47 protein-coding genes are annotated in these 47,745 nt (G+C 68.7%); 24 read left to right on the top strand and 23 right to left on the bottom strand.

Translation table 11 applies throughout. The features are described 5' to 3' along the window. Positions 1-895: 895 nt before the first annotated feature. From VET29_RS42035 to VET29_RS42000, 8 genes are all read right to left on the bottom strand, one after another. A complete protein-coding gene (locus VET29_RS42035; protein WP_324932476.1) occupies positions 896-1,045 on the bottom strand; it encodes a hypothetical protein in 150 nt (49 codons plus the stop codon). A 612-nt stretch (positions 1,046-1,657) separates the two neighbouring features. Next, positions 1,658-2,905: an ATP-grasp domain-containing protein gene (locus VET29_RS42030; RefSeq protein ID WP_324932473.1), complete on the bottom strand. Its 1,248-nt coding sequence runs from the start codon at positions 2,903-2,905 to the stop codon at positions 1,658-1,660. Then, positions 2,902-4,305, bottom strand: a complete 1,404-nt coding sequence (locus VET29_RS42025; RefSeq protein ID WP_324932470.1) for a condensation domain-containing protein — start codon at positions 4,303-4,305, stop codon at positions 2,902-2,904. The genes VET29_RS42030 and VET29_RS42025 overlap by 4 nt, the downstream gene beginning before the upstream one ends. After that, positions 4,305-6,101 (bottom strand): non-ribosomal peptide synthetase, encoded by a 1,797-nt coding sequence (locus tag VET29_RS42020; protein ID WP_324932467.1) that lies wholly within the window; start codon positions 6,099-6,101, stop codon positions 4,305-4,307. The genes VET29_RS42025 and VET29_RS42020 overlap by 1 nt, the downstream gene beginning before the upstream one ends. Further along, positions 6,094-6,807, bottom strand: a complete 714-nt coding sequence (locus tag VET29_RS42015) for a nucleotidyltransferase domain-containing protein (protein ID WP_324932464.1) — start codon at positions 6,805-6,807, stop codon at positions 6,094-6,096. The genes VET29_RS42020 and VET29_RS42015 overlap by 8 nt, the downstream gene beginning before the upstream one ends. After that, positions 6,804-8,333, bottom strand: coding sequence for a pyridoxal phosphate-dependent decarboxylase family protein (locus VET29_RS42010; RefSeq protein ID WP_324932461.1), 1,530 nt, complete (start codon positions 8,331-8,333; stop codon positions 6,804-6,806). The genes VET29_RS42015 and VET29_RS42010 overlap by 4 nt, the downstream gene beginning before the upstream one ends. Positions 8,334-8,372: 39 nt before the next feature. Then, positions 8,373-9,626: an MFS transporter gene (locus VET29_RS42005; RefSeq protein ID WP_324932458.1), complete on the bottom strand. Its 1,254-nt coding sequence runs from the start codon at positions 9,624-9,626 to the stop codon at positions 8,373-8,375. A gap of 104 nt (positions 9,627-9,730) precedes the next feature. Continuing rightward, on the bottom strand, positions 9,731-11,191 hold the full coding sequence (locus VET29_RS42000; RefSeq protein ID WP_324932456.1) for an AfsR/SARP family transcriptional regulator: 1,461 nt from the start codon (positions 11,189-11,191) through the stop codon (positions 9,731-9,733). A 290-nt stretch (positions 11,192-11,481) separates the two neighbouring features. On the opposite strand from VET29_RS42000, the gene VET29_RS41995 reads away from it, so the two are divergent. After that, positions 11,482-13,383, top strand: coding sequence for a hypothetical protein (locus tag VET29_RS41995; RefSeq protein WP_324932453.1), 1,902 nt, complete (start codon positions 11,482-11,484; stop codon positions 13,381-13,383). A gap of 259 nt (positions 13,384-13,642) precedes the next feature. Here VET29_RS41995 and VET29_RS41990 read toward each other — a convergent pair whose 3' ends face one another. The 3 genes from VET29_RS41990 to VET29_RS41980 form a co-directional block, all read right to left on the bottom strand. Further along, positions 13,643-14,179 (bottom strand): hypothetical protein, encoded by a 537-nt coding sequence (locus VET29_RS41990; RefSeq protein ID WP_324932450.1) that lies wholly within the window; start codon positions 14,177-14,179, stop codon positions 13,643-13,645. A gap of 87 nt (positions 14,180-14,266) precedes the next feature. Beyond that, positions 14,267-14,677, bottom strand: a complete 411-nt coding sequence (locus VET29_RS41985; protein WP_324932447.1) for a hypothetical protein — start codon at positions 14,675-14,677, stop codon at positions 14,267-14,269. A gap of 303 nt (positions 14,678-14,980) precedes the next feature. Further along, on the bottom strand, positions 14,981-16,552 hold the full coding sequence (locus tag VET29_RS41980) for a nitrilase-related carbon-nitrogen hydrolase (protein ID WP_324932444.1): 1,572 nt from the start codon (positions 16,550-16,552) through the stop codon (positions 14,981-14,983). A 222-nt stretch (positions 16,553-16,774) separates the two neighbouring features. Here VET29_RS41980 and VET29_RS41975 point away from each other — a divergent pair, with 222 nt between their 5' ends. The 5 genes from VET29_RS41975 (at position 16,775) to VET29_RS41955 (ending at position 22,181) form a co-directional block, all read left to right on the top strand. Then, positions 16,775-17,704 carry an AraC family transcriptional regulator gene (locus VET29_RS41975; protein ID WP_324932441.1) on the top strand — a complete coding sequence of 310 codons (930 nt, stop codon included), beginning with the start codon at positions 16,775-16,777 and terminating at the stop codon, positions 17,702-17,704. A 343-nt stretch (positions 17,705-18,047) separates the two neighbouring features. Further along, positions 18,048-19,013 (top strand): alpha/beta hydrolase, encoded by a 966-nt coding sequence (locus VET29_RS41970; RefSeq protein WP_324932438.1) that lies wholly within the window; start codon positions 18,048-18,050, stop codon positions 19,011-19,013. A gap of 361 nt (positions 19,014-19,374) precedes the next feature. Further along, positions 19,375-20,703, top strand: coding sequence for a beta-propeller fold lactonase family protein (locus VET29_RS41965; protein WP_324932436.1), 1,329 nt, complete (start codon positions 19,375-19,377; stop codon positions 20,701-20,703). A 188-nt stretch (positions 20,704-20,891) separates the two neighbouring features. After that, positions 20,892-21,896 (top strand): SMP-30/gluconolactonase/LRE family protein, encoded by a 1,005-nt coding sequence (locus VET29_RS41960; protein WP_324932433.1) that lies wholly within the window; start codon positions 20,892-20,894, stop codon positions 21,894-21,896. A gap of 75 nt (positions 21,897-21,971) precedes the next feature. After that, a complete protein-coding gene (locus VET29_RS41955; RefSeq protein ID WP_324932430.1) occupies positions 21,972-22,181 on the top strand; it encodes a DUF4177 domain-containing protein in 210 nt (69 codons plus the stop codon). Between the two features lie 106 nt (positions 22,182-22,287). Here VET29_RS41955 and VET29_RS41950 read toward each other — a convergent pair whose 3' ends face one another. Beyond that, positions 22,288-22,857, bottom strand: coding sequence for a TetR/AcrR family transcriptional regulator (locus VET29_RS41950; RefSeq protein WP_324932427.1), 570 nt, complete (start codon positions 22,855-22,857; stop codon positions 22,288-22,290). 85 nt (positions 22,858-22,942) lie between these two features. On the opposite strand from VET29_RS41950, the gene VET29_RS41945 reads away from it, so the two are divergent. From VET29_RS41945 to VET29_RS41925, 5 genes are all read left to right on the top strand, one after another. Continuing rightward, complete coding sequence (locus VET29_RS41945; RefSeq protein ID WP_324932424.1) at positions 22,943-23,554, top strand: cupin domain-containing protein; 612 nt, start codon at positions 22,943-22,945, stop codon at positions 23,552-23,554. A 105-nt stretch (positions 23,555-23,659) separates the two neighbouring features. Then, positions 23,660-24,016 carry a hypothetical protein gene (locus VET29_RS41940; RefSeq protein WP_324932421.1) on the top strand — a complete coding sequence of 119 codons (357 nt, stop codon included), beginning with the start codon at positions 23,660-23,662 and terminating at the stop codon, positions 24,014-24,016. Next, positions 24,013-24,363, top strand: a complete 351-nt coding sequence (locus VET29_RS41935; RefSeq protein ID WP_324932418.1) for a hypothetical protein — start codon at positions 24,013-24,015, stop codon at positions 24,361-24,363. Before VET29_RS41940 ends, VET29_RS41935 begins: the two co-directional genes overlap by 4 nt. A gap of 8 nt (positions 24,364-24,371) precedes the next feature. After that, positions 24,372-24,506, top strand: a complete 135-nt coding sequence (locus VET29_RS41930) for a hypothetical protein (protein ID WP_324932415.1) — start codon at positions 24,372-24,374, stop codon at positions 24,504-24,506. 195 nt (positions 24,507-24,701) lie between these two features. Further along, complete coding sequence (locus tag VET29_RS41925; RefSeq protein ID WP_324932413.1) at positions 24,702-25,454, top strand: ZIP family zinc transporter; 753 nt, start codon at positions 24,702-24,704, stop codon at positions 25,452-25,454. On the opposite strand, the gene VET29_RS41920 is transcribed toward VET29_RS41925, so the two are convergent. Then, positions 25,432-25,944, bottom strand: coding sequence for a hypothetical protein (locus VET29_RS41920; RefSeq protein WP_324932410.1), 513 nt, complete (start codon positions 25,942-25,944; stop codon positions 25,432-25,434). The genes VET29_RS41925 and VET29_RS41920 overlap by 23 nt on opposite strands. 3 nt (positions 25,945-25,947) lie before the next feature. Beyond that, the gene (locus VET29_RS41915) at positions 25,948-26,073 is read right to left on the bottom strand and encodes a hypothetical protein (protein WP_324932407.1); all 126 of its coding nucleotides are present in this window, start codon (positions 26,071-26,073) and stop codon (positions 25,948-25,950) included. A 715-nt stretch (positions 26,074-26,788) separates the two neighbouring features. Between VET29_RS41915 and VET29_RS41910 the strand changes: the two genes are divergently transcribed. Continuing rightward, the gene (locus VET29_RS41910; RefSeq protein WP_324932482.1) at positions 26,789-27,883 is read left to right on the top strand and encodes a PLP-dependent cysteine synthase family protein; all 1,095 of its coding nucleotides are present in this window, start codon (positions 26,789-26,791) and stop codon (positions 27,881-27,883) included. Further along, positions 27,880-29,103, top strand: a complete 1,224-nt coding sequence (locus VET29_RS41905; protein ID WP_324932404.1) for an MFS transporter — start codon at positions 27,880-27,882, stop codon at positions 29,101-29,103. Before VET29_RS41910 ends, VET29_RS41905 begins: the two co-directional genes overlap by 4 nt. 278 nt (positions 29,104-29,381) lie before the next feature. On the opposite strand, the gene VET29_RS41900 is transcribed toward VET29_RS41905, so the two are convergent. Then, positions 29,382-30,590: a serine hydrolase domain-containing protein gene (locus tag VET29_RS41900; RefSeq protein ID WP_324932401.1), complete on the bottom strand. Its 1,209-nt coding sequence runs from the start codon at positions 30,588-30,590 to the stop codon at positions 29,382-29,384. 115 nt (positions 30,591-30,705) lie between these two features. Here VET29_RS41900 and VET29_RS41895 point away from each other — a divergent pair, with 115 nt between their 5' ends. Further along, positions 30,706-31,371 carry a response regulator transcription factor gene (locus VET29_RS41895; RefSeq protein ID WP_324932398.1) on the top strand — a complete coding sequence of 222 codons (666 nt, stop codon included), beginning with the start codon at positions 30,706-30,708 and terminating at the stop codon, positions 31,369-31,371. Between the two features lie 23 nt (positions 31,372-31,394). Then, positions 31,395-32,459: a HAMP domain-containing sensor histidine kinase gene (locus tag VET29_RS41890; RefSeq protein WP_324932396.1), complete on the top strand. Its 1,065-nt coding sequence runs from the start codon at positions 31,395-31,397 to the stop codon at positions 32,457-32,459. A gap of 11 nt (positions 32,460-32,470) precedes the next feature. Here the strand turns inward: VET29_RS41890 and VET29_RS41885 are convergent, their stop codons facing one another. Together VET29_RS41885 and VET29_RS41880 are read right to left on the bottom strand one after the other, a co-directional pair. After that, positions 32,471-33,346: an alpha/beta hydrolase gene (locus VET29_RS41885; protein ID WP_324932393.1), complete on the bottom strand. Its 876-nt coding sequence runs from the start codon at positions 33,344-33,346 to the stop codon at positions 32,471-32,473. A gap of 276 nt (positions 33,347-33,622) precedes the next feature. After that, entirely contained in the window at positions 33,623-34,081 is a 459-nt protein-coding gene (locus VET29_RS41880) for a hypothetical protein (RefSeq protein ID WP_324932390.1), read from the bottom strand. 159 nt (positions 34,082-34,240) lie between these two features. On the opposite strand from VET29_RS41880, the gene VET29_RS41875 reads away from it, so the two are divergent. Genes VET29_RS41875 through VET29_RS41865 form a run of 3 tightly spaced genes read left to right on the top strand, consistent with a single transcriptional unit; the run spans position 34,241 to position 36,429 of the window. Continuing rightward, positions 34,241-34,636, top strand: coding sequence for a helix-turn-helix transcriptional regulator (locus VET29_RS41875; protein WP_324932387.1), 396 nt, complete (start codon positions 34,241-34,243; stop codon positions 34,634-34,636). A 44-nt stretch (positions 34,637-34,680) separates the two neighbouring features. After that, the gene (locus VET29_RS41870; protein WP_324932384.1) at positions 34,681-35,214 is read left to right on the top strand and encodes an ImmA/IrrE family metallo-endopeptidase; all 534 of its coding nucleotides are present in this window, start codon (positions 34,681-34,683) and stop codon (positions 35,212-35,214) included. Positions 35,215-35,220: 6 nt separating this feature from the next. After that, positions 35,221-36,429, top strand: a complete 1,209-nt coding sequence (locus VET29_RS41865; RefSeq protein WP_324932381.1) for an MAB_1171c family putative transporter — start codon at positions 35,221-35,223, stop codon at positions 36,427-36,429. 22 nt (positions 36,430-36,451) lie between these two features. Here VET29_RS41865 and VET29_RS41860 read toward each other — a convergent pair whose 3' ends face one another. From VET29_RS41860 to VET29_RS41845, 4 genes are all read right to left on the bottom strand, one after another. Further along, complete coding sequence (locus tag VET29_RS41860; RefSeq protein WP_324932378.1) at positions 36,452-37,171, bottom strand: CPBP family intramembrane glutamic endopeptidase; 720 nt, start codon at positions 37,169-37,171, stop codon at positions 36,452-36,454. After that, positions 37,168-38,076, bottom strand: coding sequence for an NAD(P)H-binding protein (locus tag VET29_RS41855; protein WP_324932479.1), 909 nt, complete (start codon positions 38,074-38,076; stop codon positions 37,168-37,170). Before VET29_RS41855 ends, VET29_RS41860 begins: the two co-directional genes overlap by 4 nt. 124 nt (positions 38,077-38,200) lie before the next feature. Next, a complete protein-coding gene (locus tag VET29_RS41850) occupies positions 38,201-39,493 on the bottom strand; it encodes an alpha-glucosidase/alpha-galactosidase (protein ID WP_324932375.1) in 1,293 nt (430 codons plus the stop codon). Positions 39,494-39,588: 95 nt separating this feature from the next. Further along, positions 39,589-40,347, bottom strand: a complete 759-nt coding sequence (locus VET29_RS41845) for a DeoR/GlpR family DNA-binding transcription regulator (RefSeq protein WP_324932373.1) — start codon at positions 40,345-40,347, stop codon at positions 39,589-39,591. A gap of 266 nt (positions 40,348-40,613) precedes the next feature. On the opposite strand from VET29_RS41845, the gene VET29_RS41840 reads away from it, so the two are divergent. The 3 genes from VET29_RS41840 to VET29_RS41830 are packed head-to-tail and all read left to right on the top strand — an operon-like array spanning position 40,614 to position 43,713. After that, entirely contained in the window at positions 40,614-41,945 is a 1,332-nt protein-coding gene (locus tag VET29_RS41840; RefSeq protein ID WP_324932370.1) for an ABC transporter substrate-binding protein, read from the top strand. Further along, the gene (locus VET29_RS41835; RefSeq protein ID WP_324932367.1) at positions 41,942-42,880 is read left to right on the top strand and encodes a sugar ABC transporter permease; all 939 of its coding nucleotides are present in this window, start codon (positions 41,942-41,944) and stop codon (positions 42,878-42,880) included. Before VET29_RS41840 ends, VET29_RS41835 begins: the two co-directional genes overlap by 4 nt. Next, on the top strand, positions 42,880-43,713 hold the full coding sequence (locus VET29_RS41830; RefSeq protein ID WP_324932364.1) for a carbohydrate ABC transporter permease: 834 nt from the start codon (positions 42,880-42,882) through the stop codon (positions 43,711-43,713). The genes VET29_RS41835 and VET29_RS41830 overlap by 1 nt, the downstream gene beginning before the upstream one ends. 34 nt (positions 43,714-43,747) lie before the next feature. Here the strand turns inward: VET29_RS41830 and VET29_RS41825 are convergent, their stop codons facing one another. Continuing rightward, on the bottom strand, positions 43,748-44,203 hold the full coding sequence (locus VET29_RS41825) for a MarR family winged helix-turn-helix transcriptional regulator (protein ID WP_324932360.1): 456 nt from the start codon (positions 44,201-44,203) through the stop codon (positions 43,748-43,750). Positions 44,204-44,299: 96 nt separating this feature from the next. Between VET29_RS41825 and VET29_RS41820 the strand changes: the two genes are divergently transcribed. After that, on the top strand, positions 44,300-45,172 hold the full coding sequence (locus VET29_RS41820) for an alpha/beta hydrolase (RefSeq protein WP_324932357.1): 873 nt from the start codon (positions 44,300-44,302) through the stop codon (positions 45,170-45,172). Between the two features lie 102 nt (positions 45,173-45,274). After that, complete coding sequence (locus VET29_RS41815) at positions 45,275-45,877, top strand: DUF3558 domain-containing protein (RefSeq protein WP_324932354.1); 603 nt, start codon at positions 45,275-45,277, stop codon at positions 45,875-45,877. 51 nt (positions 45,878-45,928) lie between these two features. On the opposite strand, the gene VET29_RS41810 is transcribed toward VET29_RS41815, so the two are convergent. Next, positions 45,929-46,867 carry an NADP-dependent oxidoreductase gene (locus VET29_RS41810; RefSeq protein ID WP_324932351.1) on the bottom strand — a complete coding sequence of 313 codons (939 nt, stop codon included), beginning with the start codon at positions 46,865-46,867 and terminating at the stop codon, positions 45,929-45,931. Positions 46,868-46,970: 103 nt separating this feature from the next. On the opposite strand from VET29_RS41810, the gene VET29_RS41805 reads away from it, so the two are divergent. Next, positions 46,971-47,537 carry a helix-turn-helix domain-containing protein gene (locus VET29_RS41805; RefSeq protein ID WP_324932348.1) on the top strand — a complete coding sequence of 189 codons (567 nt, stop codon included), beginning with the start codon at positions 46,971-46,973 and terminating at the stop codon, positions 47,535-47,537. Positions 47,538-47,745: the final 208 nt, after the last annotated feature.

The following is a 47,745-nucleotide window of genomic DNA, read 5'->3' as shown; positions in this document are numbered from 1 at the left end:
CCAGCTCCCGTCCGATCTGTGGCGTACTCCATCCAGCTTCGTAGAGTCCATGGCTCGTGCTACCTGCCGCTCCGTCATCTTGGTCTTCGGCCGCTTGATCACGCCAGCCTGGTGCAGGTGTCTGCTGATCGTGTGCCGATGAGCCCCGAACCGCTCAGCCAGTGATGGTTCTGTCGCTCCTTGTCGATACACCTCCACCAGTTCCGCTACCTCCTCCAAGCGACAACATCCGGTTCTCACGAGCTGACGTAGCGATGGCCGAATCAACCTCCAGCGCTTCTACCTGGTGGTTTACTCCCGTACGGACTTCTTCCAACCCTTTGACCAGCGCCAACAGGGGGCTACTAGGGTTCGAAAGCGAGTCACGAAGACGCGCACAGTGTGACCTGGGAAAATACCCTTCTCGGAGCCGGTTTGATGATCTTCGTGACATGTCTCGTGACATACATTCGAGTCATGGGGGAAGCCACGAAGTCGCCGAACCGGCGCCAACGAGGAAGTATCGACACACTCCGTAGCGGCGCGTTTGCGGGTCCGGGTCCACACTGGCCAGGACCCGATCACCAAACGGCCGCACTACCTGACCGAGACCATCCCGGCCGGCACACTGAACAAGGACAAGGCGGCTCAGAAAGCGCTCACCCGCCTGCTGAACGGGGTCGACGAGTCGCGGCCACCGCGGACAAACGCGACCGTCGGTCAGTTGATGGACGCCTATCTCGAGGTCCGCACCGGCGGATCTGGGCCGCCAGCCGGTCATCGGCAGCCGCCCGGGACGCCCGATCAGCCGAGGTGGCCTTCCAATGGTAGAAGCTGGACCGGACAACGCCGATCACGTGGCACTACCGCTTCACGCCGTAGCGGCGCTGGTGATCGGCGACGAACTGGAAGCGGTTCACCAGCGCGTCTCCCCAGCGAAATACTTGGCCGCCTTGCGCAAGATCTCGCGTTCTTCCTCCAACTCGCTGACCCGCTTGAGCAGCTCAGCGTCCTCACTTTCCAGTGTGCCTGACGTCGGCGCGGCAGCCAGGGCCGCGCCGGTCATGAGATGGAATCAGCGCGTCGTCCGTCGTCGATCCGGATCCAGGACCGCAGCGTCTCGGCTTTTGCCCCCGAGATCCCCGGCCACCGCAACGACCGTCGTGCCCGGTCGGGACCGATAGACCGCGACCGCCTCGGCCTTGAATTCCAGCAGGTAATGCTTCACGACCGTCTATGCGGGACTCCAGTCCACCCGGACCATCACGACCCGAGTGTGTCAGGTGTCCAACATCCGGGGTCAAGGCCCGACCCCTTCACGGAACCCGACAAGCTCCCCCAACGCCGTGTCCCGGCCAGGATCGTGCACACTCACCGCAGCCCTTGGTCTCGATCTTCGTACTGTCGCAAGACGAAATGATCAACCAAGGGCTGCATCCATGATCAACCGGGGCTGCTGTCGCCAGCCCCGGGGTTGAAGATCAAGCTCACGCGGGGAGGTTAGCCGCCACGACGGCCACGATCTCGATCGCGTCTTACGCGCTGACGCCGCGGTCGGTCTTGGGCTGGCAGCAGGTGCGCTCCCCTCGACGACACCACCCGCGGCCTCATCGCCATCGAAGGCGACGAAGCTGACGAAGCCGCCGTACGAGCCGTCTTCATGCCCAGACATCCCGAATCACATGAACGTCAGATCCAGTGAACTGTCTATCCGATCTATAATCGACCTCAGTTCGACGTGGTCCTGCGCGGCGCCTGACACGACGCCGAGGTGAGCGTCATATCCGCGAGTCCAGTCGACTTTGTCACCAGACCGTGCCCATATCTGGGCCGACTCCACGCCGTCGATGGTGCGAATCTGTTTCAGTCCGTCGACGGAAACGAGGCGATCCGCATCCGTCGGCGGTACCAGGAGCCTCTGGAACGCCACCTTCGTCACCGGCGTGATCCATTCCGAAACCGGAACGCCAAGTGCGGCTCGCATGACAAGAGCGCCCACGTCCAGCTGCGCGGATCGCCGCAGTAGCCACGCGACGAGGCCGCCGAGCCGGCCGTTGACCTCGATGATCCGCATGCCGGCACGCGTGCGTTTCATCTCCGTGTGTATACATCCGTCGGATACGCCCAGCGCGTCAGCGGCTCTCTCCGCCAGTTCGTACGCCTCCGCCGTGCCGTCGTGGTCAAGTGTCGAAGGCATGAAGGACCCGGTCTCACGAAACGGTGACGCGAACGAAAATCGTCCGGTTGTCGCGAGATGGTGGGGTTTTCCGTCGGTGAACAGAGTCTCGACGGAGACTATGTCCGCCCAGTCCGCACAGGCGGTCGGATCACCGACGAGCAACTCCTCGATGATCAGCTGGTCGGCCCCCTGCTCGACGAGGTGGTTCAGCACCGCGCTCGCCTGGGTGTCGTCGTCCACTCGATAGGTGTCCCGGCTACCGGAACCGTGGATGGGCTTGATGACGGCCGGCGTTCCGACGAGGTGAACCGCGGCGGCGATGTCTGGCTGTGACTCGACCGCGGCGAACCGCATCGGTGGCAGGCCACTCTCCGCCAATGCCCGGCGCTGCGCCAACTTGCTGGCCAGACGCTCAGCTGTGGCCGGTGAATGAAAACACAAGCCGAGTTCCCGTGCCAGCGTGGCGGAGAGTTCCAGGCAGGAGTCGCTGAAGGTCACGATCCCAGCAGGCCGAAGACGTCGAAGTTGATCCACATCGGGGTATTCGGCGCGCACCTCGACAACCGCCGCCAGCCTGGTCAGCAGCTCCACCAACTCGCCCACGTCAACGGCGGTTGATGGAACCACGAACACGGGCCTGCAGATTCCCGCGGCCGCTCGCACAATCTCCAGCGGAGAGAGGGACCCGGTGTCGAACACCACCAGGAGCACCGCAAGGCTGTCCGACCGGCGGTCCGGATCTGTCACCTGAGCATCCCAAGAAGTTCGGTCACGCTTGCCGCCGGCTTCACGGCCGCGTTGAACGCGATCACCTCGAGATCGCGGGCCAGTCGCTCGGCATTGGGCCTCGACAGAATCCTGAGCGCGAACGCCAGGGAGAACGTGAGCGACTCCGCTCCATCGTCATGGAACACGATGGCGATCCCTTCCTGCTCCGCAGGAGGTTCGCTGAACGAGAAGGGTTCGGATCGCGTCGCGCCGAACACGGGCTCGGTGGCGTCCGGAACGTCCAGCCAGTAGTCGAAGTACAGCGCGGGTTCGTAGGACTTGCGTCCATGCCGAGCGGGATCGAGTCGCCTCATCATCTCGTGGTAGGAGACCTGCTGATGATCGAGCGTGCTCAGCAAGGTCTTCCGGACGGACGAACACAGCTCGTGAAAAGTCCGGTCACCGACCGCCCGGAACCTGGGTGCCGAGATGGTCGCGAACAGACCGACCGTGTCCTGGTACTCCCAGTCCATCCTGTTGGCCGACGGCACCAGTATGCCGATGTCGTCGGCTTTGGTCAGGCCGTGCATCAACACGAGCACGGCGGACAACATGAACGCATACGGGGTGATCCCGTCCGCGGCGAGTTCCTGCCACACCGAGCGGAGCGCCGCCACCGTGCTGTCCGAGAGTTCGCCGGTGAGTTCGTCGCCGGCCAGAAAGCGCGCCGTGTCGTCGCCGAAGCCGGGCAGGGCAAAGGTCGGCAGCGGCGACTCACCGCGATAGTGTTCCTGCCAGAACTCGATTGTGTCGTCCCACGCGCCGTTGCGAAGAGACTCGTGTTCCAGCCGCGCGTACGCGGAGAACGGCATGCAGGGTTCGAGAGCCGGCGTCACACCATCGGCGAAGGCCGTGTAGTACGCCGCAAGATCGCGCACGAAAACGTCGTAACCCCAGTGATCCATCATCAGCGACGGATGGAACAGGGTGACGACATGGTCGTCACGCCCCAGCCGAATGATGTCGCCGAACATCTGCGGAGCGGCATCGAACGGCGGTCTCTGCCGGGAACTCGCGGACAGGACCGCACGGGCAACCTCGACCCGTTCCGCAGTCGACCCAGAAACCTCCGTCGCCAGATCCGTGAATTCCAAGCGGGGCGTGTGTTCGGGACGCAGTACCTGGTATGGCGGTTCGTCCGAACTGGCATAGTAATATGTGGCGGTCAACGAGTCATGACGCGCGCACACCGCCTGAACCGCTCGCTCCATCGCGCCGGCGTCGAACTCTCCCGCGAAGCGAAACGAGAGGGAGTCGTCAAGAAAACGGAGGTTCTTTCCTTCCGACCTGGCCCAGGCATGGTACCGCAACCGGGACTCCTGGACACTGGTGACCGGAGTCCGGATCGCCGACGGCTCATTGCCGATCTCGAAAGACATCACTTCTCCCTGACGCCGACTCGTTCACGAATGAGGTTCGCGAGCCCGCGAATGGTTCGCGCCTGGAAAAGGTCGTTCAGCTCGACTCTGCTGCCAAGTTGCTTGCTCATCTGTCCGACGAGTCGCATGGCCAGGAGCGAGTGCCCACCAAGCTCGAAGAAGTCCTCCGTCACGTCGACCGAAGTCAGCCGGAGCACCTTCATCCAGATCTCGGTGATCCGCGACTCCACGTCGGTTGCGGGTTCGACCGGCAGGGACGGCTCCGAATCGGGCAGGAGCCGCTCGAGCGCCGTTCGATCCACCTTGTCGTTCACCGTACGGGGCAGCGCTTCCACGAACATGAATCGCGTCGGAACCATATGGACCGGGACCCGTCCGCCCAGCCAGGACCGGAGCTCCCCTGTCCCGATGTTCCAACGCGGCACGACAAACGCGGAGAGCGTCGACGTGGCACGGTCGGCGACGACGGAAACCTCCTTGACCGCCTCGTGCGCGGCGATGTTGAACTCGATTTCCTCGATCTCGACACGAAACCCGGATATCTTGACCTGGTTGTCCTTCCGGCCCACGAACTCGAGCTCACCGAACTCGTTCCAGCGTCCGACGTCCCCGGTGTCGTACATGGTGGAGCCGGATGACTGGAACGGATCCAGCACGAACCGGCGAGCGGTCTCCTCCGGATCCCGGAAATAACCCTGACCGACACCCCGTCCGCCGATGAATATCCGACCGGACGCGCCCTGCCGAACCGGCGCCAGGTGGTCGTCGAGCACATATACATGGCAACCCGGAATGGGTCGACCAATCGGCACCACGGCACGGGAGAAGACATCGATCGATCCCGGTCCGGCCAGGTCGACGTACGTCGCTTCCACCGTGCACTCGGTCGGCCCGTAGGTGTTGACGAGGCGGACGCGGTCGCCGAACCTGCTGACCCACGCACGGGTGGCCGCCAGGCTCGCCGATTCGGCCCCGATGGTCACATGCCGCACGGATGCCGGCAGGTCGACCGAGCCCTCCGCGAGATCGGGCACGATCGCGTGCCACACCGCCGTGGGTAGATGTACCACGGTCACGCCGTGGCGTTCGACCTCTTCCGCCAGGTGGGCAGCCGACGTCAGTGTCTCACTGGATCGGAGTACCAGTGCCGCGCCGGCCGCCAGGGTCGGGAGTATCTCGGAGACACTCCAGTCGAAGCCCAGGGACGCGACCTGCAGAACCCGGTCGTCCTGACGGATCGCGTACATGTCAATCGCTCGGGGCACATAGGAAGCCAGGTTCGCCTGGCTGATCAGGACCCCCTTGGGGCGGCCGGTCGAGCCGGACGTGAAGATCATGTACCCGGCGCTGGACGCCGGGAAATCGGCTACTTCCCAGGTGTCGGCGCCTTCCGCACCCACCAACGACAGCGCCGGCGCGCCTGCGTCCATCCAGTTTTCCGGCGTACCCAACAGCACCCTGGCCGCGGACCGTCCCACTATCTCCCGTATACGCGAAGCGGGCTGGGCGACGTCGATGGGTACGTAGCACACTCCCATCGACAGACAGGCGACGAACGCCGCGATGACCTCCGGAGAGCGGTCGCAGAGGACCGCCACCCGATCGCCCGGCACCACACCCGCGCCGGCCATCCGATGCGAGACCGACGCCACGAGACCACGGAACTCCGCGTACGAGACCTGTCGGTCACCGGCAACGATCGCCGGCGCGAGTGGCCGCGCAAGACTCGCCGTGCGGAGAAGTTCCGCCACCAGCTGGAACTCGTCGCCGTCCAGCACCTTGACAGGATCACTCATGGAACACCCCCTGGCTGTCGTACGCTCGATCGGAACCGGGCACGGCGGACAGGTCACGGACCGTCCTGACCATGGCACCCAGATGACGACGCGTATGTTGATCCGGCAGGTATCCGAGGTAGTCCTTTCCGGATACTCCGTCAGCGCCGATCATGATCGCCACCATCGAATCGAGCGTCACCGTTCCGCCCGTGGCCATCAGCGTCTCTTCGGCGGTGCCGACCAGGTTCGTCCGGGCGTTCGCTTGGATCGCACGTAAGCGCGGCCGGTCCTCGGTCCAGCTCACCGTCGGCTGGGTCAGGACGTTGAGGAACAGGCGTTGCCGCATCAGTGGCGAGGCAAGGAACTCCGGCCGGCGATCGACGGGCGTGAAGACACGGCGGGCGTGGGCACCGCCGGCGAACACGTGACACGTCGCCGCCAACTCCAGTTCCTCCCACCCACAGAGGATCTTGTTGGCATAGGGTACTTCGGCGTCGAGCGCGATCCCGTTCCGTGTGCTGAACTCCACCAGCGCCTCGGCCAGGCCGTCGACGCTGTCCGCCCCTCCTTCGCCGACGACGAGAACGTCCACATCAGACCGTGGTCCCGCGGTTCCCACGGCGTGCGAACCATAGATGACTACGGCCCGAGGTGCCTTCACCAACCGGCGCGCGGCGGACACCATGTGGTCGAGCGCGCGGTCGCTCATCGATTCCGGGCTCACGCCAACACCTCGACACGCTTGCCGAGGTTGAGACAGTGTTGGACGATCTCGTGCATGTCCTCGACGCGGAGCAGAGCGTTCCCGGACATGAACCGGAGGGCCGGGTGCACGTGTGCTCTGCCCAGCCCGAGCCGGTTTCCGGTGTCGGCGATCCGGAAGCTGTGCAGGTACGCGAAGCCGTCCTTCAGGATCTCCTGGTACACGTTCTCCGTGACAGCCGAGGAGCGTTGTGCATTGTCCTCGTCGAACGGCGCGCCGCGCATGGACGGGTCCAGTGTGAACATGACGGAGTTGATACTCACGTCGTTGAGGCGCACGAGTCCCGGGGTTTCGTCGATGATCTCGGCGAACTTGCGGGCGTTGTCGATTCGGCGATCGATCATCTCGCCAATACCCGACACGCCCATCGCCTTGATGAGCATCCAGGTACGCAGACTCTGGAACGCGCGTGAGCCGGTGGCCGGGGTGATCTGGCCGAGCGAACGAGCCTGCCGGAGAATCAGCTCCGACTCCGTGCTGATGACAGCGGCCTCGGCGGGATCACGCAGGAGCACGAACGAGTTGGTGTACGGCACGGCAAGGACCTTGTGCGGATCCATCATGACCGAGTCGAACTCGGTCAGTCCGTCGAGCCTGCCGCGTTGGGCCTCGGAGAACAGCAGGCTCGTCCCATGACAGCCGTCGCAGTGCAGCCACGCCCGGGGGAAGTGGCTCCGGACGATCTCCGCGATCGCCGTGAGGTTGTCGATCGTCATGGTTCGGCTGTCACCTGCGTAGGCGACCGCCATGATGACCTGCTCGCCGCGATCGCGTGCCCCGGCAAGCACCTGGTGCAGCGCGGTCAGGTCGTACCGGTAGTCGGAGACCGGCGCGTACAGCACCGAGTCCAGCCCCAGGCCCGACCATGCCAACGACGCGCCGATGGTGTAGTGGCCGATGTGCTCCGGTAGTAGGACGCGCAGCTTTCCGGATGCGGATTGGAGGCCTTGTTCCCGTACGTTGGGAATGGCGCGTCCCCGGGCGAGGAGAACGGCAGCGAAGTTCGCCATGGTGCCGCCGCCGGTCGGGATCCCACCGACGTCGAACGCGCTTGCCGGCGCCGCCTCGTCGACCGAGTAGCCGATCAGCTGCCGCAGCCACCGGATGAGAGCTATCTCCATTTCGGTCGCACCACGGGAACAGAACGCCGCGTTGATCATGTTGACGTTGACGAGCTCGGCGAGGACGGCCCCCGCGGTACCCGCCGCACTGTTGCCGGCGTCGGGGAAGCCCGCGAACGACGGCGCCGCGAAGTTCGGCATGTGCTTCAGGTAGTCGGACTCCATGCTGTCCAGCAGGTCGTCGAGCGGCTGTCCATCGGCAGGCAGCTGCTCGGTGGCGATGGCGTCGAGCGCGGCCGGATCCGGCTGGTTTGCGAAATTCTGCCGATACTTGAACGTCAGCCCGACGTCGACCGCCTTGCGCAGCAGGTCACGCGCCTCGTCGGCGGACAGTCCACCCGGGCCAAGAAAGTTTCGCGATTCCATCCCACGCTCTCCCATGATTCGAATTGTTTCGTTTTCCAGTCACGACTTGGCGACGACCGGAGTTGAGCTGGCGAAGACCCGAACGTCCCGCAACACCAGCGGCAGAACCGAAGTGAGCACGTTGACGACCGCGGCGACGAGGAGGACCACCGTGCTGGTTCTCGCGTCGGCCAGCGCGGCGACGACGACCATGCCCAATGGCAGGAGCACCTTGCTGCCGAGCTCATCGACGGCGAACACGCGCCCGAGCACGGCCGGCTCGAACTCGAGCTGCACCGCACTCACCCAGAGCACCCCGTAGATCTCCACACCCATACCGGCCACGACGTGCAGGACCACCAGGACCGGGAGCGGCGCGTGTACCGCCAACGCGGTGAGCGCCAACGAGAACGGCAGCAGTGACAGGCACGCCACCACACCGGTGCTGCGGACGCGCAGCCTGCCGGCGACCAGTGCGCCGATCAGTGCCCCACCCCCCATGGCGGTCAACAGCGTGCCGTACGCGGACTCACCGCCCAGCCAGCCCGAGGCGATCACGGGCAGCAGGACGAGCCACGGCGCCAACGACAGACCGACCTGCAAGGCGGACACGCCGATCTCGATGGCGACCCATCGCCGCCGAAGGATGACCCGGACACCCTCCCGCGCCTGCGCCAGGAGGCTCTGACCGACCGTGCCAGCCGGCCTCGACTTCTCGGCGACCTTCCACAGCGTCAGCACGCTCGCCAGGAAGGTCACCGCATCGATCGCGAGACTGGTTCGCGGCCCCACCACCGCGACGAGCACGCCGGCGAGCGCCGGACCGACGAACGCGGCGGTGCGACTGCTGACGCTCGTCAACGAGTTGGCCATCTGGAGGTGGGCTGCCGGAAGCAGTGTCGGCACGAGGGCCGAGTACGCCGGACGGAACATCGCCTCGCCGAGTCCGATCACGAAGGCGAACGTCGACACCAGCGCGGCGCCCGCCGAATTCGCGAGCAGCACTATGCCCAACAGCGCCCCGGCGCGGAGAAGGTCGGCGCCGATCATCACATGTTTTCGTTTGAAACGGTCGGCGAGCACACCTCCGAAAAGGACCGCCAGAACCACGGCGAATGACCGGGCGGCGAACACCGCCCCCAGACCGGCGACACCCAGGTGGCGATCCATGACCAGGAAGGCGATCGCGACCGGAAAGACCGGATCTCCTACCGCGCTCAGTGTCTGTCCTGTCCACAGGAGCAGAAAGTCGCGATTGCGCAGCGGCTCGACCACACGGCCGGAGCCCGGCGCCATCGCCTTCAGTTCAGACACTGCCGGACCTTTCGCGTACGAATTGCCGTGCGGAAGATTGATAGCCTCGGTTTGCTGGTGGAGAGTCTCGGCGACGCCGGCAAAGATTGGCCAAAGGTGCCCGGCTACGCGGATTCGGGCTGCTGCGCGAGAGACTGCCGGTCCAACTGCCTGACGATGTCGGTCAGCGAACGGGTGCGCAGTTGCGCGGCGGCTTGTTCGATGGCCAGTGGAAGGCCGTCCAGTTGGCCGCACAGCCGAGTCGCGACGGCGAGTTCGCCTGCCGCGATGGTGAATCCGGGCCGGGCTGCCTGGGCTCGGTCGGCCAGCAGCCGGACCGCGTCGGCATTCCGATCGGGACGGCCCGTCGAGGTGATGACAAGACCGCCCAATGGTTCCACGACTTCCTCCGCCAACCCGAGGGGTTCGCGACTGGTCACCAGGATCCGCAGGCCCGGGCAGTGAGCGAGCAGTTCGCGGGCGAGCCAGGCACAGCCGTCGGCGACGTGCTCGGCGTTGTCCAGGATGAGCAATGCGCGTGCGGCACCAAAGCGCTTGGTCAGTGAGGTGGTCCACGAGCGCTCGTCGTTCGCCCACCGTCCGAGATGAGTGGCGAGCCGTTCGGCCACCCCGCCGTCGGCGTGCGATGACGCCAGCTCTATCCGGTGGGAGCCATCGGGATGGTCGCTTGCCAACTCCCGCGCGAGCTCGATGGCCAGTCGGCTCTTCCCGACGCCACCGACCCCGGTGATGGTGAGCAGCCGTGTCCGCCCGAGCCGCATGGCCAGCCGGTCGAGTTCGGCGCGACGGCCGATGAACCGACTCGACGGTGCGGCGATCTCCGGCGGAGCTGCCAGCGTCGGATCACGTCGGCCGATCGCTCGGTCCAAGGCCGCGACTTCCTCGCCAGGCTCGACACCGAGCTCGTGGCGAAGCCGCTGTCGCAGCCTGGCGAACGCGGCGCGTGCGTCGGCGATTCGTCCGCAACGGTACAGCGCGAGCATGTGCAGCCCGGCCAGTCGCTCCCGGGTGGGATGCTCGGAGACCATGCCGGCCAGCTCCGACACGGCCTCGGCGTGCCGGCCCGACACCACCGCGGCTTCCAACCGGGCTTCATGGGTGGACATGCGCAACTCGGCCAGGCGTAGCCGGGCGCTCCGCACGGCTGTTGACGTCATGACATCCGCATACGGTTCACCCCGCCACCACGACAACGCCTCGGCCAGACGCGCCTCGACCTCGCGCGGTCTTCGGAGAACGTCCTCCCGCCGCACGCTCGTGGCGACCCGCTCGAACCGGTTCGCGTCGATCTCCGTGCCGTCGACGTCCAGCCGGTAACCGGACGGGGTCGTGGCGATGCGGCCGCCGACGACCTTCCGCAGCGCGGCAACATGCACCTGCAGCGCGGTGACCGCCGTTGCCGGCGGTTCCTCGCCCCAAACCTGGTCGATCAACTCCGACGTCGACACCGATTCGCCGGCATGGACCAGAAGCACACCGAGCACGGCTCTGGGTCGCGGGCCACCGAGCCGCACCGCCTGGCCATTCACCACGACCCGCAAAGGCCCGAGGACACCGAACTCCACGATTTCTTCCCCTCTCCTGACCCCGACGCCAGCTCCCCGCTCGTCGGGCAGTTCACGACCGGTGGCGTTCCATTCCGTTCCATGTCAACCCGGCAGGTGTCGGGGATCACCTGTTACGGCCCGTCTCAGGACGGAGCTTCTCTGTTGCGGGGCTGTTAACGGATTGTGGACGGATTGTTGATCAGCTCGGCCAGGATGGCGCCGGTTTGACCGTCCTGGCCGTTGCCGGAAGTCGTTGTGGTGTCGGGTGAGTCGGACAGGCTGAGCACAGCAGTTGATCTGGAGGGTGAATGCGGACCGATCGGCGGTCGTCAGGAGAAGAGTTGGCGCAGGACGCGGACGTGTTGTTGGCACGTGGAGCGCGGGCGCTGGAGGTCGATGGCGACCTGCGCGCGGGTCAGAACTGGTTCGACGCTGCGTACCGCGAGGGTGAGCGGCTCGGCGATGTGCGGGTGATGGCGGAGGCGGCGCTCGGCGCGGCCGGGTGGTGGCTGGCTGAGCGGCGTACGGTGACCGAGTCGAGGTTGGCACGCGCGCGGCTGCGGCACGTGTTGACGGTGTTGGCGCCGGACTCGGTGTTGGCGTCGCGGGTGCGGGTCCGGGTCGCGATCGAGGAGGCCGACTGGACCGGCCGACCGAGCGATGTGCTGCCGGTGGTGGATGAGGTCCGGGGCTGGTCCGACCCGATCGCGCGCGCGGAGGCACTGCGCGTGGCTCATCATGCGCTGCGGGGGCCCGACCACAATCGGGTACGCCGGGAGTTGGCCGACGAGTTGGTCGGTGAGGCGGGTCGGGGCGGGGGTCGTGGTCATCTGCTGATGGGGTTGCTGTACCAGACGGTGGATCTGTTTCTCGACGGTGATCCGCACGCTCACCGGCGGCTGGCGGAGCTACGTGCGGAGCTGGGCGACGACGAACATCTGGCGGTCGGGTACGTGACCAGCGCGATCGAGGTGATGCTGACGATCCGCGCCGGACGGTTGGCCGAGGCGGAGCAGCTCGCGCGGGAATGCTACGAGCTCGGCATGCGGGTGGGCGATGTGAACGCGGCGGCGTGGTACGGCGCGCACATAGGGGCGATCCGCTGGTACCAGGGCCGTCTCACCGAGTTGCTGCCAATGCTGGCCGAAGTGGCCCACACACCCGAGCTCAGCGCGATGGACAACTCCTTCGTCGCCGCGCGTGCCGTCGCGGCGGCGGCCACCGGTGACCACGAGACGGCGAAGCAGCTGATGGCGAGCGTGCTCTTCCCGACGTTGAGCGACGTGCCGCGTTCAAGTACCTGGCTGCTGGTCATGTACAGCTTCGTGGAAGCCGCCAACCTGATCGGCAGCGCGGAGGCGGCAGCGAAGTTGTACCAGGTGCTCGAGCCGTACCGCAGGCAACCGATCATGGCCGCCATCGGCGTGGCGTGCTTTGGCTCGGTCGAGCACGCCCTCGGCGTCGCCGCACTGACCTCGGGTGAGATGGATCGTGCGGTGGAACACCTGACCTGTGCGGTGCGGCACAACCTCGCCCTGGGACACTCGCCCGCCGTGCTGTACTCGCGGCTGCGGCTCGCCGAGGCACTCGAGCGCCGCGGCGAGCCGGGAGACGAGGCGGCCGCGGCCGTCGCACGCGACAGAGCCGCGGCGCAGAGTGCCACGCTCCAGTCCGCCGCCAACGCGGAGACCCGGGCCACCTGCGGTCGCCACGGCCGGAAATGGCGCGTCGAACTGGGTGGTCGAGTGGTGTACGTCCAGCACAGCGTTGGCATGCTGCACCTCGCCGTCCTGATCACCAACCCGGGCGCCGAAATCGCCGCACTTGAACTGGTGGCGGGGGTGGACAGACTGCCTCAGGCGGTGCGGAGCATGGCAGAGCAGGCTGTGCTCGACCGGACAGCCACCCACCAGTACCGGCAGCGCCTGACCGAGCTACCCGAAACCAGCCCGGACCGCGCGTGGTTGCAGGCGGAGCTGGCAACCAACACCCGCCGTGGCGGACGCCCACGCACCTTCGCGGACAACAGCGAACGCGCCCGCCTGGCCGTCGGCCGAGCGATCCGCCGCGCCATCACCGCCATCGACCAGTCCGACCAGGTCATCGGCGCGCATCTACGTGGTTGCGTACACACCGGCGTGCGCTGCTGGTATCGACCAATCACAGGAAACACGCCGGCGGCAAAGCGCGGTCACGTCGTCGGCAGCTGAACCCACGCGATGTGCCGCAACTCGAACACGGGGAACAACTCGCGAAACACGTAGCACGCCGTGCATGTCGTGAGTTGATCTGCCGCCGCAGCCGTGATCACGACACGGCGGCAGGTCACAGTGTGCGGCTCCGGTGATCGTGCCCTGCTTGCGACCGCGGTCAGGTTCTCCTGCTGGGACGGGTTGGTCCGAACCATCTCGGCCGTCGCCACCGGTGGTGGTGCCTGCGGTGTCGCCGGCACCACTGCGGGCGACAGCCCTACCCGTTCGTCCCGGTGTGGACCTGCCCGTCGTCGGGTGCGTCGTTCGGGCGGCACGCCTCCATCGCCGCTCTCATCTTGTCCTGGTCGACGCCATCGGGTGGCCGGATGCCCGGGTTGTTCGGGTCCGGGTCGGTCACGTCGATCCCGTGCTCGCGCAAGCACTTGGCCTGCTGGCGAGCCTTGTCCAGCTCCTCGGGGTCCATCTTCTCCGGCACGCCGCCGTTGGGGAGCAGGTGCTGGCACGCCTCCTGGGCCGGCCGCACCTTCTCGAGATCGCGCTCTTTGATCGTGATGCCCCCCTGGCCGGGCTCCGGGTCTGGCACGTCCACCCCGTGCTCGCGCATGCACTTGGCGAACTCGCGGTTCCTGTCCTCGTCGGTCTTGCCGTCCGAGCCCTGCTGCTGCGCCGACGGCTGGTTGCTGTCCGACAGCGAAGCCACCCCGCTGCCGGTGTTCGCGTTGCCCGCACACGCACCCACCAACACCGCGAAGGTCGCCGCCGCCAGCACACGGGCCACATATTTGTTGGTCATAGCCGTATGGGTACGGCACGAGCGGTTGCGGAACGGTTGCGAAAAAATGGGTGGCACCGAAATCGGTGCCACCCATCTGACCGGAGGTCAAATCGCCATTTCAGGTAACCACAGTGGAACCGAGGTTGCCGCCGCCGATCCGCAGAACGCGGTCTGCGCGAGGGCGGAGATCGCGCGCCCCGGGTTGCCATCCAACGGGTTGGCCGACACGGTCAGCTGGCGCAGCCCATCCGCACTGGTCAGCGCGAACGTCTGGTAGCCGAAGAAGCTGCCGGTGTGGCCCCACAGCGTGTCTCCGCACGGAAGCGGGAACCGGCCGATCCCCAGGGCGTATCCGGGTCCGGCAGAGGGAGACAGCATTTGTTCCAGCAATGTCCGGGACAACAGACGTCCAGTCATCAACGCCCGGAAGAACTCGTTGACCTCCGCCGGCGTTGAGATGATTTCCCCGGCCGCCCACGCTATTGTCGGGTTGAATGTGGTGACGTCGGCGGGCACGATCTGACCGTCCTGCCGCACTGCCGACGGCGACCCGCGAACCGCCAGCCCAGTCGACGAGTTGCTCACTAGCTGGCACGGCTGAGCGACCTCGTCGTCACGGTTCCCGACATCACCAGCCGCGGACTGCTCGCCGACTTCGGACTGGTCGCGTTGCCCCTCCCCCTCGACATGTCGCCGGTCCCGATCCGGCTCGCCTGGCATCAGCGCTACGACGGCGACCCGGCACACACCTGGCTTCAGGACGAGGCCCGGGCCGTACCGTCGAACGGTTGTGGCTAAACGGTTCTCCGCGGGGTTTCCTCATTCCCTGCTCTCGTGCCAACCAGTACGCCGGGACCGCCGGACGGCCAGGCCGATGACGGCGAGGGTCAGCCCCGTGCACAGCCATGCGAAGACATCGCCCAGGACGCGGTACGGGGTGGTCACCCCACCCGTGGGGACGTCCACGATCCACGGCGGACCGTCGCCCGAGGTGGTGTCCTGAATGGACAGAACGCGGCCCCGGTTGTCGAATGCCTGTGAGGAACCGTTGAAGTCCTGCCGTACCAGGGAATAGCCGTTCTCGATGGCCCGCAGCCCCGCCATCCTGGTGTGGACACGGCCCATCTCGGGCCAGTCACCGCCGGGTACGAGCATGATGTCCGCGTCGACGCGCATCATGGCCGGGAAATCCGCGTCGTAGCAGATGACGTTGGACAGGCGCCCGTAAGGGGTGTCGACGACGGGTGCCGGTTGCTCGCCGGGCTTGTAGCGCTCCAGACCGGGGATCGGGTGGCTCTTCTGGTACGTCCACAACACGGTCCCGTCCGGTCCGATGAGAACCGTCTGATCCCGTCCGTAGGGGGCATCCGGCAGGAGGATGTTCGCGCCGATGTCGAGGTAGACACCCTCCTCCCGGGCGAGAGCGGCCGCATCGGCCAGGAACCGCCGTTCGTCCTCGGACCGTATCCGCGCGGCGTTCTCGGACCAGAAGACGATCTTCGCGCCCGCTCTGGCCGCCTGTCTGGTATCGGCGAACAACTGGCGGGTGAGCACATCGGAGGCAGCCCGCACCGTGGCCACGTCGACCCGGTGCACGCTTTCGAGGTCGGTCGGATCCGTGCCGAGTAGCCGTCGGGCCTCCGTGAGCGACGCCTTGCTCGGGTTGATGCCCGCGATGCGCACCGTGGACAAACCCGGTGCGGGCGCGAAGGCCAACCTCGCCTGCCCGCCCACGATCACCACGGTGAGACCGGTGACGACAGCGACGGCCGGCCGAATGCCACGCCAGGACACGCCGTGTTCCCACAGATGGTTGGCCGCCGTGGCGACGACGCCGATCAGGAAGGCGATGGAGTAGGGCCCGGCGACGGAAAGCACCTGGAGCAGCGCGAGGTTCTCGTGCTGGGTGAACGCCAGCAACCCGTAGGCGGTGCCGAAGGGGTTCAACGTGCCGAGCAGGAACGCGACGGCGGTCAGTGAGGCGGGGAAGGCGAGGAGCCTGCCCACCCAACCGATCCTTCGACACACCAGACGGTCCACGGCGAAGGGCACGAGGCCGGCCGACCCGAGCAACAGGGCACCGGCGAAGGTCAGGACTGTCATCGGCACCGCGAGCTGCCACACCCAGAACAGGGCCCCGCCGACGCCGACGAGCCACACCAGGACAAGCCCCGGCACCGCCCGGCCGGCCCGGAGGAACCGGATCAGGAAGATCTGGAAGAACCACGCGGCCAGCGGCAGATCCCAGCGGCCGCCGACGGCGAACAGTTGCAGGAGCGATCCGATCGCCAGCCAGGAGTACGGGTTTCGCCGCAGGACAGCCACGCGGGCGAATCGCGGCGGACGGCCGGCTCCGGGCAGTGCCTGCTCGGTCGTGGTGGTGGTTGCCATGGGACCTCTCGGACGGGTGGTCGACTCGAATGATCAGGACGAAGATGCTGAGGACGCTACGGATCCGTCCAGGTCCAGAGGAGAACCGTAGTTAGCGCCTGCCATGACCGTTTCGCGCAATGCCGCGTCCGCCTGGATAAGGTGAAGGCCGTGTGCAGCACGGCGCAGCCAGGTGACGTGGTCCGCCGCTTGGCGGGGATCGGTGCGCGGCAGGGACTCGACGTGGTCTCTCTGCTTCGCCGGGCGCGAATCCCGGTCGACGCGCACGGCCTGCCGCGTGACTCCGGTGTGACGATCGCTCAGCTGGCGGAACTGACGCAGGAACTGTGGATGCTGACCGGAGACGAGCTCTTCGGGCTGGGACCACCCACCCCACTGGGCTCGTTCCAGCTCGTGATGCGTTCGGTGATCCACGCACCGGACCTGCGGGCCGCGCTGGGGCGGCTGGCCGAGGCCGGTGACGTGCTCGCCGGCATGCCGCGGCTGCGGGTGACGGTGGACGACGTGCTCGTCGACGTCGAGATCGACATCAGCCGGCTGGACGACTCCGAACATCTGGCGGCCGAACTGGTCGCCGCGCTGATCCACCGGGTGCTGGGCTGGCTGGCCGGGCGACGTATCGGCCTGCGTGAGCTGCACCTGCCGTGGCCCGCGCCCGCGTACGCCGCGGACTACGAGATCGTTTTCGGCCGTCACCCCACCTTCGATGCCGACCGGCTCGCCCTGGCCTTCGACCGCGGGCTGCTGGCCGCTCCCCTGATCCGGGACGAGCAGGACCTCGCCGACTACCTCACGGACCAGCCGAACGTCTGGTTCGCCACCCGCGACTACGGATCGTTGACCGCGGACCAGGTGCGCACAATCCTCGAGCGCGGACTGCGCGGAACCTGGCCGACGCCCGACGACATCGCGACCCGGCTGAACGTGAGCACCCAACACCTGCGCAGGCTGTTGCGGACGGAACACACGTCGATCAGACAGCTCAAGGAAGATCTACTGCGCGACGCCGCCGTCGCCAGCCTGACCCTTGGCCAGGAGACGGTCGAGGATCTGGCGCGACGGCTGGGTTTCTCGGAGGCCAGCGCCTTCCGCCGGGCGTTCCGCCGATGGACCGGACGTCCACCCGGCGCGTACCGCGTCGCGAACAGTTGACTGCTCTCACCAGCTTCGGCGGCCGGGCTCCGGCTATCCGGCCAGCGGCAGGGCCACCGCACCGAGAAACTGTGGCGCCTCAGCCTCAGCATCGCCGCGGCGGCGGTCTCCCGGCTCACCGTCGCGTTCAGATCGCACGGCGGCGCGGCCTCGAGCCCGACCGTGCGACGACCGGCGCTCTCCCATCGCGGTGACGAGATGACCGCGCCGAAGCGCCGGTCGCGTCAGCGCCAGTCCGGTCAGCGCGAGGCCGCGCTGGACCACACCGGGATGTCTCGTCCCGCGCCACCATGGAGCGGGGCCCGCGGCTGAACGTGTAGCAGGAGGTTCCCCGGGGCATTCCATGGTCATGTTCGATGGCTTCGTCACCGAGACGGTGGACGCCGACGGGTTCCCGGTGTTCGTCCGGCACGCGGGTGCCGGCCCCGCGGTGTTGTTGTTGCATGGGCACCCACGGACCTCGGCGACCTGGCACCGGGTGGCGCCCGAACTGGTGCGGCGTGGGTTCACCGTGGTCTGCGCCGACCTGCCCGGTTACGGCCGCTCCGGCAAGCCGAAACCGACCGATGATCACGAACCCCACGCCAAGCGCGTCGGCGCCCGCCGACTGCTGGCCGCGATGCACGCGCTCGGGCATGACCGCTTCGCCGTGGTCGGGCACGACCGCGGCGGTTGCTTCGCGTTCCGGTTGGCCATGGACCATCCCGAACACGTGCACCAGGCCGTGCTGGCCGACTGCCTCCCCACCAGCGAGCAACTCGACCGCACCACACCGCGGTTCGCCACGGCGTACTGGCACTGGTTCTTCTTCGCCCAGCCGCACACCCCGGAACGCGTGATCAACGCCGATCCAGACGCCTGGTACCGCGGCGACCCCGACGTCATGGGCCACGACAACCACGCGGAATGGCGCGCCGCGATGCGCGACCCCGAAGTCGTGCGCGGGATGCTCGAGGACTACCGCGCCGGCCTGACCGTCGACGACCGCGACGAACGAGCCGACCGCGCCGCCGGCCGCAAACTGCACCAACCGGTGCTCGTGCTGTGGTCCCTACAAGACGACCTCGAAGAACTCCACGGCGACCCACGGCTGATCTGGCGCGACTGGGCCACCAACGTGACCGGCCACGGCATCGACTCCGACCACCACATGGCCGAACTCGCACCCACCGACGTCACGACCGCCATCGCCAACTTCCTCACCCCACACAACAAGCCCCCACACGATGAACCACGCCACCCCGGGGCAGCACCCACCAAGGACAGCGCCACGTCGGTGCGATCGACCCGGACCATGAACTCGCAGTAGCGCAACTCCTCGGTGTCGCCATCCACGGCTCCCCAGGGACAACGCCTGAGTACCGTGCCGCTGGTATGTACGTGCGCGATACCCGGCGCCTGATCGGGTAGAACCAACAATCTCGAATACCGATTACTTGGGCGATTTGCCACCTCCTAGGGAGTTCTGACCATTCCTTGCCCGGAAGGGGACGACATACTTTAATTCCGGGGCGGGCAGCGAATGATTTTATTCCCAATGGAGAGGCGGTCACCTGATGAGAATCGCCTGTGCGTCGGCTGCCATGGTGATTGTTTGTCCTGGGATCGTGGGGGCTTCTCCGCCTGCGACGGCCGCCGGCGACGGGAGCGACGCCGTACGGCCGGTGTACGTGACGAACAGGGGTATCGCGTTCGACGGCTCCCGTGGTCCGCACGTCATCGTCCGCTACACCGTCGGTCCCGCCGGCGACCTGGTGTCGCTTGGCAAGCCGGTGCCGACCGGCGAAGGCGCGCGCGGGCTCGTGTTCGCGCCGGACGGCCGGACCGCCTATGTCGTCGCGTCGGAGGAGAACGCCGTGTATTCCTACCGCGTCGACGCACGCGGGGAACTGACTCCGCTCGGGTCGCCGGTGGATACCAGGGGAATCACGCCATTCGGCCTCGCCATCGCACCGGACGGACACTCCTTGTACGTCGCCAACCTGAATTCGCACACGGTATCGGTATTCACGATCGACCGGTTCGGAAAACCGGCCCTGGCCGGTGAACCGGTCGCGACCGGCGCGGCCAACGCACGCAATGTGGTGGTGACTCCGGACGGCCGGTTCCTCTTCGTGGCGCACGGGGTGCCGACGGACGAGGACCCCGACGTGCTCGTCACGTTCCCGATACGTCCCGGCGGCACGCTCGGACCGGTGAAGTCCACCCTCCCGATCGGTGCGACAGGCATGGGCCTCGCTGTCACCCCGGACGACAGGTACCTCTACGTCGCCTGCTCGCTGTCCCACCTGGTCTACGGGTTCCGCATCGGCCCGGACGGCGAACTCGCGCCAGTGCCGGGTTCCCCCGTCTCCGCGCCGAAGACACCAGAGGGACTGGCACTGACCCCGGACGGCCGCAGGTTGTTCGTGACCAGCGTCGGGACCCAGCCGGAGGTCTCACCGGACGACGACGGTCTCTGGAGCTTCCGCATCGGCACCGACGGCGCGCTGACCGTCGACGGGCGTCGGTCGGACATCGCGACCGGGCCCGGCGTGACCACCACACCGGACGGCCGGTACCTGTACGTGAGCAACTTCTTCGCCAACACCGTGTCCGCGTTCGAAACAGGCACGCTCCGGCAGCTCGACGGCTCACCGGCGCCCTCCATGGGCATGGCGCCGTCCTTCAACGCCGCCACGGTGCCACCCAACCAGGGGCCGCACGCGTCGTTCACCGTTCGGTCACAGCGCCTCCTCGCCCGGTTCGATGCGACCACCTCGTCCGACAGAAACGGCCGGATCGCCCGCTACGACTGGGACTTCGGCGACGGCACCACACTGCCGGACGGCGGCCCCAGGCCCAGCCACGTCTACCGCGACACAGGCAGCCACCGGGTCACCCTCGTGGTCACCGACAACGAGGGCTGCTCCAGCTCCCTCGTCTTCACCGGCCGTACCGCCTTGTGCACGGGGGGCTCGGCCGCCCGGACCACACGCCTGACCGTGGCGACCGGCTGACCCCCCTCCGGCCCCACGCGTTCCTGTTGGGCCAGGACCTGCTCGCGCCGCAGGAACTGTCGCAGTGCCGCGGTCCCGACGCCGAACCTTCGCCGGCGCGCGCCCTGGTCGCCGGTGAAGACATCCGGCGATCATTCGGTTATCGTTATGGGAGCGCTCCCAAACGCCGTCCACCCGAAGGAGGAGACGTGGCAACGAAGCCGCACGCGATCGCCATGGCAGTCCTGGCCCTGGCGGCTCTGAGCGTCACCGACGCCGCCGCCGCGATATCGGACGGACCGTGCCCCGGGGGACCCTTCGGCAACCCGCTGCCGTCCCAGAACCTGGCCGCGACCAAGATCGCGGACGGGTTCAACTTTCTGGAGGGTCCGACCTGGGACGCCGCGACACAGACCCTGTTGCTGTCCAACATGTACGACGGTACCGGCCCGCAGAACGTCCAGCCCGCCGACATCCTGCGGTACACCCCGGCAACGGGCGCGTTCACCACGTTTGTCAGGAACGCGGGCAGCAACGGGTTGGCGATCAGCCGGGACGACACGTCCGTTGTCGCGGCGACCCATGACCAGCGCAGCATGTCCTCGTACGACCTGGCGACCGGCCGGCGGACGACGATCGCGGCGAGCTACCAGGGGCGCGCGTTCAACTCACCCAACGACGTCACCGTGGCGGCGAACGGAACGGTCTACTTCACCGATCCGAACTTCCAGCGCGGGAACCGGCCTGACCAGATGTCCGGCAGGACCGGCGTCTTCCGCGTCACCAACGGTGTCGTCACCCTGATCGACGACACGATCCGCCAGCCCAACGGAATCGAACTGTCCCCGGACGGCAGGACTTTGTACGTCGGCGGCAACGCGTCGGGCAAGATCTTCCAGTACCCGGTCAACGCGGACGGCAGTACCGGCCGGCGCAGCGACTTCGCCTCACTCGCCGGCACCGACGGCGGCACGGTCGACTGCGCGGGAAACGTCTACCAGGCCACCTTCGACGACGGGAAGACCCACGTGTTCTCCCCGGCCGGCCAGCCCCTCGGCACGATCACGGCCGGCCGCAACACCACCAACGCCGCGTTCGGCGGTCCCGACCGGACCACCCTCTACATCACGTCGGGAACCCCGTCGGGCGGGGGAAACACCGGAAACTTCGGGCTTTACAGCGTCCACCTGAACGTTCCCGGCTGGCCTTACTGAACGCAGCAGTGACCTGGTCGGGCAGGCAAGCCTCCCGACCGGCGCCGCGTGCCGGTTTGCGCCATCATTCCGGACATGGCGGAACGGTTCGAATACAAGGTTCTCGAAATCCGGGAGAAGCTGCTCGGCGGCAAGATGTCCGGCGCGAAGCTCGAAGGCCTGCTCAACGAGCACGCGGCGCAGGGCTGGCAACTGAAGGCCATCACGAACGCCGAGGTGAAGGGTCGCATCGGTCCGGGAGGCGTCGACGGGATCCTGGTCACCTTCGAACGCAGGACGGGCTAGGTAGCACGACTTCTGTCGGGCGAACGTGCACGAGGCGAGTGTGAACCCGACCGCCCATTCCCGGAGTCTTCGTCGGTGTACCTGCGGGCCAGCGAGGGAGTCGACCTCAGCCGCTGTGTGGCGGCAGGAAGATCGTGGTCGCCTCGTCGGCGAGTGCGGCGGAGTTCGGGGAGTCCGGGTCGGTTTGTGCCAGGTGCAGCAGGCCGAGGATGGCCGCGTAGGCGACCCGCGCCCGGGACACCGCCCGCTCCGGCGTCAGGCCGAGCTCGCGGTACGTGCGCGCCAGCAGTTCCAGCCGGGCCCGGTTCACCCGGCGGACCGCGTCCCCGACCCGGGGGTCGTTGCGGTCGCCGAGCAGGCTCAGGTGCACCGACGGCGCCAGCGGCTGGACGGCCTGCACGACGGTGGTGAGCAGGTCACGCAACCGGCGTGCGGGATCGTCGATCGCGGCGAGCTGGGCGAGTCCCTCCTCGCCATGGCTTCGTGTCCACTCCGCGAGCGCCGCCGTGATCAGCTCGTCCCGGTTTCGGTAGTGGGCGTAGAAGCTGCCCTTGGTCACGCCGAGGGTCCGCGCCAGCGGTTCGACCGCGACCGCGGCCAGTCCGCCGTCCGCGATCGCCTTCAGCGCGGCCCGCGCCCAGTCCTGGGCGGACAGCCGGGTCGACTCGCTCACCACGCGCCACAGGATACGCCGGCGTATTGACGAGCTCGCGAACCGTGGATACGGTACCGTATTGATACGGTGGCGTACTAAGGAGCGCATGATGATTCGTCGAGTGGTCACCGGGCACGACGCCGAGGGCAAGGCCCGCGTGGTCGACGACGGTGAGGTCGAGCCCATCACGTCCGAGCTCATGCCCGGCTGCGCGGCCTACCGGCTGTGGGGCCGGGACGAGCGCCCCGTCTACCCGGACGACGGCTCCCCGCGTCGAGCCGAGGCGTACTTCCCACCTCGGGACGGATCACGCTTCATGGTCAACACGATTCTGCCGGGCGAGCTGGTCCCACCGTCGGACCTCGACGTGGCCGCGGCCCGGGCCGAACTGGAGCGGCAGATGCCGGGCGCGGCGGCCACCATGGAGCCCGACGCCCCGGGCATGCACACCACGGACAGCCTCGACTACGTCCTGGTCGCCGCGGGCGAGGTCACCCTCGAACTCGACGACGGCGAGCGGACGGTGTTGAGGGCAGGGGACGTCGTCGTCCAGAACGGCACTCGGCACGCCTGGCGCAACCACGGCACCCAGACGTGCACGATCGTCGGCGTCGCCATCGGCGCGGACCGCATCCGGCCCGCCCAGCTCACGCGTCCAGCGCCGGGGAACCCCCGCCGTGCGACCCCGCAAGGCACCCGCCCGGGGGCATTCGGGTAGATCGTCATTGCCTGACGCGGTGCCGCACTCGTGTCGCTGCTCGTGCACATCCTTGAAGATTGCTGTCGTCGATCATGAGCAGACCCATCGTCGGTACGCGGACCCGTGGTCGACACCGCGCTGCCCGCGACGGTGCCCGCAACCGCCGCCACGAATGTCGCGGTCAGCTGGACGCCCGGGACGGGTGGCACCGCGGTGACGGGCTGCTACGTCACCCGACACTCCGGTACCACGACCGCGGCGGCTTGTGCGAGCAGCCCCGTCACACTGCTCACGGCCGCCACCTGTACCGACGCCGCGGTCCCCGACGGGACCTACACCTACGTCGTGACCGCTGCCTACGTGTCGTGGACCACCGCCAGCATCGCGAGCGCCGCCGCGATCGTCGTCAACGCCAGCGCGCTCGTCCTCACCGGCCCACCCACCGACACTCTCGCGGGCGACACGATCGCACCGCGGTGACCGTCGCCCTCCGAACGGCCGGCGACGCCGCGTTCCCGGCGGCCGGCTACCTGGTGACCGTGGCGATCGGTACCAACCCCGCCGGTGGAACCCTCACCGGGACCACCGTGGTCGCCACCGATGACAACGGTGTCGCATCCTTCGGCGACCTGTCCATCGACACACCCGGGACCTACACCCTGACGGCCACCAGTCCCGGCCTGATCTCCGCGACCAGTGCGGCGTTCACGATCACCGCGGCTTCTCTGCTCGGCGCCGCACAGGGGTACTCGCGCCGCGGCCACCGTGGTGAACACGGGCGCGACGACGCTCCTGCGACGCCGGCGACTACGTCCTGCGCGGCATGAGGATGCTCGTGGAACGGACCCTGGGTCCGGACGGATCATCGCCCTTCGCCGGAGCGTCCACCGGCTTCAACAACAAGGCAACCAACCAGGACGCCTGCCAACGCGCCGTCATCCATCTGCTCTACACCGCAAACCCTGCCTGAACGGCGGTCGCGAAGCGCGTCGGTGCGGTCAGGTCGAGCATCTGCCACCCAAGATGTGGACCGGGGCCAAACCTGGCCATCTCCAGGACAGCGCCGACTGTCCGGTCCGCCGGTCACCGCGCCCCGTAGTGCGTGCGTGCCGGGTTCGTGATGAGGTTGTGCGGTGAGGACACCTGACATCGCCGGGGGCCGTTGATGCCCGGGGTCGTGGAGGCTGGGACGTGGGGGCTGGTCGCCGGTGCCGCGCTGGTGGTCGGTGCGGCGGTCGGCTTCCTGCTGCGGGTGCCCGGGAAGGTCATCGCGACCGTGATGGCCTTCGGCGCCGGGGTGTTGCTGTCGGCGGTGTCGTTCGAGCTGATCGCCGAGGCGCACGAGCAGGTCGGTCTCGCTCCGACCGCACTCGGCGCGACGGTGGGGGCGCTGCTGTACACGGGCGCGAACGTGCTGCTCGCCCGCCGTGGCGCGCGGCACCGGAAGCGGTCGGGCGGGCAGCAGCCGTCGGAGTCGGAGCGGGCCGGTTCCGGCACGGCCATCGCGCTGGGGGCGTTGCTCGACGGGGTGCCTGAGTCGATGGTCATCGGCACCAGCCTGCTCGGCGGCGGTGCGGTGAGCGTGGTGACCGTCGCCGCCGTGTTCATCAGCAATGTCCCGGAAGGACTGTCCAGCGCGGCGGGGATGCGGAAGGCGGGGCGGTCACCGGCGTACGTCTTCGGGCTGTGGACCGGGATCGCGGTCATCAGCGCGCTGGCCGCGATGTTCGGCTACGCGGTGCTGGGCGGGGCGCCACCGGAGGTGCTCGCCACGATCACCGCGCTGGCCGGTGGCGCGATCCTCGCGATGGTCGCCGACACCATGATCCCGGAGGCCTTCGAGGACGCCCACCTGCTGATCGGGCTGGTCACGGTGGCCGGCTTCCTCGTCGCGTTCACGCTGTCCACATTGGAGTGAGCGACAGGCCGTCGACGACCGTCGCGCTCTTCTCGGGGTTGAGGAACCGCAGCCCCATGAAGTTGTCACCCGCCGTGAAGCCCGGCAGCGCCCACACTTCCTCGTACGGGATCCACACCGGCCGGTACGACCGGAAGCTGTAGACGTTGCGCCACAGGCACCGCGCGGGATCGGGCCGCCACAGCCGGCGGGCGAACTCGTCGTTGCGGAGCACGCGGCCGACCGTGCCGACCGCCCGCACGTGCTTCTGGCCGGTCAGCAGCACGACGTCGTCGGCGGCCAGCGTGTCCATCTTCCTGTCGTGCTGGGGAGTCGCGCCCCAGAACCGCGCCAGGCCGTCCGGGTGCTCGTCGTCCAGCGCGGCTCTCTCGGCCGGGGTAAGCACTTCGGCGTAGCGGGGCTCGCGGAAGGGCACCGGGTGGTCGAGGGTGTCGGCCCAGTGCCGCCGCGCCTCGGTGGTGCCGTACGAGGGCTGGATGATGACCCGCATGCGCTACCCGTCCAGGTCCAGCAGTGTGCGGCCCAGGTTCGGCCGGTGCGGCGTGGCGGCGACCATGACGACTCCCGTTCTCGCGTGCCGGGTGAAAGCGTGCCCGCTCCAGGGTGGGGACAAACGCACTCGGCGGCACCTGGTGGGCCTTGACGACACCACTCGGGTGATCGCCGGCGAGGCGGTCGTCGAAGCCGACCCGGGAGCGGACGAGCACCCTGTCGTCCGTGAGAAGAGGCCGGGCCCGCGACGTTGCCGAACGTTGGCCCGCCGAGTTCCCGAACGGTTCCCCGCCTCGGTTACGGTCGCCAGGTGCGGTGTTCACGGTGCTTCGCCATGGAACGACGTAGTCACTCCGCGTGCTTGATCGACTCCGCACCGAAACGTGACATGACGACGCGACGAGCCTTGACCTCGTCCCGACGCCCGCTGCCGGCGCCGGCCACGCGGGCCGTCCCGACGCCGGTCGGCGGTCGGACGCCGCGCCGCCAACTCTCGCGACATCCGACGACGAGTGCGGCCGAACCGCACGCCGGAAACGATCATGCCGGAAAGGACGCGGGGCGGAGCGGACACCGTGAGGCGCGTTTCCAACCGCGTCTGGTTCGGCCGGTCGCGGTGCCCCGCTGTTCCGGCGACCCGACTCTCCCGCTCGTCACCGCGACAATCTCTCCAGCGGTGCACCGGAATACCCGATGGCAAAACCTCGCTCTGCCACCGCGACGGACCGTGTGTTCGGCTCGGGCATCCGACCCGGGCAGCACCCGCACGCCCCGATCCAGTACGGCACAACGCTTTCCTTGTCGTAGCGCCTCTTCGGGAGACCCACGGACTGATGAACAGCATGCGCACCGCGCCGTCCTCGCCTGCCCAGTTGGTCACGAGTGCCGCTCGTTGCCACTCCCCCGCCACCGCGATCGGCAACACGCCGGTCCTGTGGATCGGCGAACCCTTCTGCTCAGCCGGCCGGGGCTTCTGGGCCAAGCTGGAGGGCCACAACCCGGGCGGCATAAAAGACCGCGCCGCCCTGCACATGGTGGCCAGGGCCAAGGAGCGGGGCGACCTGACACCGGGCGCGCGGATCGTCGAGTCCACCAGCGGCACGCTCGGGCTCGGTCTCGCGCTCGCCGGCATCACGCTGCGACATCCGGTCACGCTGGTCACCGATCCCGGTATGGAGCCGATCGTGCGCCGCATGCTGGCCGCCTACGGCGCGCAGGTCGAGATCGTCGCCGAACCGCATCCCGCGGGTGGTTGGCAGCAGGCTCGCCGTGACCGCGTCCAGGAGGTGCTCAACGGACAGCCGAACGCGTGGTGCCCGGACCAGTACCACAACCCGGACAACGTTTCCGCGTACCGGCCCCTCGCGCTGGAGCTCGTCGCCCAGCTGGGCCGCGTGGACATCCTGGTCTGCTCGGTGGGCACCGGCGGCCATTCGGCCGGCACCACCCACGTGCTCCGCGAGTACTTCCCGCACGTGCGGCTCGTGGGCGTGGACGCGGTGGGGTCGACCATCTTCGGTCAACCAGCCGGCGCCCGCCTGATGCGCGGGCTGGGTTCGAGCATCTACCCACGCAACGTGGACTACGGTGCCTTCACCGAGGTCCACTGGGTCGCCCCCGGTGAGGCGGCCTGGGCGTGCCGACGGCTCGCCGCCACCCATCACGCGAGCGGCGGGTGGAGTGTCGGTGCCGTCGCCCTCGTCGCCGGCTGGCTCGCCAGGACGAGCGAGCCGGACGCCCGGATCGCCGCGATCCTCCCCGACGGTCCACACCGCTACTTCGACACGATCTACAACGACGAGTACTGCACGGAACACGGGCTGCTCGACGAACCGATCCCGCTCGTACCGGACACCATCGGCTCGCCGTCGGACCGGGTCGTCCAGCGGTGGACACGCTGCACCGACGTGTCCGCGCCGGCGGGGGCCGCGCGATGAGGCGGCTGTTCTCCGAGTTCCGGTCGTTCGACCGGCCCAGCCGGCTGTTGATGCTCAACCAGTTCACCATCAACGTCGGCTTCTTCATGCTGATGCCCTACCTCGCGGGCTACCTCGCCGGCCCGCTCGGTCTGGCCGGCTGGGCCATCGGGCTGGTGCTCGGCATGCGCAACTTCTCCCAGCAGGGCATGTTCCTCCTCGGCGGCACGCTCGCCGACCGGTTCGGCTACAAGCCGCTGATCGTCGCGGGCTGTGTCCTGCGCACCGCCGGCTTCCTGCTGCTGGGCGTGGCGGATTCGCTACCCGCGCTGGTGGCGGCCTCGGCCGCCACGGGATTCGCCGGAGCGTTGTTCAACCCCGCGGTGCGGGCCTACCTCGCCGCCGACGCCGGCACGCGGCGCGTCGAGGCGTTCGCCCTGTTCAACGTCTTCTACCAGGGCGGCATCCTCGCCGGCCCACTCCTCGGCCTCGCGCTGACCGCGGTGGACTTCCGGCTGACCTGCCTCGCCGCCGCCGCGGTCTTCACCGCGCTGACCGTGCTGCAGGTCCGTGCGCTGCCACCCCGGACGACGACCGGCGAGCGGCGCTCGGTGCTGGGCGACTGGCGGATCGTGGTGTCCAACCGGCCCTTCCTGCTCTTCGCCATCGTGATGATCGGCTCCAACGTCCTGTCGTTCCAGGTCTACCTCGCCCTCCCATTGCAGGCCAAGGAAATCGCCGGCTCAGGAGTGGCCGGGACGGCCCTGGTCACAGCCCTGTTCGCGGTGTCCGGCCTGCTCGCGATCGCCGGACAACTCCGCATCACGGCATGGGCCCGCACCCACTGGCAACCCGGCCGGTGTCTGGTGGTCGGCATGGCGGTCCTTTCCGCGGCCTTCCTGCCGCCGGCCCTCGCGGCGGGTTCCGCCACCGCACTCGTACTCGCCGCGATCCTGCTTTCCCTTGGCACACTGGTGGTGTTCCCGTTCGAGATGGACACCATCATCCGGCTGTCCGGCAACCACCTCGTCGCGACCCACTACGGCTTCTACAACACCGTCGTCGGCGTGGGCATCATGCTCGGCAACCTCTTCACCGGCACCGTGTTCGACCTCGCCCGCGACGCCGGCATGCCGCAACTTCCGTGGACCGGACTCGCGCTCATCGGCCTGGCCTGCGCGCTCGGCCTTCGCCTGCTCGAACGCGGCCGAACACTGTCCCCGGTGCCGACCGCCGGGTAGCCGACAAACCGCCGTCGAACCCGACGGGCATCACAGTCTCCTGGAGCTGGCGGCGGCAGCTCGGCGGGCGGGCCGGACATCCGTGAGTGAGGCCGGCTTCGAGGTGGCGGAGTCCGAAGCCGCATGCGTCGCCAGGACGACATGGTCAAGGTGCTGGTCACCGCCGACCGGCTCCGGTGGGATGCCAGCCCGCTGACCGTGACCACCTCCGACCCGGCGACCGCCTGTGGCGACGCGGCCCAGCGCCGCCACCGCGCCCCGTCCGCGCCGGTCGGGTCCTATCCGCCGTTGATCAGTGTGCGGGCCTTGGCGGCGATTGGTTGGGCGGTGCCGAGTTCGTAGTTGCCGAGGACCACGCACACCCAGCCCTGGTCGGGGTATACGGCGTAGTCGGTCGACTCGCCGCCCGTGCTGCCGCCGTCCATCCAGTAGGACCACTGGTTCGCGTCGTCGAGGTTCGCCATTCCGCAGTAGGTCTTGAAGCCGATGCCCGGCACGGGCGTCGGGACGCCTCCGCCGGGTGGGCCGATGACCTTGCCGACCGGGATCTTCGGGCCGAGGGTGAGCTGGGTGAACGCGGGTGTCAGCAGCCGGTTGCCCACCAACGCCCGGGCCAGGCGGGCCATACCCGCGCACGTGGCGAACGCGCCCGTGTGGCCGGTGCCGACGAACGCGTGCTGGCCGAGAACGTCGGCCCGGGGGCCGCCCGACAGCGGTGGCGCGTACGGCCGGGCGATCCGCCGGTCGTCGTGCCAGGCCGTCCTGGTGTAGAAGTCCGAGTCGTGCATGCCGGCGCGGCGGAAGACGTTCTCCCGCAGGTAGTCGGAGAGCGACTGACCTGACGCGTTCGTCACGATTTCGCCGAGCAGGTGGTACGCGGAGTTGCTGTACAGGTGGCGCGAACCGGGCGGGAAGGCCAGTGTGGACTGCCGGATGATGTCCGTGCAGCCGTCTCGCACGGCCTGCTCGGCCGTCCAGCTCTGCTGGGCGTCCTGGTAGGCCCGCGTCTGCATGAAGTCGCCCAGTCCCGAGGTGTGGGTGAGCAGGTGGTGGATCGACACCGTCTCCGCGATCTCGCTGGGAAAGCCGGAGACGTGCTGCCCGAGCCGGTCGGTGTGGGCGAGCTTGCGGTCCTGCGCGAGCTTGCCGATCGCGACGCCGGTGAGCAGCTTGGTCACCGAGGCGAGCCCGAAGATCGTGTCCGGTCCGTTCGGGATGGACAGTTCCCTGTTCGCCATGCCGTACGAACGCGCCAGCACCGGCCGGCCCCGGTGAGTGACGAGGAAACTGCCGGAGAACTGGTCCTTCGCCGCCAGGTCGGTCGCGAACCGGTCGAGCTCGCCGCCGGGTTTCAGGCCGGCGGGGATCCCGTCACCGGTCGCCCGGCCGCTGGCTCCCGCGGCACCGGCGAACGCCGCGATCGCGCCGGTGGCTCCCGCGGCGCCCGCGAAGCCGAGGACAGCACGCCGGGATGGTTGGTAGGTCATGCGTCTTCTCCTTGCCACGTAACGACAACGGCCACAGGTCTACCGACCGGCGGCTATCGGGCGCGGTTCGTGCCGCCATATGTGATCCATATGTCCTGGCCGGCATACTTCGCGCATGCGGGTGCTGCTGGTCGAGGACGAGCAGCCGTTGGCCGGGTACATCGCGGTCGGGCTGCGTCGGCACGGTTTCGCCGTCGACGTCGCGTTCGACGGTCGCGTCGCGCTGGACAAGTGCGCGGTCAACCCCTACGACGTCGTGGTGCTGGACCGGGATCTGCCTTCGGTGCACGGCGACGTCGTCTGCCGGCGGTTGGCCGAGGACGGGTCGGCCCGGGTCCTGATGCTGACCGCGTCCGGCGCGGTCGAGGACCGGGTCACCGGGCTCACGCTCGGGGCCGACGACTACCTCGGCAAGCCGTTCGCCTTCTCCGAGCTCGTCGCTCGCGTGCATGCGTTGGGGCGGCGGGCTTTCCCGGCCCGGCCGCCCGTACTGCGGGTCGCCGATCTCGTGCTCGACCCGGCGCGGCGCACGGCCGAGCGGGGTGGGCGGATGTTGCGGCTCACGCCCAAGGAGTTCGGGGTCATGGAGCGGCTGCTCACCGCGGACGGGGACGTCGTCTCGGCCGAGACCCTGCTCGACGCCGTGTGGGACGAGTTCGCCGATCCGTTCACCAATGCCGTGCGGATCACCGTCGGGACCCTGCGGCGCAAGCTCGGCGAGCCGCCGCTGATCCACACCGTGACCGGGGCCGGCTACCGGGTCCTGCCGTGTTCCGGTTGAGTGCCCGGGCACGGTTGACCTGGGTGCATGTCGGGATCGTGCTCGGCGCCGGCGTCCTGCTGATCCTGTTCACCTACGTACTCCTGCTGCACGGGCCGCGGCGAGTCGTCCTGCTGCGGTTGTCGCCCTCCCCCGGAGACGCGTCCGTCGACATCAGTGGGGCGGTCCGGCATGACCTCTCGTCGTCCTTTCTTGTCTGGGCCGGGATTTCCCTGCTGGGCGTGCTCATCCTCACCGCCTTCGTCGGCTGGGTTCTCGCCGGGCGGATACTGCGACCCGTCCGGGTCATCTCCGCCACCGCTCACCGGCTCTCCCTCGAGAACCTTTCCGAGCGGGTTCCTGTCTCGTCGCCGGCGGACGAGCTTTCCTCGCTGGCCCTGACCATCAACGGGATGCTCGAACGGGTTCAGCGCGGGGTGGCCGAGCGGGACCGGATCCTGGACAGTCAGCGGATGTTCACCGCGGCCGCGGCGCACGAGCTGCGGACGCCACTCGCCACCATGCGCACGGCCATCGACGTCACACTCGAAGGCCGACCCTCCAACGCCGAGCTGACCGCCATGGCCGCGGATGTCCGCACGGCGGTCGACCACAGCTGGCGCACGCTGGACGGGTTGCTCATGTTGGCCCGCAGCCAGGTGGGAGTCGCCGACCCCCGGCCGGTCCCGCTCACGTCGCTCGTCGCCGGCGCACTGGCCGGTCTCGCGGACCGGACCGTCTCGGTTCGGTCCGAGCTGCGGGACGTGTCCGTCGTCGGGGATCCGGTCCTGTTGGAACGGCTCTGCCGCAACCTCCTGGACAACGCCGTTCGGCACAACGTCTCCGGCGGGTGGGTTTCGGTCGGTGTCTCCGCCGTCTCCGGCACCGCCGTTCTCCGGGTCGTCAACTCGGGGGTCGTGGTCCCACCCGACCGCGTGCCCGCGTTGACGGAACCGTTCGTTCGCGGAGACCGGGTCCGGAGTGACGGGGCCGGTCTGGGGTTGGCCATCGTCTCGGCCATCGTCACCGCGCACTCCGGCGAGATCCGGTTCGTCACCAGGGAAGAAGGCGGACTGGACGTCACCGTTCGGTTCCCGCCAACCGGATGAGCTTCCGGCGGTCACCCGGTGGCGGCCAGTTGCTCGACCTCCCTGAGCACCAGGGCGGGGTTGTCCTTGGGGACGTCGTGTGAGCTCGCATGGGCGGTGACGAGCGTCCGGCCGGGTCCGGCGGCCACGAACTCGGCGGCCGCGTCCCGCCAGTGCTGTGCGTCCTGTGGGGAGCCGTCGAAGGGCGTCTTCTCCGACACGATGACGGTGACAGGGACGCGGTCCGGCCAGGAAACCTGGTGGTACGCCTGGTGAGTGGGCCCGAAGTTCTCGGCGGTGGCGATGAGCTGACGGTTCTCCTTCGTCGACGGCTGCTTCTCGAGTGCCTCGATCTGCGGGGCGGTGAGCGCGACGATGCGTTGGATCTGCGTGTCGGTGAAGAACTGCGGCAGGTTGGCGTCGACGAGCACGGCCCCGGAGAGCACGTTCGGGTTCGCGCGGGCGAAGTAGGTGGCGACCTCACCCGCCTGCGAGTGGGACACGAGGATCACGTCCCGGGTGATGCCGAGCTCACGCAGCCCGGCATGCAGGTCGGCGGCGGCGGCCCGGCCGTCCCAGCGGCCTTTCACCTCGTCGCTGGCACCCATGCCGGCCCGGTCGTAGGTGATGATCCGCGACCCGGTGGCCCGCGAGAGCCGAGGCAGCAGGGTGTTCCAGTAGGAGGAGTCCTCGCCGCCGCCGGCGTCCAGCACGAGGGTGGGCGAATGCCCGGGGGTGACGTGGAACGCGAGCCGGTGTCCGTCGTTGGCGATCATGTGCAGGCCCGCCGAGGGGGTCGCTTCCGGCGCCGCCGGATCACCGCACGCGGCGACCGCCCCCACCACGACGACAGGCAGGACGATGGCGAGCGCGGCCCGCCGGAATCGAGACATTCTCCGCGTGGTCATGGCGATGACCCTCCACGGTTTCCCGCTCTCGCTCGATCCCGCTGACCACCCAACCGGAACGGGGGTTACCCCCACCCCGTCTTCGCCGCGAACTGTTCCGGCACGTAGGCCCACTCGACGAGCCGGCCCGGCCACGCCTCGCCGCCTTCCACGCGACCTGCGAGGCAAGTTCGTGCTTCGCGACGCGGGCCGGGGACACCGCGGGCGCGGCGGTCGGTACCCCCCGGACGGCCGGTTGTCCCGGGCGGGAGTCCGCCCGGGACAACCGGTTCCGGGTCAGCAGACGGTGAAGTTGAAGCCGTTGCCGGCATCCTGGACGAAGGCCGTGGAGATGAACCCGACCTGGTTGTTGGCGTGGTTGAGGACCAGGTTCCAGTTGCCGCCCCACGGGGTCGTGGTGTTCGGCATGTAGCAGATGTCCGCGATGTCGTCCTTGGTCGGCCAGTTCGCGTTGGCCATTCCCTGGTTGCAGTTGGTGGCCGGGCACTGGAACAGGCTCGCGGTCGGAATGCTGACGTGGACGCCGACTCCGACGCCGGTCACGCCCACGGCCTGCGACGGTGTGGCGGTGCCCTGGCTGATCGCCGCTGCCTTGCTGTTGGCCGAAGGCGCGGGCGCGGCCGCGGCGGGCTGGGCGCTCGGCGTGTCGGGCTGGGCGTCGGCGTTGGCGGTCAACGGGATGGCGATGGCGAACACCGTCGCAACCGCGGCGACGAGCATTCTTCTGGCATTCATCGGTGACTTCCTCCCCAGTAGTATCGATCACTTTAGTGACCGTGACCGCTGATTCGGTCACTTGAATGATGACCGTAAGGTGTGGCGACTGTCAACAAGATGCCGCTGGCACGACGTACGATCGTCTTACTGACCAAGCGGCCCCGGGAGGGTGGGGAGATGACGCAGGAGGCCCCGCACACCTTGGCCGACAAGCTGAACTACCTGTTCAGCACGGCGCATCCCAAGGACCGCGGCCCCTACACCCACCAGGAGGTCCACGCGGCGACGTCCGTCTCGCCGTCCCTGCTGTCCGCGCTGCGCTCCGGCAAGGCCACCAACCCGACCAAGGACACCTTGGCACGGCTCGCCCGGTTCTTCGGCGTGGATCCCGCCTACTTCTTCGACGACCAGGCCGCCGAGCAGACGGCCGCGCAGTTGGGACTCCTCGCCGCGCTGCGGGACACCGGGGTCGCCCAACTCGCCATGCGGGCCGCGGGGTTGTCCGCCGAGAGCCTGGATTCGATCAGGACGACCGTCGAACGCATCCGGCAACTCGAGGGCCTCGACGACTGACGGGACTTCGATAGCATCGGTGTTCGGAGGGCTGGGGGAACACCATGGCGATGTGGGGTGCGAACTTCCGCGGGCTCGTCCGCCGGTGCCGCGGCGTCGTCGACGGCCTGGATGTCCCGGATCCCTTCGACGTCCGCGAAATGTGCCGGCGAGCGAGTAGACAGCGCGGCCGGCCGATCCTGGTCGCGCCGCTCGCGCTGGCCGCCGCGGCGCCGTGCGGCCTGTGGCTGGACGCGCACGGGACGGACTACATCTTCTTCGAGGCCAACACTTCGCCGATGCATCAGGATCACATCATCCTGCACGAGCTCGGCCACGTGCTCTGTCACCGGCACGGCGGTGGACTGGACGACGACACGCTTCGAGCACTCTTCCCGGACCTGGACCTGAACCTCGTGCGTGGCGCGCTCGGCCGGACCCGTTATTCGGCCGTCGAGGAAAGGGAGGCGGAGATCTTCGCCGGCCTGGTCCTCGGCCGGGCCTGGCGGGCTCCCGTCGCGGCCGAACCCGCGGAGAGCTCGTCGGATCCGGACGCGCACGACGTCCTGCGCCGGTTCGTGTCCGGAGTGGAGGAATAGGCGACGGTGGTCAGCAACGCCATCCTGTTGACCCTGATCGCCGCGGCCGCGGTCGCGCTGGCCGTCGACGTGGTCCGCTGGGTCCGGATCGCCGGAGTCGATCCCGACCGGGCCCGCAGGCTGCGCACGGCCGTCGCCTTCCGCCTGCTGCTGGCCGTCTGCCTGGCACTGGGGCATCCGCGCACCTACCGGTTCGTGGCCGGGTGGTTCGGCGTACCCGCGCTGCCCCAACTGCTTCAGCACCTGGCCGCGCTCGCCGTGGCCCACCACGTGCAGGGCCGGGTGTTCGGCCTGGTGCTGCCGCACGAGCGGGCACGCGCCGCCACCCGTGCCTGGGCGGTCGTCATGCTGCTCGCCATGGCCGGCCTGATCACGTTCTATCTGTTGGGCCCGCTGCAGAACCACCTACCGGACATGGCGTCCGATCGTGCCAGAAGCCCGTTCGTCGTCGAGTACCAACTGATCGTCGTGGGCTATGTCGGTCTCACCGCCGCGAGCCTGCTCCGGTTCGGCACCCGCTACGGCCGGCACGCGGCGCCCGGGCCGCTGCGCACGGCGCTGTACCTGGTCGGTGCCGGCGGCGGGCTCGTGGTCCTGTCCCTCGTCGACCGCTTCGTGCACCTGATCGTCATCGCGGGCGGCGGCAGCCTCCCGTGGCGCGAGACCGGCATCGGCGCCGCCCAGTTGTACCTGCTCGGTCCCGCGACACTGTCGCTCCTGCTGGGCCTCACGATGCCACGATGGCACCCGAGGCTGTCGACGTGGCGCCGGCGGCGGCGCTGGTACCGGCACCTGCGACCGCTGTGGCTCGCCGTCTACCGCGTCGACAACGACATCGCGCTCCTCCCGCCCCGCCCCGAGCTCGTCGAGGCGCTGACGATGCACCGCATCGGCTTCCGGCTTCACCGGCGGGTGATCGAGATCCGCGACGCACTGGTCGGGCCGCTGCGTGACTACCTCGACCCGGAGGTGCTCGACCAGGCCCGGCGGCTGGCCACCGTCAGGGGCCTTGCCGAGCCGGCTCGTTCCGCCGCGGCGGAGGCGGCCTGCATCGCGGCGGCCCTGCGGTCGCGCGAGCGCCGCGAACCCGCACGCCCCGGCCAGCCGACCGTGCTCACGACCGAGGCGACCGACCTGGACGCCGAGGCGACCTGGCTGGCCGCCATCAGCCGCGCCATGCGGACCTCGGAGGTCGTCACCGCGACCCTCGGGTGACTCGGCGGCCCCAGCGAACCGGCTACGGCGATCCGTCGGGGTGGGGCGGGGGCGGGAACAGCGGCGGCAGGAACCGCAGCATGAGCGTGGACCACACGAGGTGGGTGATCATCGAGGCCTGGATGCCGCCGGTGGCGTGGCGTTGCACCGCGAACACCGTGCCCAGCACCGCGGAGGCGGCGACGAGCATCGGGTTGCGGGTGGCGGTCGTCGCGAGCACGTAGGTCGCGGTGGACACCGTGATCGGCGCGGTCGGGCCAGCGATCGCCGCGTACAGCGCGCCGCGGAAGAACACCTCCTCCGCCGCGCCGTTCAGCAGGGTGGTGGCCAGCACCGGGCCGTTGCTCCCTCGGTGGGCGTAGGCGAGGACCGACGTCAGCATGCGGTTGAGCGGCGGGATGCCGCGACACACCAGCGCGCACCCGTAGAACGGCACGAACACCGCCACCCCGAGCAGTGCGGGCACCAGCACCGGCCGCCGGAGCCGGTCGCCGTGGCCTACCGACCGGCCCAGGTGGAGCGGCCCCGACAGCAGGCTCCCCGCGATCCACGTCGTCGCGGTCGCCGTCGTGAGCCGGTAGAACCGGGGCGAACCCGGCACGGTCGACAGCGAGACCCCGAGCAGGCCCGCGCCGGTGACCGCGGTGACCGCGACCACCCTCCTCCTGCGCCGCCGCACCGCCACGGTCTCCCGCTCGGCGGCCGGGACCCGCGGGAACAGTGCGCGTAAGGGCCGCGTCATCCCGCCCTCGTCTCCCTGGCGCGCTCCTCCAGCGCGGCGAGCACCGCGTCGTCGAAACCCATCGGCTCGTACGGCACGACCTCCTCGATGCCGTGGTCGTGCACCACCACCTCCGTGTTCATCGAGTCGATCAGGCTGCGGCTGGTGTGCGCGTCGACGCCGGCGAACAGTGCGACCCACCGCGCGGACAGCCACGTGACGGGCCCGACCATCGGCACCAACGCCGGCAGCATCGGCAGGTACCGGCCCTCGATGACCGCGAGCCTGCGCATCATGTCCAGGTAGGAGTACACGTCCGGACCGCCGATCTCGAACACCCGCCCCAGTGCGCCCGGCGCGTCGAGCACCCGGACGAGGTAGTGCACGACGTCGGCCACCGCGATCGGCTGGCACCGGGTGCGCACCCACTGCGGCACCACCATCAGCGGCAGGCGCTCCACGAGCTTGCGCGTCATCTCCCACGAGATGCCGCCGTGCCCGATGATGATGCCGGCCCGCAACGTCGTGACCGGTACACCGGCCTCGCCGAGCAGCGACTCGACCTCCCGACGGCTGCTCAGGTGCTCGGACAGCTCCCCGCCTTCGGCGCCGAGGCCCCCGAGGTACACGATCCGCTCGGTCCCGGCGGCCTTGGCCGCCTTCGCGAACGCCCGCGCCGCCTCGGCGTCGCGCTCGGCGAACCGCCGGTCGTTCAGCGAGTGCACGAGGTAGTAGGCCGCCGTACAGCCCTCGAGGGCCGCGCGCAGCGAGTCCGCGTCCCGCACGTCGCCGTACACGGGCTTGCCCGCGCCCCGGTAGTCGTCGACCCTGCGGGTCATCGCCCGCACCTCGTGTCCCTCCGTCACCAGGGCGGCACCCAACCGCCGCCCGATGAACCCTGACGCACCCGTGACCAGTACCTGCATGACCCCAGCCTGCTCGATCACCGGCCATCCCACCCGTCGAGCACGCCATGAGACCCATCCGGGTGTAGGCGGCGGTCACCGAAGGCGAAAGCGAGCCGCTACGCGTCGTAGTCCTCGCCGGCCGCTAGCGCAGTGCGGCGGGGATGAGCTCGCCGTGGGCCGCGAGCAACTCGTCGCACATCGCCTCGGCCTGGCGGGTGGTCAGCACGGCGGCGGCGTTCGGGTCGAGCAGTACTGCCTGGTGCACGTGCCGCCGGTCGCCGTCCAGCACGGCGCGCACCGTCAGCTCGACGACGTTGAGGAACGTGCGGTTGAGGGCCGCGAGCTGGGGTGGCAGGGCGCCGACCGATCGCGGATGCGGCCCGGACGCGTCGACGACGGCCGGTACCTCCACACAGCACTCGTCGGGCAGGTTGCTGATCAGCCCGTCGTTGCGGACGTTGAGGTAGATCTCCCGCGCGACACCGGTCTGGTGCGCGTCGATGAACTCCGACGCGAGCTCCGAGGTCGGCGTCAGCGTCAGCGGTTCGCCGCTCGCCAGCTCCCTGCGGGTGCCCTCGAACTCGTCGAGGTTGCGCTCGGACCGGCGCAGGTACTCGCCGACCGGGATGCGGAAGTGCTCGATCTCGTCGTCGTGGCGCATGAACCAGGGCACGTACTCCGCACCGTGCTCGCTGGACTCGGTGGGGAAGTAGCCGAAACGGCGGAAGATCTCGACCCGGACCCTGCGCCGCAGCTCGGGATCGGCGTCGATCGCCGCGCGCAGCTTGGGATACAGATCGGTTCCGTCGTGCTCGAAGCGAAGCACGAACGCCTGGTGGTTGAAGCCGGCGGTCAGGAAGTCCACCTCGGACACCGGCAGGCCGGCGATCCCGGCGAGGAAGCGGTGGGTGTCCCGGACCGAGTGGCACATCCCGAAGACCCGGTCGAACGGCGTCCCGGCGTAGACCGCCCACGGCAGCATCGCCATCGGGTTGCTGTAGTTCAGCAGGTACGCGTCCGGCGCCACCTTCGCCAGCTCCTCGCCGATCGCCATCAGCACCGGGATCGTGCGCAGGCCACGGAAGACGCCGCCGACACCGATCGTGTCCGAGATGGTCTGGCGGACGCCGTACCGCGCGGGGATGTCGAAGTCCGTTCGCGTGGCCCGGTAGCCGCCGACCTGGATCTCGTTGATGACGTAGTCCGCGCCCTCGACCGCGGCCTGCCGATCGAGGCTCGAGCCCACCCGGGCGCCCGCGCCGGTTTGCTCGTTTATCCGCCGTACCAACGCTTCCGCGTAGCCGAGCCGCTCTTCGTCGATGTCGTGCAGCATCAGTTCCAGCTGCCCGTGCAGTGCGGTGAGCCCGCACAGGTCGGTGACGACGTTGCGGGTGAACTCGACGCTGCCCGCACCGATGAATGCCACCTTGGTCATGCTCGCACTATAGACACCGACTGCGCGAAGCAAACAATGATTTGCCTCAAACGCGCAGTTCTTTGCTGTTTGCTGCGCAATTGATCACGCGGTGCTCAGACGAGCGTGACCTCGCAGCCGAGCGCCCGGATCGCGCCGATCTTGGCCTCGTCGGCGCGGTCGTCGGTGATCAGCAGGTCCACCTCGCCCATCTCGCACACCCGCGCGAGCGCGACGCGACCGATCTTCGTGGCGTCGGCCAACACGATGGTCCGCCGCGCGCGCCGGCGCATCACTCCGTTCGCACGCGAACCCGCCGGGTCGTAGTTCGTACAGCCCGCCTCGGCGTCGACCCCGTCCACGCCGACGAACGCGACGTCGAGGTTGTACTCGGACAGGAAGGTCTCGGCGGAGTGGCCCACCGCCTCCTGGCTGCTGCTGCGGATCTCCCCGCCCGCCGAGAACACCCGCAACCGCGGGTTGTCCAGCAGGTGCAGCGCGACGTTGAGGGCGTTGGTGACGACGGTGAGCCCCTCGTGTTCCAGCAGCAGCCCCGCGAACTCGGTGACCGTGGTGCCGCCGGTCACCCCGATGACCCTGGCGCCGGCCAGGTGCTTGCGTGCCTCGTGCGCGATCTTGCGCTTCTCGGTAAGGTCCTGCGTGGTCTTGTAGCTCAGCGGCAGGTCGTTGAACGCGGCGTGGATCGTGGCGCCGCCCCGCGTCCGGCTGACCAGCCGTTGCTGTTCGAGCAGCTCGAGATCGCGCCGGATGGTCGCATGCGACACGTCGAACATCTCGGCGAGCTCCGGAACCTCCAGTGACCCGTGCGCGACCACAGTGGACAGGATCTGGTTGAGCCGTTGGTTGCGCCGCATGGCGCCGAGCGTATCGCACGAACAAGCAAAGTGCGCATACCTCCTGCGTACTGCGCGCAATTTGCGCACTGGACCGGTGTTACCTGGTTTTAACCGCAACAAAGCGGATAAATCGGACTTCGCCGTGTTGACCAGTCCATGAACGCGTGCCATAGTCCAGACCAACATTCGGACCGATCATCTAACGCGCAGATATTTGCGCATTTCGTGACCGAAATGCTCGGAGTTTGCCGGCTCGTCGGTCCCAGTTGTGAGAGGCGTCGCCCATGTTCTCCTCCCTGCGAAGGAATGTCCGGCTGACAGCCGGCATCGCCGTCCTGTCCAGCCTCGCCGTGTTGAGCACCGCGTGCGGGGCCGACGACAGCGGCGCGTCCGAGCAGACCAGCGGCGTCACGATCAACGTCACCCTGGGGGCCCAGCCGCCGCCCCAGGCGGCGCTCGACGCGTTCACGAAGTCCACCGGCATCAAGGTGAACTGGACGAACCTCGACTGGGACAGCCTGCAGACGAAGATCGCGGCGGCCGCCACCGCGAAGACCTACTTCGCGGACGCGACCGACGTCGACTGGTCGCGGGTGGGCCAGCTGGGCAAGCTCAACTGGTTCTACCCCATGGAGAACTACCTCGACACCAAGGCGCTGACGGCGGACATGCCGCAGCTCTCGTCGTTCACCACCGACGGCCACGTCGTCGGCATCCCGTATGACGCGTCGTTCCTCGTGGCCACGGTCAACAAGAAGATGTTCGCCGACGCCGGCATCACGACGATGCCGACGACGATCGACCAGTACACGCAGAATCTGAAGCAGATCAAGCAGAAGGGCGTCGTCCAGTATCCGCTGAACATCCCGTTCGCGGCGGCCGAGGGCCTGTCCACCTACTGGTACCAGACCACCGCGGCGTTCGGCGGCAAGGTGCTGGACAAGGACGGCAAGCCGCAGTTCACCGGTCGCGGTTCGGCTGGGTACAAGGCGGCACAGTGGATGGTCGACGCGCTGAAGCAGGGCCTCGTCGCGCCCGGCAACATCAACGTGACCGACAGCCAGGGACAGCAGACCCTGATGGCGCACGGGCAGACCGCCAGCGTGTTCGGTGACTACTCCGGCAACGTCGGCAGCCTGTACGACGTGCCGGCCTCCTCGACGGTCGTCCACCAGGTCACCTACCTGCCGACGCCCGGTGTGGACGGGCCCGCGCCGAACATGAGCAACCCCGACGGCATCGGCATCCCCGTGAACGCCAAGTACCCGAAGGCCGCGGCGAAGTTCATCGACTGGTTCACCTCGGCGAAGAACCAGGCCGACTTCGCCGGCCTGAACGGGCCGGACAAGGCGTGGACGGCCTACGCCATGCCGTCGCGGCTCAGCGCCGTCGAACAGCTCAACAAGAACGGCAACATCATCGGCGGGGACACGCTCGCCGAGCTGCTGAAGTCCCAGGCCCGGCCGGTGTTCCCCGGTGGCGCCCCGAAGTGGTACCCACAGTTCTCCACCGCCGTCTACTCGAACCTGCACTCCGCCGCGACGGGCGCGATCTCGGTCGACACCGCGATCAAGACCATCGCCGACACCGCGGACCGGCTGGCGAGCGGTCAGTGACCGGTACCCGGCTGCCGACCAGGCCGGTGACGACCAGCGAAACCAGCCCGGGGCAACGAAAGAAGCGCCGCCGGTTCGATCTCCTACCGTATGTGCTGGTCGCGCCGCTGGCGGTGTTCATCGTCGGCCTCGCGCTGGTGCCGGCGGGCTTCACGGTCGTGGAGTCGTTCTTCAAGGTCGACACCCTCGACCCGCCGACCCGGTTCATCGGCCTGGGCAACTTCCGGCAGATCTTCCTCGACCCGCTACTGCGCACCACCGTCGTCAACACGCTCGGCTACGTCGTGATCGGCACCGCGTTGTCCACCATCCTGGGCATCGCGATGGCGGTCACGCTCCAGCACCGGTTCGCCGGACGCTCGTTGCTCATCGCGATCCTGGTGCTGCCGTGGGCGCTGCCCGGTGTCGTGGAAGGCATCGTGTGGACCGGGATCTGGGACGCGAACACCGGCCTGTTCAACAGCGTGCTCACGTCCCTGCACCTGATCGACCACTACCAGGTCTTCCTCGGCCAGAACCGGTGGCTGACGATCTTCCTGATCGAGATCGTGCAGGTGTGGCAGATAACGCCGCTGTCGGCGCTGCTGGTGTTGGCCGCGCTGCAGAACATTCCCGGCGACCTGTACGAGTCCGCCCGGCTCGACGGCTGCTCGGGCTTCCAGGCGTTCCGGCGGATCACGCTGCCGCTGGCCCGCCCGGGCATCGCGGTCGCGATGGTCCAGGCGGTGATCGCCACCCTCAACGTCTTCGACCAGCCGTACGTGCTCAACGGCGCCGCACCGGCCGGGTCCTCGGTGATGATCCAGACCTACCTCGTCAGCTTCCAGAACCTGAACTTCGGCGAAGGATATGCCTTGTCGCTGCTCGTCACCGCCACCACGCTGCTGATGTCCCTCGGCGTGGTGAAGCTCGTGTACCGGCGGGTGGAGTACTGATGCGCAACCGGATCAAGCTGCGGTGGTTCGGGATCGCGTTCATCGCGCTGTGGTCGCTCGTCCCCATCTACTGGACGATCAACATCAGCCTGCAGGACGAGGCACAGCTCGGCAGCAAACCGGCGCACTACGTGCCACCCTCGCCGACGTTGAAGAACTACGAGACACTGCTCACCGGCCCCGGCCCCGTACCGGGTCAGATCCGCGCCTCCGCGGTCAACATCGTCGTCGAGTGCGCCGCTGCGACCATCGTCACGGTGGTGCTGTCCACCCTCGCCGCGTACGCGTTCGCACGAATGAAGTTCAAGGGCCGCAACGTCCTGTTCTACGCGACGCTGGCGACGATGGCCTTCCCCGCGTACACGACGCTGATCCCGCTCTACCAGATCCTCACCGAGTTCAGCCTCGTCAACACCTACACCGGCATCGTGTTGGTGTACGTCTCCGGCTTCCTCCCGCTGGCGACCTGGATCATGTACAACTACCTGCAGAGCCTGCCCGCCTCGCTCGAGGAGGCGGGACTCGTCGACGGTGCGCACCGGATGCAGGTCTTCTGGCACGTGCTCCTGCCACTCGCCCGCCCCGGCATCATCTCGACGGCCATCATCACGTTCCTGTTCTCCTGGACGCAGTTCCTCTTCCCGCTGGTGCTCTCCACCGACCTGTCCACCCAACCGCTGACCGTCGTCGTGCAGGCACTGCAGGGACAACACGTGGTACCGACGACGTTGCTGAGCGCCGCCGGCGTGCTCGCGATCGCCGTGCCCGCCATCATCGGCTTCACCCTCAACCGCTACATCGTCAGCGGACTGCTCGCGGGAAGCGTCAAATAGCGCCGGTAGGTCGTGCGCCCTTCGCTTCGCGGGATCAGTCCCGCAGCTCCTCGGCGGTGAACGAGCGCCGCTCGGTGAGCTGGGCGAGATGTGTTTCCAGGGTCGCGAGCTGTTCGGGTCCTATCCGGGCCGCCCAGCGGCTGCGCACGTCGTCGAACAGCGCACCGCCGACGGCCATCAGCTCGCGGCCCCGGGGGGTGACCCGCACCCGCTTGCGGCGTGCGTCGCTCGGGTCGGGTGCGCGGTCGACGTAGCCGAACTGCTCCAGGGCGGCGATGGTCTGCGCGGCGGCCTGCTTGGTGACCGACAGCCGGCGACCGAGCTCGGAGGCGGTGTCCGCGCCCGCGTCCACGGCGCGCAGGGCGAACTCGTGGACGGGGCGGACACCGTCGTGGCCCCGCTTCGCGAGCTCCACGTTCACCTCGTCGACCATCGAGTGGAACCCGCCGAGCAGCAGAAGCGCGAGCTCGGCGCCGCTGGACTGCGCCATGACGTCGATCATACGAGGACCACCGAGATGGACAAGTCACTTGTCCATGTTCTACAGTTCGACAAGGAACTTGTCCATCTGTTCGGAGGAACCCTCATGGATCGCCTCGCGTCCACCATCCCCGGTGTCGACCACCACCGTGTCAGCGTCAACGGCACCGAGCTGCACTACGTGACCGCCGGCAGCACCGGGTTTCCCGTACTGCTGGTTCACGGCTTCCCGGAGACCTGGTGGGTCTTCCACCGGCTCATCCCCCTGCTGAGCGAGCACCACCGGGTGTTCGCCGTCGACCTGCGTGGGTTCGGCGACTCCGCGACCGCGGGCCCCGAGCACGACAGCGCGACCTCGACGAAGGACCTCAGCGACCTGATCGCCTGGCTGGACGTGGGCCCCGTCCACCTCACCGGCCAGGACATCAGCGGCCCCACGACGTTCCGGGTCGCCGCGAGCCACCCCGAGCTCGTCCGCAGCTACACCGGGATCGAGACCGCACTCCCGGGATTCGGCGCCGAGTCGCTCGCCGACGTCACCCACGGCGGCGCCTGGCACATCGGCGTCCTCGCCGCCCCCGGCATCCCGGAGCTGCTCCTCACCGGACACGAGCGTGCGTTCCTCACCGACTACGCGATCCCCTCCCTCGCCGCGAGCCCCGACGCCTTCACCGACACCGATGTCGACGAGCTCGTCCGCTCCTACACGCGACCCGACGCGTTCGCCGGCGCCGCCGGCCTGTACCGGTCCCTGCTCGCGGAGGGCGAGGAGCTTCGCACGCTCGCGGCCGGCAAGCTGACCATGCCCGTCCTCGCGGTGGCGAGCTTCTCGGACCTCACACCCGCGACGTTGCGGCAGGTCGCCACGAACGTGACCACGGTACGAATCGACGGGATCGGCCACTACGTGGCGATGGAGGCCCCCGACCAGCTCGCGGCCGCCCTCCGCTCCTTCTACAAGGAGATCGACGGGAAGTGACACGCTGTCGCCGGACGCATGCGTCGACGTTCTCCGGCGCGCATGAGCGCCGGTCGGATTCCCTGCTTTTCTGGGCCCAACGGCCGGTGTTAGGTTGCCGCGGTGCGGTTCTGGGGTTGGTGTGGTGTTGTTCTGGTCGCGTCGCTGGTGTCCGCGTGTTCGGGAAGTGGGGGAACCGACAGCGGCGGCGCGACCGCCACCTCCGAGGCGGCGTGGGCCACGCCCGACGGCAAGGTGCCCTCGTCCTCGGCGAAACGTCCGTCGGAGTTGTCCCTGGACGGCGTCACCTCGTGTGACCTGCTCACCAAGGACCAGCGTGACGGGTTCGGGTTGACCGGCGCGCAGACCAGCAAGTTGAGCTCCACCTGGTCGACCAACTCCTGTACGACCTGGGACGCCGACAGGGTTCGCTCCGCGTCGGTGACCGCGGTCTCCACCGAGGGGATCGAGGCCTTCTACCGCGGCCGGTTCACCAACATGCGGTACAAACCGACCGTGGTGCGCGGATTTCCCGCCCTGTACTACCGGTTCGACAACGCCGAACACGCCTGCTACCTGGCCGTCGACGTGGCCGACGGGCAGCTTGTCGACGTGGCATACGGCGCCGGCGACGCGAAGAAGTCTGCAGCGTCGCAGGACGAGGTGTGCGACACCGCCTTCCAGGTGACCGAGGTGGCGATGGACACCCTGCTCAGGAGCCAATGACCCGCGCACCGCGGCCGTCGGCGCGACACTCCGTCCGGCATACCAGTCCCGCTAGCCGGTACGGGTCATGTCGAGGACGACCTTGCCCCGCCGGGGCGGTCGTGCGGCCGTCTCGTGTGCCTGCGCTGCCCGATGGGCCGGGTAGGTGGCCCGGACCGGCACGCGGAACCGGCCCTGGCCGGCGAGTGCCGCGGCTGGCGCGAGTCCGTGGACGCCGTCGGGCTGGCCGCCCAGGCGGCCAGTGGACAGCCGAACTCCGTACGTGGCCGCGTCGAAGTCGGCCAGGGTGACGACGTTGTCCGCGGTGCCGGCGAGTTCGATCAGCTCACCCAGCGACCCGGCCCCCGCGACGTCGAGTGCCCGGTCGACCGGAGCGGCGGTCAGCGGGCGGATCCGGGCGGGCAGACCGGGCCCGTAGTCCACCGGTTCCACCCCCAGCTCCCTGAGGAACTGGTGGCTGGCCGGACGCGCGGTGCCGATCACGCGGGCACCGCGGGCCACCGCGAGCTGCACGACGGTGCTGCCGACGCCGCCGGCCGCACCGTCGACCAGCAGTACCGTGTCGTCCTGGATGCCGAGCAGGTCGAGGGCGCGGGTCGCGGTCTCGACGCCGGTGCCCGCCGCGCCGGCCTCGGCCCACGTCATGCCGTGCGGTTTGTGCGTCCAGAAGTCCAGGACCGCGTACTGCGCGCTCGCCCCGCCCAGCCGTGCCACGTCGACCGCGCCGAAGACCTCGTCGCCGACGGCGTAGTCCGTCACCTCGGCGCCGGTCTCGTCGATCACTCCGGCGGCGTCGACACCGGGAACGTGCGGCAGGGTGAGGTTCCTGCCCGCGGGAGACGAGCCCTCGCGGAGTGCGAGGTCGACGGGCGAGACCGCCGCGGTCCTGACGGCGACGCGGACCTGGTGCGGGCCGGGGTGTGGCGCGGGCGCGGTACCCAGGGTCAGGACCTCGGGCGGGCCGAAACGCTCGAACTGCACGGCGAACATGGTCACCTCTCCCGCCCGGACCGTCCGGGCGCTCCGATGGGGTAAACATGGGTTCGGAGCACCTGTTCCGGTCCGGGGAAAGATGAGAGGGACGTGCGGAGAAGTGACTCGGAAAGTCCGGACCGACGCGGCCGGCAACCACGCGCACATCGTCTCGACCGCCCGCGCGGCCATCGCCGCGGACGGGGTGGACCTTCCCATGCGCGAGATCGCGCGGCGTGCCGGCCTGGGCGTCGCGACGCTGTACCGGCACTTCCCCACCCGCACGGACCTGATCGGGGCGGCCCTCGCCGGGCAGGTGGCGGCCTGCCGGGCCGGCATGCGGGCCGCACAGGCGGAGCCGGACGCCTGGAGCGCGCTCAGCGGAGCCATCCGCCAGTTCGCGGAGCACCAGATCCGCGCCCCCGGTCTCAACGCGGTCCTGCTGGGCTCCCACCCGGCAGGTGACGCGTTCCGCGACGACCGGCGCGCCAACGCCGCCGCACTGGAACGCCTCGTCGACCGCGCACACCAGCAGCGGGTCCTGCGGCGAGGTACCTCCCTCGCGGACGTCCGCGTCGTCCTGACGGCGATCTCCTCGCTGCGCCCCACTCCGGCCACACGGCGACCGGACGCGATCCGCACCTTGCTGCCCCTGCTCCTGGCGGGCCTGCGCTCGCCGGATCGCTGAACCGCCGGGCGCGCCGTGTTTTCGTGATCGAGAACTGTCGGGACCTGTGTGGACGGTCAGGCGTTGGTGGGGTCGCCGGTGCGGAAGCCGGCGAAGCTTCCGTTGAGGACCTGTCCGGCCTTCTTGATGAGTTCGGCTTCGGTGAAGGGTTTTTCGAGCAGGACGGTGCCGGGGTCGAGGCGGCCCTGGTTGGCGAGAACAGGTTGGG

The sequence above is a fragment of the Actinophytocola sp. genome, from assembly GCF_035634895.1.
Lineage (GTDB): Bacteria > Actinomycetota > Actinomycetes > Mycobacteriales > Pseudonocardiaceae > Actinophytocola.
The sequence above is the reverse complement of the archived record's forward strand: the minus strand, read 5'-3'. Positions and strand labels throughout refer to the sequence as shown.

Coding starts and splice junctions, on each gene's coding strand:
- VET29_RS42035 (WP_324932476.1), bottom strand. CDS start 1,045: ATGACCGGCGCGGCCCTGGCTGCCGCGCCGACGTCAGGCACACTGGAA.
- VET29_RS42025 (WP_324932470.1), bottom strand. CDS start 4,305: ATGTCTTTCGAGATCGGCAATGAGCCGTCGGCGATCCGGACTCCGGTC.
- VET29_RS42020 (WP_324932467.1), bottom strand. CDS start 6,101: ATGAGTGATCCTGTCAAGGTGCTGGACGGCGACGAGTTCCAGCTGGTG.
- VET29_RS42010 (WP_324932461.1), bottom strand. CDS start 8,333: ATGGAATCGCGAAACTTTCTTGGCCCGGGTGGACTGTCCGCCGACGAG.
- VET29_RS41995 (WP_324932453.1), top strand. CDS start 11,482: ATGCGGACCGATCGGCGGTCGTCAGGAGAAGAGTTGGCGCAGGACGCG.
- VET29_RS41990 (WP_324932450.1), bottom strand. CDS start 14,179: ATGACCAACAAATATGTGGCCCGTGTGCTGGCGGCGGCGACCTTCGCG.
- VET29_RS41980 (WP_324932444.1), bottom strand. CDS start 16,552: ATGGCAACCACCACCACGACCGAGCAGGCACTGCCCGGAGCCGGCCGT.
- VET29_RS41970 (WP_324932438.1), top strand. CDS start 18,048: ATGGTCATGTTCGATGGCTTCGTCACCGAGACGGTGGACGCCGACGGG.
- VET29_RS41955 (WP_324932430.1), top strand. CDS start 21,972: ATGGCGGAACGGTTCGAATACAAGGTTCTCGAAATCCGGGAGAAGCTG.
- VET29_RS41945 (WP_324932424.1), top strand. CDS start 22,943: ATGATGATTCGTCGAGTGGTCACCGGGCACGACGCCGAGGGCAAGGCC.
- VET29_RS41925 (WP_324932413.1), top strand. CDS start 24,702: ATGCCCGGGGTCGTGGAGGCTGGGACGTGGGGGCTGGTCGCCGGTGCC.
- VET29_RS41920 (WP_324932410.1), bottom strand. CDS start 25,944: ATGCGGGTCATCATCCAGCCCTCGTACGGCACCACCGAGGCGCGGCGG.
- VET29_RS41910 (WP_324932482.1), top strand. CDS start 26,789: ATGCGCACCGCGCCGTCCTCGCCTGCCCAGTTGGTCACGAGTGCCGCT.
- VET29_RS41905 (WP_324932404.1), top strand. CDS start 27,880: ATGAGGCGGCTGTTCTCCGAGTTCCGGTCGTTCGACCGGCCCAGCCGG.
- VET29_RS41900 (WP_324932401.1), bottom strand. CDS start 30,590: ATGACCTACCAACCATCCCGGCGTGCTGTCCTCGGCTTCGCGGGCGCC.
- VET29_RS41895 (WP_324932398.1), top strand. CDS start 30,706: ATGCGGGTGCTGCTGGTCGAGGACGAGCAGCCGTTGGCCGGGTACATC.
- VET29_RS41885 (WP_324932393.1), bottom strand. CDS start 33,346: ATGACCACGCGGAGAATGTCTCGATTCCGGCGGGCCGCGCTCGCCATC.
- VET29_RS41880 (WP_324932390.1), bottom strand. CDS start 34,081: ATGAATGCCAGAAGAATGCTCGTCGCCGCGGTTGCGACGGTGTTCGCC.
- VET29_RS41875 (WP_324932387.1), top strand. CDS start 34,241: ATGACGCAGGAGGCCCCGCACACCTTGGCCGACAAGCTGAACTACCTG.
- VET29_RS41870 (WP_324932384.1), top strand. CDS start 34,681: ATGGCGATGTGGGGTGCGAACTTCCGCGGGCTCGTCCGCCGGTGCCGC.
- VET29_RS41860 (WP_324932378.1), bottom strand. CDS start 37,171: ATGACGCGGCCCTTACGCGCACTGTTCCCGCGGGTCCCGGCCGCCGAG.
- VET29_RS41855 (WP_324932479.1), bottom strand. CDS start 38,076: ATGCAGGTACTGGTCACGGGTGCGTCAGGGTTCATCGGGCGGCGGTTG.
- VET29_RS41850 (WP_324932375.1), bottom strand. CDS start 39,493: ATGACCAAGGTGGCATTCATCGGTGCGGGCAGCGTCGAGTTCACCCGC.
- VET29_RS41845 (WP_324932373.1), bottom strand. CDS start 40,347: ATGCGGCGCAACCAACGGCTCAACCAGATCCTGTCCACTGTGGTCGCG.
- VET29_RS41840 (WP_324932370.1), top strand. CDS start 40,614: ATGTTCTCCTCCCTGCGAAGGAATGTCCGGCTGACAGCCGGCATCGCC.
- VET29_RS41830 (WP_324932364.1), top strand. CDS start 42,880: ATGCGCAACCGGATCAAGCTGCGGTGGTTCGGGATCGCGTTCATCGCG.
- VET29_RS41825 (WP_324932360.1), bottom strand. CDS start 44,203: ATGGCGCAGTCCAGCGGCGCCGAGCTCGCGCTTCTGCTGCTCGGCGGG.
- VET29_RS41820 (WP_324932357.1), top strand. CDS start 44,300: ATGGATCGCCTCGCGTCCACCATCCCCGGTGTCGACCACCACCGTGTC.
- VET29_RS41810 (WP_324932351.1), bottom strand. CDS start 46,867: ATGTTCGCCGTGCAGTTCGAGCGTTTCGGCCCGCCCGAGGTCCTGACC.